The sequence below is a fragment of the Emticicia sp. GW821-FHT11C11 genome, from assembly GCF_058808615.1.
Genome location: NZ_JBXARV010000003.1, coordinates 1,024,349 through 1,074,206, shown reverse-complemented (window position 1 = coordinate 1,074,206; position 49,858 = coordinate 1,024,349). Strand labels below are relative to the sequence as shown.

39 protein-coding genes (1 of these 39 only partly in view) are annotated in these 49,858 nt (G+C 42.8%); 8 read left to right on the top strand and 31 right to left on the bottom strand.

The features are described from left to right. Nucleotides 1-136 precede the first annotated feature (136 nt). The gene (locus tag AC1RRY_RS19820) at nt 137-1,675 is read right to left on the bottom strand and encodes a M28 family metallopeptidase (RefSeq protein ID WP_492821336.1); all 1,539 of its coding nucleotides are present in this window, start codon (nt 1,673-1,675) and stop codon (nt 137-139) included. A gap of 373 nt (nt 1,676-2,048) precedes the next feature. Here AC1RRY_RS19820 and AC1RRY_RS19815 point away from each other — a divergent pair, with 373 nt between their 5' ends. Beyond that, nucleotides 2,049-3,476: a S1C family serine protease gene (locus AC1RRY_RS19815; protein ID WP_492821338.1), complete on the top strand. Its 1,428-nt coding sequence runs from the start codon at nt 2,049-2,051 to the stop codon at nt 3,474-3,476. Between the two features lie 93 nt (nt 3,477-3,569). On the opposite strand, the gene AC1RRY_RS19810 is transcribed toward AC1RRY_RS19815, so the two are convergent. The 9 genes from AC1RRY_RS19810 to AC1RRY_RS19770 all read right to left on the bottom strand — a co-directional run bounded on the left by AC1RRY_RS19810 (nt 3,570) and on the right by AC1RRY_RS19770 (nt 14,144). Beyond that, entirely contained in the window at nt 3,570-4,409 is an 840-nt protein-coding gene (locus tag AC1RRY_RS19810; protein WP_492821340.1) for a maleylpyruvate isomerase N-terminal domain-containing protein, read from the bottom strand. A gap of 106 nt (nt 4,410-4,515) precedes the next feature. Next, nucleotides 4,516-6,069, bottom strand: coding sequence for a serine hydrolase (locus tag AC1RRY_RS19805; protein WP_492821342.1), 1,554 nt, complete (start codon nt 6,067-6,069; stop codon nt 4,516-4,518). 118 nt (nt 6,070-6,187) lie between these two features. Beyond that, a complete protein-coding gene (locus AC1RRY_RS19800) occupies nt 6,188-7,096 on the bottom strand; it encodes a helix-turn-helix domain-containing protein (protein WP_492821344.1) in 909 nt (302 codons plus the stop codon). 63 nt (nt 7,097-7,159) lie between these two features. After that, nucleotides 7,160-7,516 (bottom strand): hypothetical protein, encoded by a 357-nt coding sequence (locus tag AC1RRY_RS19795; protein WP_492821346.1) that lies wholly within the window; start codon nt 7,514-7,516, stop codon nt 7,160-7,162. A 27-nt stretch (nt 7,517-7,543) separates the two neighbouring features. Then, on the bottom strand, nt 7,544-8,320 hold the full coding sequence (locus tag AC1RRY_RS19790; protein ID WP_492821348.1) for an SDR family oxidoreductase: 777 nt from the start codon (nt 8,318-8,320) through the stop codon (nt 7,544-7,546). 117 nt (nt 8,321-8,437) lie between these two features. Further along, the gene (locus AC1RRY_RS19785; RefSeq protein WP_492821350.1) at nt 8,438-11,209 is read right to left on the bottom strand and encodes a hypothetical protein; all 2,772 of its coding nucleotides are present in this window, start codon (nt 11,207-11,209) and stop codon (nt 8,438-8,440) included. Continuing rightward, complete coding sequence (locus AC1RRY_RS19780) at nt 11,206-12,714, bottom strand: hypothetical protein (protein ID WP_492821352.1); 1,509 nt, start codon at nt 12,712-12,714, stop codon at nt 11,206-11,208. Before AC1RRY_RS19780 ends, AC1RRY_RS19785 begins: the two co-directional genes overlap by 4 nt. Nucleotides 12,715-12,719: 5 nt before the next feature. Beyond that, complete coding sequence (locus tag AC1RRY_RS19775; protein WP_492821354.1) at nt 12,720-13,529, bottom strand: fimbrial biogenesis chaperone; 810 nt, start codon at nt 13,527-13,529, stop codon at nt 12,720-12,722. A 72-nt stretch (nt 13,530-13,601) separates the two neighbouring features. After that, nucleotides 13,602-14,144 (bottom strand): hypothetical protein, encoded by a 543-nt coding sequence (locus tag AC1RRY_RS19770; RefSeq protein ID WP_492821356.1) that lies wholly within the window; start codon nt 14,142-14,144, stop codon nt 13,602-13,604. Between the two features lie 972 nt (nt 14,145-15,116). Between AC1RRY_RS19770 and AC1RRY_RS19765 the strand changes: the two genes are divergently transcribed. Together AC1RRY_RS19765 and AC1RRY_RS19760 are read left to right on the top strand one after the other, a co-directional pair. After that, the gene (locus tag AC1RRY_RS19765) at nt 15,117-17,600 is read left to right on the top strand and encodes a DUF5916 domain-containing protein (RefSeq protein WP_492821358.1); all 2,484 of its coding nucleotides are present in this window, start codon (nt 15,117-15,119) and stop codon (nt 17,598-17,600) included. A 414-nt stretch (nt 17,601-18,014) separates the two neighbouring features. Beyond that, on the top strand, nt 18,015-18,563 hold the full coding sequence (locus tag AC1RRY_RS19760) for a transposase (protein ID WP_492821360.1): 549 nt from the start codon (nt 18,015-18,017) through the stop codon (nt 18,561-18,563). A 537-nt stretch (nt 18,564-19,100) separates the two neighbouring features. Here AC1RRY_RS19760 and AC1RRY_RS19755 read toward each other — a convergent pair. The 5 genes from AC1RRY_RS19755 to AC1RRY_RS19735 form a co-directional block, all read right to left on the bottom strand. After that, nucleotides 19,101-19,454, bottom strand: a complete 354-nt coding sequence (locus AC1RRY_RS19755) for a hypothetical protein (RefSeq protein ID WP_492821362.1) — start codon at nt 19,452-19,454, stop codon at nt 19,101-19,103. A gap of 349 nt (nt 19,455-19,803) precedes the next feature. Further along, on the bottom strand, nt 19,804-20,970 hold the full coding sequence (locus AC1RRY_RS19750) for an exo-alpha-sialidase (protein WP_492821364.1): 1,167 nt from the start codon (nt 20,968-20,970) through the stop codon (nt 19,804-19,806). Between the two features lie 133 nt (nt 20,971-21,103). After that, entirely contained in the window at nt 21,104-23,482 is a 2,379-nt protein-coding gene (locus AC1RRY_RS19745; RefSeq protein ID WP_492821366.1) for a TonB-dependent receptor, read from the bottom strand. A gap of 283 nt (nt 23,483-23,765) precedes the next feature. Then, a complete protein-coding gene (locus AC1RRY_RS19740) occupies nt 23,766-24,155 on the bottom strand; it encodes a hypothetical protein (RefSeq protein WP_492821368.1) in 390 nt (129 codons plus the stop codon). Between the two features lie 97 nt (nt 24,156-24,252). Further along, complete coding sequence (locus AC1RRY_RS19735) at nt 24,253-24,630, bottom strand: hypothetical protein (protein WP_492821370.1); 378 nt, start codon at nt 24,628-24,630, stop codon at nt 24,253-24,255. A 282-nt stretch (nt 24,631-24,912) separates the two neighbouring features. On the opposite strand from AC1RRY_RS19735, the gene AC1RRY_RS19730 reads away from it, so the two are divergent. Beyond that, entirely contained in the window at nt 24,913-27,366 is a 2,454-nt protein-coding gene (locus AC1RRY_RS19730; protein WP_492821372.1) for a glutaminase family protein, read from the top strand. A gap of 159 nt (nt 27,367-27,525) precedes the next feature. Beyond that, nucleotides 27,526-28,479 carry an aldo/keto reductase gene (locus AC1RRY_RS19725; RefSeq protein ID WP_492821374.1) on the top strand — a complete coding sequence of 318 codons (954 nt, stop codon included), beginning with the start codon at nt 27,526-27,528 and terminating at the stop codon, nt 28,477-28,479. Nucleotides 28,480-28,713: 234 nt separating this feature from the next. Here AC1RRY_RS19725 and AC1RRY_RS19720 read toward each other — a convergent pair whose 3' ends face one another. From AC1RRY_RS19720 to AC1RRY_RS19650, 15 genes are all read right to left on the bottom strand, one after another. Further along, nucleotides 28,714-29,196 carry a CAP domain-containing protein gene (locus tag AC1RRY_RS19720; protein WP_492821376.1) on the bottom strand — a complete coding sequence of 161 codons (483 nt, stop codon included), beginning with the start codon at nt 29,194-29,196 and terminating at the stop codon, nt 28,714-28,716. Between the two features lie 62 nt (nt 29,197-29,258). Then, nucleotides 29,259-30,671 (bottom strand): serine hydrolase, encoded by a 1,413-nt coding sequence (locus tag AC1RRY_RS19715; protein ID WP_492821378.1) that lies wholly within the window; start codon nt 30,669-30,671, stop codon nt 29,259-29,261. Nucleotides 30,672-30,825: 154 nt separating this feature from the next. Beyond that, nucleotides 30,826-31,662 carry a DUF4097 family beta strand repeat-containing protein gene (locus AC1RRY_RS19710; RefSeq protein ID WP_492821380.1) on the bottom strand — a complete coding sequence of 279 codons (837 nt, stop codon included), beginning with the start codon at nt 31,660-31,662 and terminating at the stop codon, nt 30,826-30,828. 3 nt (nt 31,663-31,665) lie between these two features. Continuing rightward, nucleotides 31,666-32,532 carry a DUF4097 family beta strand repeat-containing protein gene (locus AC1RRY_RS19705; protein WP_492821382.1) on the bottom strand — a complete coding sequence of 289 codons (867 nt, stop codon included), beginning with the start codon at nt 32,530-32,532 and terminating at the stop codon, nt 31,666-31,668. 26 nt (nt 32,533-32,558) lie between these two features. Beyond that, nucleotides 32,559-33,395 (bottom strand): zf-HC2 domain-containing protein, encoded by an 837-nt coding sequence (locus AC1RRY_RS19700; protein WP_492821384.1) that lies wholly within the window; start codon nt 33,393-33,395, stop codon nt 32,559-32,561. Beyond that, nucleotides 33,370-33,915, bottom strand: coding sequence for an RNA polymerase sigma factor (locus tag AC1RRY_RS19695; protein ID WP_492823118.1), 546 nt, complete (start codon nt 33,913-33,915; stop codon nt 33,370-33,372). Before AC1RRY_RS19695 ends, AC1RRY_RS19700 begins: the two co-directional genes overlap by 26 nt. Nucleotides 33,916-34,251: 336 nt before the next feature. Beyond that, nucleotides 34,252-35,490 carry an MFS transporter gene (locus tag AC1RRY_RS19690; protein WP_492821386.1) on the bottom strand — a complete coding sequence of 413 codons (1,239 nt, stop codon included), beginning with the start codon at nt 35,488-35,490 and terminating at the stop codon, nt 34,252-34,254. A 146-nt stretch (nt 35,491-35,636) separates the two neighbouring features. Further along, the gene (locus AC1RRY_RS19685) at nt 35,637-36,935 is read right to left on the bottom strand and encodes a Gfo/Idh/MocA family protein (protein ID WP_492821388.1); all 1,299 of its coding nucleotides are present in this window, start codon (nt 36,933-36,935) and stop codon (nt 35,637-35,639) included. A gap of 373 nt (nt 36,936-37,308) precedes the next feature. Further along, a complete protein-coding gene (locus AC1RRY_RS19680) occupies nt 37,309-38,079 on the bottom strand; it encodes a 3-ketoacyl-ACP reductase (RefSeq protein ID WP_492821390.1) in 771 nt (256 codons plus the stop codon). Continuing rightward, nucleotides 38,076-39,524, bottom strand: a complete 1,449-nt coding sequence (locus AC1RRY_RS19675; RefSeq protein WP_492821392.1) for an oxidoreductase — start codon at nt 39,522-39,524, stop codon at nt 38,076-38,078. The genes AC1RRY_RS19680 and AC1RRY_RS19675 overlap by 4 nt, the downstream gene beginning before the upstream one ends. Before the next feature lie 15 nt (nt 39,525-39,539). Continuing rightward, entirely contained in the window at nt 39,540-40,925 is a 1,386-nt protein-coding gene (locus AC1RRY_RS19670) for a glycosyl hydrolase (protein WP_492821394.1), read from the bottom strand. Nucleotides 40,926-40,937: 12 nt separating this feature from the next. Next, the gene (locus AC1RRY_RS19665) at nt 40,938-41,792 is read right to left on the bottom strand and encodes a sugar phosphate isomerase/epimerase family protein (protein ID WP_492821396.1); all 855 of its coding nucleotides are present in this window, start codon (nt 41,790-41,792) and stop codon (nt 40,938-40,940) included. Between the two features lie 193 nt (nt 41,793-41,985). Next, nucleotides 41,986-42,915, bottom strand: a complete 930-nt coding sequence (locus tag AC1RRY_RS19660; protein ID WP_492821398.1) for a sugar phosphate isomerase/epimerase family protein — start codon at nt 42,913-42,915, stop codon at nt 41,986-41,988. Nucleotides 42,916-43,489: 574 nt separating this feature from the next. Further along, nucleotides 43,490-45,091, bottom strand: a complete 1,602-nt coding sequence (locus tag AC1RRY_RS19655; RefSeq protein WP_492821400.1) for a carboxylesterase/lipase family protein — start codon at nt 45,089-45,091, stop codon at nt 43,490-43,492. 209 nt (nt 45,092-45,300) lie between these two features. Then, nucleotides 45,301-46,938: a carboxylesterase/lipase family protein gene (locus tag AC1RRY_RS19650; protein ID WP_492821402.1), complete on the bottom strand. Its 1,638-nt coding sequence runs from the start codon at nt 46,936-46,938 to the stop codon at nt 45,301-45,303. 106 nt (nt 46,939-47,044) lie between these two features. On the opposite strand from AC1RRY_RS19650, the gene AC1RRY_RS19645 reads away from it, so the two are divergent. The 3 genes from AC1RRY_RS19645 to AC1RRY_RS19635 all read left to right on the top strand — a co-directional run bounded on the left by AC1RRY_RS19645 (nt 47,045) and on the right by AC1RRY_RS19635 (nt 49,431). Next, entirely contained in the window at nt 47,045-47,758 is a 714-nt protein-coding gene (locus AC1RRY_RS19645; RefSeq protein ID WP_492892929.1) for an NUDIX hydrolase, read from the top strand. Nucleotides 47,759-48,059: 301 nt separating this feature from the next. Further along, nucleotides 48,060-48,689, top strand: a complete 630-nt coding sequence (locus AC1RRY_RS19640) for a hypothetical protein (protein ID WP_492821406.1) — start codon at nt 48,060-48,062, stop codon at nt 48,687-48,689. Then, nucleotides 48,679-49,431, top strand: coding sequence for a DUF3307 domain-containing protein (locus AC1RRY_RS19635; protein ID WP_492821408.1), 753 nt, complete (start codon nt 48,679-48,681; stop codon nt 49,429-49,431). Before AC1RRY_RS19640 ends, AC1RRY_RS19635 begins: the two co-directional genes overlap by 11 nt. A 174-nt stretch (nt 49,432-49,605) precedes the next feature. Here AC1RRY_RS19635 and AC1RRY_RS19630 read toward each other — a convergent pair whose 3' ends face one another. Further along, on the bottom strand, nt 49,606-49,858 hold the final stretch of the coding sequence (locus AC1RRY_RS19630; RefSeq protein WP_492821410.1) for a hypothetical protein. Its footprint extends 617 nt past the window's final position; the window shows 253 of its 870 coding nt (coding positions 618-870); the start codon falls outside the window, past its right edge; it ends in the stop codon at nt 49,606-49,608.

The window sequence follows — 49,858 nt, the reverse complement described above, 5'->3', positions numbered from 1 at the left end:
AATAATGCTCCTGCTTTTATTGACTCAAATTTAAATATTTTTACCAATTTATTTGGCTTTTAACACAGCACCTCTACTGTGATAAACGATAAAACCCCGTCGAAGCGGGGTTTTATCGTTTATAAATCTATTCAGCTTATTTCTTTCTTGGCAATTTCTCGTCGCGCATAGCGGCGTTGTATACAAACGAGGCCACGATAGTTGCCGCTTGTTTCAAATCATCCGGTTGCAGGTGATCGTACGTATCCATGTTGGTATGGTGTGTACGGGTGCTGTATTCGATTTCATCCTGAATGAACTGGAAGCCCGGAATACCCACACCTGTAAACGCAAGGTGGTCAGTACCCCCTGTGTTTCTGATAGTAACAGTTTTAGCGCCTAAATCATGGAAAGGCTCAAGCCATTTGGTGAAGATAGGACGGCAGGCGTCATTACCCTGTAAATAAATACCTCTGATTTTACCGGTACCGTTGTCTACATTGAAATACCCCGCAATGTTATCTCCTTCTGCGTTGCTTTTCTTGGTATTTGGGTCTGTCAGGTGGTTTTTTACATAGTTTCTTGATCCATGCAAGCCTTGCTCTTCAGCACTCCACAACGCAATACGAATGGTTCTGCGTGGCTGGATGTTCAAAGTCTTCAGGATTCTCACCGCCTCTAACATTACTGCAGAACCCGCTGCGTTATCAGTAGCACCGGTAGCACTATGCCATGAGTCAAGGTGCGCTCCCAACATTACCACTTCGTCTTTTAGCTTAGGATCAGTTCCTTTTATTTCAGCCAAAACATTATAACCTTGCAAATCTTTTGTAAAGAATTGGGTTTTTACGTCAATTTCCAATTTCACCGGGATACCCGCTTTGGTTAAACGGCACAAAGAAAGATAGTCTTCAGCCGATAGCATGATATCCAATAAGTTTTCAGGGTCGGTCCCTTTATACAGACCACCTCCTTGTACAAACATAGTACCATCTTTACCACGGGCACTCATGCTCAACAAACCTATCGCCCCTTCTTTCTTAGCCATTTCTTTCGTTTTGGTTGAAAGCAAAGTGCTTCTGCGCATGGCTGCCATCATAGTACGGAAAGCCGTATCAGGTTGTGCACGGTTGGCAGAAGGTGCATCAGCTGCCATTTTCTCTAGTTCTTCGTCAGTATAACGGTTAGCGTCAGCCTTGAAAGATGGCGTGATTCTATCGTTTTTATATAACAAAATGATTTTGTCTTTCAATTTGCCTTTGTAGTTCTCAAGCCCCAGGGTGTCGGTTTCGTCAATCAACAATATTTCGGCTTGTCTCAACTTGCCTTTGGTTCCGGCTGTCCAGGTTTTAGGATAGGCAATCAACGGACGGTAGTAAGGTGCTGTCATGGCCAGATAACTTTTTTGAAGTTCCCAGCCTTTACCGAACTCGCCCCATGCTTCCAGTTTCGCGTCTGTCAGACCCCACTCGGTCAGTTTACCTTTAGAATAATTGGCTGCACGCATAAAACCCGGTGAGCCTTGTAATCTCGGGCCGCTTACATCTGTCAGATTGAAAGCGATGTCCATTACTTTAGAATTGTTCAGGCCTTCCTGGCGGATTTTTTTCACCACTTCCAGGTCTACTTTTTCTTCCTGAGCCGTGAGCGCCAACGAAATAAAAAAGAAGGCAATAACAGGTAGCAATTTTTTCATGAGGAGATGTTTAGTTTGTTTGATTGTTTGTTTTTAAAATTAGCTTTGGAGACACTAAAGGTAAAAATTCAAGGCCGTGATTCCAAAATATTGCGATTAATTTACCGTATGAAGCGATTAATAGGGTGGAAAGGGTGATGTGGAGGAAAGATTGCTTTTAAGTATTTATTCTTAAATTATAATTTACTTCTATAGTCGACTTATAATTAAACAATATACGATTCAAAAAACACTGCATATCACAGCATAAATTTCGTATAATTCGTAGATTTGAGTCCAGATTACAATTCAGTTCTTCGCCAAATAACTAAAGTCTGAGTACTATTTGCTGTTCTAAAAATCAGAATAAACTTAAAACACCTAAAAGTTGATTATGAAACCACTACTCATGAAATTGAAGGCCATTCTGCTTATCTTAATTTTATCCTGCGGGCATCTTTCGGCTAAAAACATTCATTTTTTCTCCAATGATTTATTTGGTATTGCAGGGTTTGTGAAAATATATAATGGTAACGAAAAATTACTTGAAATCACCAAAAACCAGTCTTTAGTATTAAAAGTAGATGAAAATGTTTCCAGTGTGAGTCTCACATTTAAATGGGGGTTACGCTTAAACAAAAAACTGGACATAGATTTAACAAACAAGGAAACCATTTTTATTTATGTTTATCTAAATTCTGTAGTCTGGTCGGTTTATGAAAGTACTGACCCGAATATACCCAAAAGCATCACCGAATTGTTTGAACCACAGCAAAGTATTGTTGAACTGGCTATTAGAATAAAGAATCATCCGCTTACAATTTATACAAAAGCCAGCTTATTGAACTATCTCGAAAAGCCCAAATCAGCCAATGAAGGTTTTTATAAAGCCGCCATCATGACATCTTATGCGTCTGAAGCTGAAATTGGAGTAGTAAAAACAGATGAAGGATATACGATAGTATATCTGAGCGGAGGAAATAAAGCCGTCTGGAAAGAAGGCGATTTAAAAGGAATTTTCACAAAAACAGCTAATGACAATATTTTCAGAGCCAAATGGTATTTCGAAAATAAAAAATCGATAGAGGGCTTATATTTTACTTTTGAGAATGCAACCATGAAGATTATCGGAGAAAATGGAAACCCTGATCAGATATTTATTAAGCATTATCCTATGAACGTGAGCCTAGCGGCTAATAAGGTTTCAACAAGCACCGGGTTTGCGCTATCGGGTGATGGGCTAATTACTACCAGTTATGATGTGGTAAATGGTTCTACAAATATATATGTTAAAGGAGTAAACGGTGATTTCACAACTGCTTACAAAGCGAAGGTTGCGGTTTCAGACAAAAATAATGGTATTGCAATTCTTAAGATAGAAGACTCTAACTTTAAGGGGACTTCTCAGATTCCATATATTATTAAGCAAATGTCATCAGATATCGGTGAAAATGTTTTTACATTGAATTATCCATCAAATGCCACCTTGCTTGACGAAATTAGATTAACGAATGGTATAATAAGCTCTAAAACGGGTTTTCAGGGTGATATCACTTCCTATGAAATATCTGCTCCTGTACAATCCGGCAACAGTGGTGGTCCATTATTTGATAAGTCAGGTAACTTAATCGGCATACTCCAATCAAAACAAGGAGACGCAGGAAATGTATCTTATGCTGTTAAAATAAGTTATCTAAAAAACATGATTGACGTATTACCTGTGCCACCCAAGTTTAGTGAAACAAACCTTCTGGCTAACCTTTCGCTTTCCGAGCAGATTAAATTACTTAATAAGTTTGTCTATGTAATTGAGGCGAAATGACAGAATCAGATTAAATTACTATTAGTACTACTAATAGCATATAAAGTAATAATGGCAATGGATTTTAATTTCTCTTGACCCATTGCCATTATTTCACGCCATCACCGCCAGCATATCCAGTATTCTCTCGCCTATTTCCAGTTCACCTTCAAAAACAATATGATTACGGGCTTCGGGTTTTGATATCCCCTTGGTCAATAACCGCCAGGCAATGGCACCGTCAATGGTGACGCATGCCAATGGTTTTTCGGCCCGTTCCCGCACCAACTGCCAGGCAGTGCCGTTATGTGTAAGGTTCCATTCTCCCCCTCCCTCGCCGGTGATGACAAATTGAATACTGTCGCCTTCGCGGGCAGATACATTACGGTAATGATACGGCAGTGCTCGCATGGATGTTTCCAGATGTGGCCAGTAAAACTCCCGGGTATATAGTTCGGCTTCTTGTCCTACTGCCAGTCTGATTTGCTGCTGGTGATGCCACTTTTCGGTGTACTCGCGAGCTATGTGAAACCAGTTTTCTGATTCCTCTTCCCCTGCCCAGGCAACGGAATAGATGGCCTTGTCGAATGGTTTTTGAGTGGAAATATAATCGCTGTATTGTTTACCTGTAATTGTCAGTAATTCAACTAAAACACTTGGGCTGGCTCTTTTAAAGGCATTCACCCAGTCGGCATTGAGTTTGTTCAGGTAATTGATCAGATCCTGATACGATTGAATATCTACAGGCGGTTCACCCGTATGCCCGTCTCGTGCCGCAGAGAGTGTCCGGATATTGGTATCCAGCAAATGTGCAGCTATATCTTTTACTTTCCAGAGTGGGGCAATGGTTTGTTTCTCCCATTCGGCAGGAGATAAGGATTTCAGAATCTCAATCAGTTTTTCATCCAGTTTATAAAAAAGGTCTGTTATAATAATAGGCTCCAGTGGCGTCATGATTCAGGTGGTTTTGTTGGGACGAAATAATAGAGTGGATATCAATTGCCTATGTAGGGGTTCAAAATTTTGAACCCCTACAAACACGTTTGCTGTCGTTACATTATCAACGTTTAAAATCCAGATCCTGGAAATCGAAGCTAAAATCGGTGAGAGGTGAAATGGCCAGCATTTTAAAACCTGAGCCTTTGCCGTCTTTATCCAGTTCAAAGGTTACGTAGGCATCGGCATCCAGACTGCGGTCTACCCATTTTACAATGTATGTATTGCCTTTATACGGAAACATTTCGCCGTTGAGCAGATGCGAGCGTTTGGATGTAAACCACAGCTTGCCGTTTTTCATGCCTATTTCGGCATCACCAAACCATTTGTCGCGATAGGTGCCAATAAAAAGGTTGTTGTCAATCTTCGTAGCACTTTTTTGTTGTGCATCAATATCTTTCCAGATAGCATCAGTTATTTTTTTGGCATTGGCCAACCCCTGCAATACGCGATCGTGGTTTTCTTTCACACGGTCAATGCCCTTTACACCCAGATAACTGTCTTTAATTGTATTGGTAACAGATGTAAAAGCTGCTCCCTGTTGCTGATTGGTAAACACAATAATACCCAGTTTCAATTCGGGTATCAGTGTTACCTGTGTTACAATACCTGCTAACCCGCCCGTGTGCGATGCCTGTTTATAGCCTTTTACATCAACCAGACCCCAGCCCAGCCCGTAGCTTGAAAAATGGGTGTTATAAGAATTGGTTCCGCGGACAGGAATAATGGTTTGGGGTGTCCACATTTCGTCATGCACCGTTGTACTGAACAACTGCTTTCCATTGCCGTATTTGCCGTTATCCATCTGCATAATTATCCACTTGCTCATGTCGGTGATATTGCTATACAAGCCACCTGCGGCATTGGCTACCTCGCTCCAGTCGCGGCGAATCACCTTTACCGTGCCATCAACAGGGGCGTGCGGGTCGATTACATTCGATTTATTTTTTAACCGGCGGAATGAAGCGGCAGTCTGGGTCATTTCAAGCGGTTGCAGAATACGCTGCTCAATGAAGTCTTCCCACTCCATGCCCGATGCTCTTTTCACTACTTCGCCGGCAACAATATAAAGGAGGTTATCATAATCGTATTTAGTACGGAAGCTCGACACGGGCTTCAGGTATCGCAGATTATGGATGATATCCTGCTTGCTGAAAGTATTTGAATCTGGCCAGAACATGAGGTCTCCGGCACCCAGACCCAATCCACTGCGGTGTGTGAGCAGGTCTTTGATGGTAAATTCTTCAGTTACGAAAGGGTCATACATCTTAAACTCCGGTATGAAGTCGCGCACTTTGTCGTCCCATTTCAATTTTTTCTCGTCTACCAGCATGCCTAATGCTGCGGCTGTAAATGCCTTGCTGTTAGAGGCTATACCAAAGAGCGTGTTTTCGTCTACCTTCTGTTTGGTGTTGAGCGACCGCACACCATAGCCTTTGGCATGAATCACCTTACCGTCTTTTACAACGGCCACGGCAATGCCGGGTACATCAAAAGTTTTAAGGGTGCGTTCTACCAGATTATCGATTTCAGCCGATGTGATTACCTGAGCCAGGCTGTGGCCGAAAGAACCAAGAAAAAAAGAAATAAGCAGGAAGAAAGGTAAAGTCTTCTTCATAAGGGTGACGGTTTAAGATTTGTTGATTGAACCCGGGACAGAAAATGCCCCACTCAACAAAGATTATTGAAAACCGCCTAAATAGCAAGCAAAAGCATGATTTGTGTTTATTTATCCGTCAGTTAAACGATGCCCTGAATTCAAGAGGTGATTGACTGGTTTTTGTTTTAAACAATTTATTGAACGATTGCGAATGCTCGAAACCTAATTCATAGGCAATTTCACTGACCGACAGATCGGTGGTTGATAGTCGCTCTTTTGCTTTTTCAATCAGTTTGTTATGTATATGCTGTTGGGTGGTTTGTCCGGTCAGTTGTTTCAGCATACTGCTTAAATATTTGGGTGAAATATTCAGCGAATCCGCAATGTATTGAACCGTTGGCAGGCCTTTAGAAATTAAATCGTCTTCATTGAAATAATCTGTCAATAAATCTTCCAGACGACTCAGCACTTTACTGTTGGTTATTTTCCGGGTAATGAACTGACGCTCATAAAACCGCCGGGCATAGGTAAACAGTAGTTCTAATTGCGCAATGATTACATCCTGACTGAATTTATCGATACTGGAGTTGTATTCCTGCCTGATATTCTGGATGATTCCGTTTATCATGGTCTCTTCTTTGTCAGACAGAAACAAAGCCTCGTTGACGGAATAATGGAAAAACTCATACTGTTTTATTTTAGTGGCAAGAGGGGTGTTCCACAAAAAATCGGGGTGTATAAACATCATCCACCCTTCCACACCTTGAGGTATTCCGCCTTCGTCGCCGCCCACAACCTGATTAGGCGCCATGAAAGCCATCAGCCCCTCATCGAAATCATATTTCTGTTGTCCATACCCCAGCTTATCACAGCCTTTCTTGAGCGATATGGTGTAGAAATCAAATATCACAGACACTATCCCTTCACTTGGCTTTAAATCAGCCACATTAACAATGCTAATGAGCGGATGCTGCGGCTTGGGAAGCCCCGACAAACGATGCCCTTCTGTAATGGATTTTATTTTGATTAGTTTCTTGTTTTCCATTCTACCATTTAGTTTTATACACGCCTATCTGCTGCTGTTTTTTATCCGGTAAATTCTGAACTGTTAACCCAAAAGTTTCGAAAAAGGGTGTTTCAACCAGATTAATACCAGAGGCATGGCCAGAAACGGAATTTCGATCAAAGCCATTTTTACGTTTCCTGCATTGAGGGCTAGAGCCATTATCAGAATAAAAGAAAAAGCATTGAGCAAATTACCAATAAAAAACGTTTGCGGAAACAAAACCAATATGCCGATTATTATGATGGCTACACCAAAAGCCGGAGCATACATTTTATTGATGCCCAAATCGGCCATCATTTTCAATTGTTCAGGGTTATTGCTGCTTTGCACGGCACTCCAGCCATGCCTGAAACTCAGAAATGCCGTAGTTAAGATAAGGATGATACTTACTATTTTCATATGTTTATTGTTTTATTTTTATTGAAATTACTGAGCATACATGGTTGACGCACCAATTTTACCTGCCTGCGAAAGCGCCAGTTTAGGTGCAAGCCTGCTCATGATACGTAATACCTTCGCAAGACCCGGATAAATTTCGTGCTTGTCGTCTTGCATCCCCTTAATAGCATTGTCAACTATTTTTTCAGGTGCCATCAGCATTCTTGCGTCAAAGCTCTCATCGTCCATAAACTTGTCGTTGAGTGGTGTGGAAGACCCCGGAGCCACCAATTCAAAAACGCCTATATTGGTGTGCTTTAATTGTACTCTCAATGATTGTGTATAAGAACGCAACCCTGATTTGGAAGCGCCATATATAGGAGATATCGGGAAGGGCATCAGCGCAATACCCGACGTTACGTTCATAATAGCTGCCGATTTTCTGGTTTTTAAATGTGACAGAAACTGCTGCACCATACGGATTGGCCCCATCAAGTTAATTTCAATTTCACGGGTAATGTCGGCAAGATCATGCGTTGCGTTAAGGCTAATCTTGCGCATCTCTCCGGCATTGTTTATCAGGATGTTCAGGTCAGGGAATTGGCGTGTAACCTGATTATATAAACTGATGATGTCTTCAGGCTTGCTGACATCGCTCTGAATGGTATGCACCGCCGGAAGTTTCTGCTTGGTTTCCTGAAGTTTGCCGGCATTTCTGCCGGTTACAATCACGGTGTTTCCGAGGGCAATTAATTGCGAAGCAAATTCGAAGCCGAAGCCGCTGGTTCCGCCGGTAATAAGAATGGTGTTGTTAGTTAAATTCATTGTTTTCGTTTTTTGATGCTGCAAAGTTCTGCAGTAATCAGAAAACGGATGTAGCCAAAAGTCGCTATGTTGTAGTCAAAAGGATTGAATATAATTGATCGCCCGGTTTTATTACCTTTATCTTCTTTTATCTCTTAAGCTTGATGGGGATACAAATTTCCGGACATCCACTTTTCTTTGCTTCGCTTTTATTTCAAAGTCTACTGTTTCTGTGCCGGCAGCTTCTATTTTTTTCTTAATGATATTATCCGAAACCTCAATTTCAGATGGGAATTGTCTGGTATCTATGCTTATTGTGTAGTCTCCTACCGGTATATAGAATATATATTTCCCGTCCGGAGTTGTTTTGGTTCTGAATTCTTTACCATTTTTATCAGTGGCTATTACCGGTATACCAAACAGGTCAAGGCCGATTTCGTAACTTAAATCAGTTCTGGTGAACTTTAATCTTCCTTTCAGTGTGCCGATGGTTTGAAGCGCAACATCTACCTTGGTTTTTTTCTTGACCGGAACAGTTCTTTCCGGCGCATAATTTCCTTTATTGAATGGCGCCGAGATTCTGACGTTCCCCTCCGGCAGGTTCTTATAAACAACGCGGCCCTGCTTGTCGGTCACAAAAATTTCATCTCCTATATGAATAACCGTGTTTGTTGCAATTGAGTCTGATGCATCATAGATGCCGTCCTGATTCAAATCTCTGAACACAAATACTTCGAGTTGATTCTTTTTTAATTCATTCCTTGGCACAGGAAGATGCCGGATTACACCCATCTCCAGCTGATTGATGTTATAATTGTTGCCGTACCGGTTATGGTTAAAATTAACGTAGAATGTTGTTTTGCTGTTAATTTCGTATTCGGCCCTTTCTGAAACCAATATGGTAGTGCCGAAACTCGAATTATATGTATATGATACCCCAGTTTCAGTTTTGAGTTTGTTACGCATCAGGTTTTTTCTTAAGGAAGCTGAACCACTGATGAGTGAACCGGACGATTGATTATTTCTAAAATTATTAGCGGCTTCGCCAAGAAAAAATGAGCCGTGCTGCCATCTGGCGCTCAAATTGAATTGATTTCTCTTGTAAGAGGTGCTGATCTTTGAATGGAATTGCTTTTTTGTATCAAAACTAGAATAATAGAATCCACTTTCAGAATTCAGCGAAAGGTAGTCGTACGTATTGACCGGAATGGACAGATTCGTGTTTACATTCAGTGAGGTAAGTGTTTGTGTCTCGCTGGTTTTTCCTGCAAATGTATAAGCATCGCTGGACTCCTGAGTTAGTGTCGGAGCAATGGATACATTGGTAGTATTGAATTTACGGGCATACCCCCATTCTACCCGCATATTGGCGAAAGACGGCATAGTAAATTGTATAAGTGAAACCGATTTAGGGCTATAGCTGCGGTACTCAAATGCTCCCCATAGCGATGCAGCGGCGGGCATTGTCCAGTAAATACGTTCTGAAAAGATAAGCGCACCTTTTTGTAAACCGGAATAATACGGTGTGCTGTAATAATTATTGCTGTTAACAGAGGCTTTTCCTATTCTGCCATTCATGTTTGCACCTATGGCAAAACCGTATTTCTTATCGGTTTCAATATTGTATCCGGATACACTGCTTCCATTGATATTGAGTGTATATGAGAATTTCTTTTTAGTCATGAAGTTGAACGTATTGCCTGCCAATACGTTTCGTGTGTTCAGGAACACATTGTTTTCAAAAAGAGCATAATGCTGGTTACTCCAATTTTTGCCCATATATGAAAACGTAGTCCAGCCTGCATTGCCAATAGATTTTATTTCCGTTAAGTTGGGGTTATTGTCGAGATACCCCGCTTCAATACTTATATTTTTAAAAGGCCTGACAGACGCTATCGCCCCGCGCCCGGAGAGGTTAATATCCAGAGTACGGTTGATGTTGCCGGCACGTATGCCAATACTTTTGTTTTGGAACTCAAGCCAGGTAGCACGCAGCATGGTTCTTGAGTTAGCGTTTTTCCATTGGGTAAGATCCAGATTATAATTGATTGCACCATGCTCGCCGGCACCGAATCCTCCGTTGGCGCGGACGATATAAGTCTCTGTGTTTGTAAACATATTTTGCGAACCAACCTGAATTGAATTATCCATGTAACTGGCGGGGCCCAATTCATCCAGGTAATTGCGGGTACTTTGGGCACTTTGTACGTGCACTATTGCCCCACCCACAATGCCTCCATTACTGTATAAGCCGGTAACGTTGATATCAAAATCATTACTGGCTCTCATTTTTCTGTTTATCACTCTTTTAAAGAATACGGTGGTGTCTGCAGAAGGCCGTAAGATGATCTTTGTAGTATTATGAACAGACCGCTCCTGTAACGCCAAAGGATAGGTACAGAGGATATTCAGGGTTTGGTCTGTATTGCCTGCATTAAATACCTGCACTGGAATGATTAACGAATCAATGGAATTGTCCATCAATATATTTTTTGTGTAGACAAACAGGGACACGTCACGCTTAACGGCAACATCTACGACAGACTGTGTCTGAGCTAGCAGTTTATTGGTTTTATCAGCCAATGCAAACCGCACAGAGTGTGCCCCCGCATGCGCTTTTCGGCTAACAAATAATGAGACAGAAACAAAACTGCTGTCTCTGGCGCCAAGGCTGACGGGGATAAAGTTTTTTGAGATAAGATCAATAGCAGGATCACTGATACATTGGATACTCGCTTTCAGGGAGTCGGCCGAATGATTGACGATTTTTACTACAATATTAATATGCTCCAGATTACGGGTCTGAATAGGCGTTTGTGAAACACTCAGACTGTAATTCTGGGCATGGAGCCAGAATGGCAGCAAAAGAGCAACAAGAAAGATGATACTTTTTTGTGCTCGCCTGCTCATTGTGGTATTACGGCAAGAATGACATTGACGGTATAGATACCGGCAATCTGATACAATCGGTTATCATTAGGTGTGGTGAAATAGCGTAGGTTATACTCTATTATCTGCTGGGTGTAATCTGATAACGGATTGGTGATCAATACCTGGTCGGTGGCGCTTAACTGACGGGTATAAACAACCACACCTGCAGACGAAGATGTACTTTTGGTAGCTTCAATGCTGACAGCACCTACCGCAATTGTAGCACTGCTGGTTGTTGAAGTCAGTACATCTGAGCTTGCTTTTACAATTACCTGATACGCACTATAACCGGTGATCTTGAGCCCATTTGATCTGGTGTTGGAAATACCGGTCTGGTAACTGATGAGCGTACCGAAAGCCATTTCAACATTATCGGCCCCGTTCTGAAGACTGGCCGTATAACTGTTATTGGAAGCAGTGTTGATTGCAAAACTAACTGTAACTGTAGTAGTAGACACCGTTTGCCCTGCCTGGTTATATAAGGTAAATATGAGGCTGGTTGTGTACGTGCCATTGGCCATCAACATATGGTTGCCTCCTTTTATAATCATATCTATTTTGTGCTCAGTAGCAGTATAAGCATTAAATCCGGCATTAGACTGGTTAATCAGGGTTACATCGGTGGTGTTCAGGGCTACTTCAGTATTACTTACACCAATTGCCGAAGCACTTGGCGAACCTACACTGACCCTGTTGAAACGCAGTGAAACATTCTGAGGTGCTACCAAATTTCCTCCATTGGCAAAACTCCCGGATGCTCTTACTTTCAGGCTCCAGCCTGTACAGGCAGCACTGTTTGGGGCATACTGGATAGTCATAGCTTCATTGACAGTGGCACCGGCCATTTGTTGGGCATAGGTTTCAAAAGTGGCCTGAGTAGAGAAATAAGAGCCAATGGTGGCACCAGAGCAACTGTTGCTGTAATTGACAGTAAAAGAGGCGTTCACATCACTCTTTGTGGCAATTACGGTTCCATTCTGTGCTACGAGGGTGAGTGTTAATGTGGTTGAAAAAGTGCCGGTTCCGGCCAGCAGGTGGCTTCCGCCTTGTATCTGCATATTGAGCCTGTGCTCAAAATAATAGTCAGGCGGCGACAGCAAAGCGGCCGATGTATTGATCAATGAAACGGGTGTAGTCTTGTTCAATGGCTGCGATCCGGTAGAAGTTACACCCGATGGCCCTCCATTGTTAGAACTATAGCTAAGCGAAATATACTGAGCCGGTATGGTATTAACACCATTAGAGAAATCTCCATTGGCTTTTACCCTCAGGGTCCAGCCGGCAGGGTAATTGATTGTATTGATATTATATTGAACTACAAAATAATTATTGGTAGTACAACCTGCCGCTACGTCTGCCGAGGTGTTAAATGTACAGGGTGTTCCGTTATAGGCCCCAAGAGACGCTGACTGACCAAAAGAATCCCAACCCGTTGCTAAAATTATAAAAATTAGCAACAGAATATGATAAAATGATTTCTTCATAATTTTTACCTGATGAATTCCAGTTCTGCTATCTTGAGTTCATCCTTGCTACCATAATTGAATACAGCGGTTGCTGTATAGCTTCCTTTTGCAACCTTAGGTGGGATTTTTTTATTGATGATGCGGGTATCGCCAGGTAATGAATAGACCTCCTGTGTTTCCAATTTGGTCTTTTCTCCTGTTTGCGTATTCATTAGCTCCCATTTTATATTCCCTTCAATCCAGTATTTACCTGTATTGCGAAATACAAGCTCGAAGCCATCTGCAACGCCTGTGCTATCGGTAGTTTCTTTGAAATCCTCTATTTCTATATTTTTTTCTTCTACGCGTGTAAAAGAGTGATATAGTTTCACGCCCATCCGTACAGTTATATTAAATCTGGTTCCGGTAGTCGTTCGTTCTGCCGGAGGATTTAACTGTGTAACAAATATGATGGCCGTGCGGACCGGAATTTTGGTATCTGCTACCGGGGGTACATTGAGTACAATGTTCAGTTCTCTCCTCTCATTGGGGCGGAGTGTGAGAAAAGAACCCGGCAGTACCTGTATCCATTCGGCACAGGTAGTAGACAGTAATCCCGCATCTGTAATAAAGTTATTGCCTAATGAGTCGTACTTCCAATCACTGACAGAAACAGCTATTTCTACCTCTTTGTCGTTGGGATTGGTAAGCGTTATTTTTTGAATGTTGGACCCACCAGGCCCCACTTGATAATAGATTCGTCCGGGGCTTACATTAACCTGTGACCGGCAATTTTCGGGCAAGAAGTACAGGGCGCTGAATAAAACAGCACAAATAAATTTTATATTACTCATAGCAAGTAAAATTAAAAGGACACATAACATGAAGATATGGGTCCTTTTATAATTTTATTATAAACCCTTTACTTATGGAGCCGCAACGGTGTATGTCAAATTGATATCATAGTCACCGGTGTCTTTATCCCCCACATTAAAAACGGTGTATTTCACCTTAAACTTCTTTTGTGTGTTGGTGCTGCCTGAAATAGTGGCACTTGCAGTACTTACGATAGGAACGGCTGTGTTGGCTTCAGCGAAGGTCTGCTCTGAAGAATAGGTTGCTCCGTTAGTAGTAGTACCATCAGATGCAAGGATTTTAATATTAGCAGGTGTAATGGGAGCAGAAGTACCACCTGAAATACTAGTGATTGCCGCAGTAATTTTAAACGATTTATTAGCCGAAACTACCAAGTGGTCCTGAATCTCTAAAGATTTACCAGCAGCAGCGGTATAATCTGCTAATGAGGAGAAGACGATTTCATCGGTACTTGCTGTACTAACTGAAATGTTCCGCAATTCTTCTAATTTAACGTTTAATGTTGTTGATGCGGTGGCGGTGGCTTGTCCAAAGCTACGACCTGCAGAAATTACGCATAGGAATACTACAAAGAAAGAGACTCTCTTTTTCATGATTGATTTTTTTAGGATTAGATATTATACAACGATAAAAATCGAACGATTTTTTTACTTTTAGTTTTTTACTTTTTAGTTTTTAATTTTTACTTTTCAGTGGATGCAGAAGCAGGGGGGTAAACATTGTCTACAAGTAGATCAATAGCAATTTTTTATAGTGTTCGCAGTTTGGACAGTGCAAATATAGAAACAATTTCAGAAAAAACAAATTTTCATTAAAAAAACATGAAAAAATTGTTGCTTTTTAAATTTTTAATACATAAATTTAAGTGATGTGGTGTGTATTGAAACGTCACCATTTTTTGAAGCAACTGTTCGGGGTGCTTTGTTTTTTACGTCATATTGTTTTGTTTTTGTGCAAAAACAAGGACTTTTTTAAGCAGAACACATTCCCCCCTATTCAGTTTTATTTCTTCCGGAGCCATTATTATTCTCGCGTCTAATAAAAACTTAAGTTTCTGACAGTCACCCTTTTTTCGCATCAAAACTGTTACACTATCCGAATCAGCCTCGCCAGATTAATCTCAACTTTACAGGTCACATCGTGCAGATTACGTTTTCCGTGAATGCTCAATACTGTGGATATTCAGGCCTGGAAATTCACAAATAACGTGCTTATATAAACTAATCATAATTCAGTATTTGCTGACGCCGTTCTGAATAGTATATACGGATTGTAGTATAAAAGCATGGTGTTTATCCGGTTTTTGGTATACGAATAGTATCGACAGATATTAATTGAAGAATTAAAACTATCAGATTATTGATAAAATCAGTTAGTGGATTGTCCTGATTGAGTTTTGTTAGAAGAACTATCGCACTGGTGCAACATCTTTGTTTTTTCGTGTGTCTTTTGGTAGCTATTACTACTCGTAATAAATGTTAAAATAACCGGTTTAACATTTTTTAATTGACCGACATACACAAATTGCCTTAATTTTGGGCAATTAATATGTATGATTAACCTTTATGAAAAAGCTATTACTAATCATTTGCACAATTACGTGCAGTTCTCCCCTCTTTGCCCAGATAATACCCAAAAAGCTGGAAGCCCGCCGCACCAGCAAACCGGTGACTATTGACGGCCGCCTGAATGAAGCTGCCTGGAAAGAGGCTTCTCTGCTTGATGATTTCACAGAGTTTCGCCCGGTAACCGGCCGGAAGGAAGAGTACGACGACCGCACCGAGGCTTATCTGATGTATGACGATGAAGGTATTTATTTTGGCGGTACCTGCTTCGAACGCAATATCAGCAACATTTCGAAAGAACTGGTAGGTCGCGACGGCTTCGGCGCTAACGATTACATCGGTATTATTTTTGACACCTATAACGACAAACTTAACGGTTTCGAGTACTTCATTACACCGCTAGGTGAACAATGGGATGCCAAGATGACATCTAACACCAATAGTGATAACGGCGGAGAAGATTTCAGCTGGAATGCCGTATGGCAAAGCGCAGTGGTGATACACGACAAAGGCTGGTCGTTCGAGATATTCCTGCCCTACTCGGCCATCAGATTCAGTAAAGACAAAATTCAGGACTGGGGGTTGAACATAACCAGACGCAGACGTAAAACGGAGCAGCAAAATACCTGGAGCGCCATTGACCCCAACATAAACGGTTTCCTGACACAGGAAGGCTTCTGGACGGGTATCAAGGATATCAAACCTCCGTTGCGGCTGCAGTTCTCACCCTATTTTTCGGTTTATGCCAATCATTTCCCAACGAATGCCTCTGACCAGAAAAACTGGACCAATCAGATATCGGGAGGGCTGGATTTAAAGCTTGGCCTGAGTCAGGCTTTTACACTGGACGCCACGCTGATACCCGATTTCGGACAGGTACAAAGTGATAACCGCGTGCTGAATCTGACACCGTTTGAGGTAAAATTTAACGAAAATCGTTCTTTCTTTACCGAGGGTACTGAGTTATTTAATAAGGGCGGGTTGTTTTATTCGCGACGCATTGGTGGGGCGCCTATCAATATGGGGGCGGCTTACAACGACCTGAAACCCAATGAAAGGGTGCTCAGCAATCCCACAGAATCAAAACTGATTAATGCTTCGAAGATTTCGGGTCGCATGAAAGGTGGACTGGGAATCGGGGTTCTGAACGCCGTCACCCGTCCGCAATATGCCATCATTGAAAACACCGAAACAGGTGAACGAAGAAAAGTAGAAACCGACCCTACTACCAATTATAATATCCTGGTGCTTGACCAGACACTGAAACATAATTCGAGCGTAAGTTTTATCAATACAAGCGTGCTGAGAGCAGGCAATCATTACAATGCCAATGTAAGCTCGGGGCTGTTTAGTTTTTTTGATAAGAAAAATACCTATAATTTATCAGGCAGTGTGGCCATCAGTCACCTGACATATAAAGCGTCCGACCAGAAAAATAACAGTGGATACAATCATTCGCTGAATTTTGCCAAAACCAGCGGCCGGTTTAGTTTCAGCATTAATCAGCAACTGACCGACACGAAATTCACCAGCAATGATCTGGGGTACTTTACCAACAACAATTTCATCAATCATAATCTGTATGTTGGCTACCGGTATACTGAGCCCAAGAAATGGTACAACCGTTTGTTTTATAATTTCAATGCCTCTATCAGTTCCCTGTATGCACCTATTGGCCAGAATGAAACCAAATATCAGCAATCGAACATCAATTTCAATATGAGTGCACAAACCAAGAAACTACACTGGTTTGGGTTTTTCGCTGATTTTTATCCGGAACAAAACGATTTCTACGAGCCTCGGGTATCAGGCATGGTTTTCAAACGAGGAAACAGTATCAGTGGCGGCACATGGATTGAAACCAATTTCGCCAAGAAATACTCGCTTACGGCACAGGTTACCAAGCGAGCTTATCTGGATTTCTACAATCAGAACTCCACCAGTTTCTATTTTTCACACCAGTACCGGTTCAACAGTAAGTTTTCTATCAGACATACGATTGACTACCTTGTGAAACCAACCGACGTTGGGTTCACAAGTTTTCTGAATGATAATCCCGCCCCGTTGTTTGCGCTGCGGAGCGTCAATTCGATAGATCATATTTTATTTCTGAAATACAATTTCACCAATAAAATGGGACTTACTTTCCGTGCGCGTCACTATGCCAGTGTAGTGAAAAACCGGGAATTTTATACCTTAAACAATTATGGCACGCTGACACCCCAAAAGGATGTTAATGATGATTTGAACCGTAACGTGAATTTCTTCAATATAGATATGGTATACACCTGGCAGTTTGCCCCCGGTAGTTTCCTGAATATTGTATGGAAAGAAGCCGCCGTGATGGATTCAAAACTGGCTATGAACAATTATCTGGACAACCTGCAAAATACGCTCCAAACCCAGCAGAACAATAATTTTTCATTGAAAGTGATTTATTTTCTGGATTATTTGCAATTAAAGAATCTGAAACGGAAAGAGTGAATGATGTCGTCTGTTCAGTAAACTTATTTTAACAAACAAATTCGTCGATTAGCCACAATGCATTGTGGCTCTACCAAATCATCAATACACCATTCCTTTCGTAGAGCCGCATTGCAATGCGGCTTCGGTGGCCTATTGGTTCAATAAAATCTTTTTCAGAAACAGAGATAGTTATCCCAATTCGTCAATGAGCCACAATGCATTGTGGCTCTACCAAATTATCAATAGATTGTTCCTCTCGTAGAACCACATTGCGATGCGGCTTCGGTGGCAGATCTGTTCGGTAAAATTATTTCAGGGAATTACAATGATAAAACAAATTCACATATCGAACTCTATTCATTTATAATTTATAAATAGGATATTGATTTTATTCTAATAATTTAATTATTTTTAGGGACAATCAATAATTAAATGAGCAAATTATTTAATAACAAATACAGAATACCAACAGTCCGATTACAATCCTGGAACTACACTAATGAAGGTTTTTATTTTGTGACGATTTGTACCAAGAATAAAGAATACTATTTCGGAAGTATTTATGAATCCATATTAGTGCCAACTGAAATAGGAAAAATTGCTCAGGAAGAATGGTATAAGACCATTGATTTAAGGCCTGATATGAATTTGGAATTAGGTGAGTTTGTAGTAATGCCTAATCATATTCATGGCATCATAATTATTGGCAAAAATGCGTTCAACACATCAAAACTCAATAACGATCATGAAAAATCAAATCGATTCTCTCCACAATCCAAGAACTTGGCTTCAATTATAAGAGGATATAAGATGGCGGTGACTACTTACGCCAGAAAAAACAATATTGAATTTGAATGGCAATCCAGATACCACGAACATATTATCCGGTCTGAAAAAGATTATCTTAAAATCAGCAGTTATATAATTGATAATCCACTTAAATGGGGAGAAGATTCTCTATTTGGAAAACCTCTTCACTAAAACTGATGACATAATAGAAAACAGTGTAGCTATTTGGAAATAATCTAATTCGTCGACACATAATTAATCTCGTAGAGCCGCATTGTCATGCGGCTCAAAGGCCTGTCTGTTCCATAAAACATTTTAGAGAATTATAATAACGATACAAATTCGCAGATAACCTTATTCTACGATGAGCCACAATGCATTGTGGCTCTACTAAATCGTCAATACATGGGCTCATGGTTCGTCTGCTCTGGAAAATCATTTTAGGGAATTATAATATCGATACAAATCCGTAGATAACCTTATTCTACGATGAGCCACAATGCATTGTTATGCTACTAAATCTCAATATATAATTACCCTGGTAGAGCCGCATTGCAATGCGGCTTCGCTGGCCTATCGGTTCAATAAAATCTTTTTCAGAAACAGAGGTAGTTATCCCTATTCGTCGATAAGCCACAATGCATTGTGTCTCTACTAATTTAAATCATTCAGAATACCGCTCATAAAAAACGAGAAGGAGCCGCAATTGTGGCTCCTTCTTAATATATTTTATTTCACTATTCCTACATCCATTCCGGCTTTGTAGAGCTTTTGGGGTGGGTCGGTCTTAATGAATCGTGGCATCTGAAAACCTACCTGAAACCGTAAACCCACTTTCTTTTTTTCTTCCTTGCCGGTATCCGGTTGCTTTAATTTTTCGTCCACATTGGTGATCGAGAGCCTGAATCCGAAACCCAGAAAAGTTGTCATTTCTTCTTTCAGTTCATTATCGCTTTCTTTTTTCTCTTTTTCACTTTTTTCATCATACTGGATCTTCTCCGCAACAAAGAATTTCTTTTTTTGCCCATGCGCATTCACAGAACCTGCCACCACCAGCAAAAACAAAAGAATCAGCTTTTTCATTATAATTATCCGGACTTAGAATATAGGCACCGCCAGATATCCGACGGATACAATTTTAAATTTCTAACAAATTTAAGTTTGTATCGGGCATCTACCAAAAAAAGCAGGTTGTTTTTTGAAACAAGAAATTTAGACCGGTGAATAATGAGAATTTAACTATTATTTTTCTTCAAAAATAGACGGCGAATAAATTCGCCGTCTACTCTAACAATGGTATTTTATTCATTTGAATGTAAGCCGACTTAAGTCGGCTTATCGGAAAAACTATAACCTTTGTTATTTTAGACACCGACTGCGACGGCCGTTTTATTCAGTGCATGCATTACACAGTGTTTTACTGATTTGATAATTATAGCTGCACTTTCCTCCACACAATGGCTTGCTTCCTGTCTTCCACTCTTTTTTCATAGGCGATCAGTACGTTGTTCCCATCTGCTATTATAGTCGGGTAGCTGCAATCGGCCAATGGCTCTGTCAAATAAGAAGTACTTATTCTGGAACCCAGCTTGCGCAAGGCGATAGAATGAAAATAGTCTTCACCTTTTTTTCTTGCCTGGGCATAGGTCAGCACCGGAAGCCCGGCGGTAGTTGTGGTAATCTGTGGTTGTTTTACACCTTCCGACAGTTCAGTGTTGATAATCCTGCCCGTGGCTACCTCACATACCTTAATACCCGCTGCCTTTTCTTTACCCGTAAACCAGGTCATCCATACACCTTTCGGTGTTACGGTAGCCGATGGGCCTGAATGCGGGCAGGCCTCAACCTTCCATTTATCAGGATATACATTGCGGGGCTTAGCGAAGGTGAGTCCGTTATCGGCCGAACTGATGTAGCTCATATCGCGCGAACCATCCTCATACATATCGCGATAGAAAATATGCAGAACTCCCTTTTCATCTGTTAAGGCTTCAATGCGGCAGCATTCACAGGCCTGGTTATCAATAACTTTCTCTTCTCCGAAACCTTTCCCGGGCGAAGTCTTCGCGAATTTCACACTACGGCCTTTGGCTGTCAGTTTTTCATCCAGCCAGATAATGCCGATTTCTCCGTCCGCCAACCGCACCGGACGACTGAACGAATGGCTTTTGGCTGGGTCTCTGTCTGCCTGTACGTACATCGGTGCTGACCAGTTGACGCCATCAGCCGAATATACATACAGCAAATCGGAGCCAAACCTGGAGCTTGGATTATCTTTCTTCAACTCAAAACTCACAATCATGCTGCCGTCTTTTTTAACGCTCAGGCGTGGCATACCTTCCGCATGTGTAGCTGCAGAGTCCACAATCGGTACTTTTACAGGCTTAGTGAAGTCTGCCCCATTGTAAACACTGTAGTAAAACGATACTTTCTTTAGCTCGTCTTTCTCTACCCAGCTCAAAATGATATCACCTTTAGCAGTAGTGGTAAACGAAGGTATGGCACCCGAATGCGCAGGATCCGAAATCTGATTTTCAGTGTCTGCCCTGCTGAAAGAAAACAGCCCGATTAATGCGATATAAATGATGACGTTTTTCATACGATTTAATGTTATGATTTAAATATTTAAGGGACCAGGGAGAATGATTCTAGTTGAATAGGAGGAGAAAATCTGTCATTTTATCGAAAGGTTTTAAATGTAAGTGCTCCTTTTTCCATTCTCCTTTCTCCAATCATTTCGATTCTTTCTCCTTGTTCCGTTTCCCCGTAAAACTATACTGCAGGCCCATTACAAATGTGCGGGGGGCGGCAGGTGTAAAAGTGGTTCGGTCGGTGGGGGTATTGCCGCGTGTTGCGTTGGCGGCATACAAGGCATTGCTTAGGTTCATTACGTTGGTAAATACTTCTATGCCACGCCATTGGTACCCGATTCTGACATTCAGCAGGTCGTAGCCGTCATAACTGATGGTATTTATCTGATTCTGATACCATTTGCTTACATGCTGCCATTCCACAGAACTGCGGAGCCCTTTCAGCCAATGTGGGTAATAGCTTACTTCGGCGTTCCATAGCCAGCGCGGTGCCGATGGCATATCTTTGCCGTTTACATCTTTTACGGCGTCAGATGCCCGCTGACTCAGTATGAACTCTTCAAAGCGATGAATAGAATAAGTGCCCGCTCCGCGGATGAATAACTCCGCAGCAGGTTTATAAGTAATGCCCAGTTCAACACCCTTGTGCAGGGTTTTGCCCGCTGCCTGATAATCAGTGGAGTTGTCAGTCTGGCGGATACTCAACAGTTCATTAAACCCGGTCATCTGATACAACGAGGCATCGACATACACTTTATTTTTGAATAATGAAGCCCAGCCACCTATTTCGGCATTGTTGAAAGTAGCCGGAATCAGGTTATAGTAAAACAAGTCGCCGTTGGCGGCAGGCACGGGTCTTTTACGGAAAATAGCTGTGAGAGCCGACGGTGCGAATCCTTTGGAATAATTGGCATAAAGACCTTTCCCTCTGCCCAGATTATAAGTAAGGCCGATTTTCGGAGTGGTTTTGGTATAGGTTTTTGCTCCGCCAATGCCTTTGCCTGTGACGGCATCCACATCGAGGTTATTCACGTAATCGAACGACAGATTATCATAACGAAGCCCTGCTGATATCCGTAGATTCTTTAGCGGTTCGAAGTCATATTGCAGATAAACGGCTGTATTACGGATGTTGGCATCATAATCGGCAATTTTGATATCCGGTCGTTCCCTGTCGATGGTATATCTCTCTACCGATTTTTTGTCGGGTCTCAGCTGTGCATTCAAATCAATCTGATACGACCAGTAATCGGTCGGTGAGAAATCAAGACTGGTACCGATTATGGCCTTCGAATTAAGAAATCTGAATGGCTGTGTATGCTGCGCCACCAGACCCACGCTTCTGAAATCGCTGGAATTGATTTCACCTCTGGCAGTGGCAGCGCCACTTGTCCACCGGATCCCATAGCTTGGATTCTGCCCCAGTTTATTATCACGGGCAAACAGGGTAACAAACGACTGCCCACCTTTTGCCCAGTCTTTTTCGAGTGTAAGACGGGTACGAACCGAATAGGCTTTCCGGTAAGTGAAATCAGTGGTGCTCACATACTGCCGGCTGTAAAAAGCCACGCTGTCGACACTACCGCTGGTTTGTGAGTTATAATCACTGTATGACAGTGTATAAATCAGGCGGGTTTTAGGAGAGAAATGATATTCCAAACGAGCATATTGTGCATTTTTAGTGTAGTCAGAACTGGTCATCCAGGAATCTTTCTGGTCGGCTACCAGGCCACCCAGATAAATACCAAACTTACCTATTAATGCACCCGCACCATACTGCACCCGACGGAAACCCCATTGGTCTGCCTGCACACCGATTCTTGCAGTGGGTATGGCGGTAGGACGTTGCGTAATAAAATTGACTACACCACCCACTGCCTCGGGACCATAAATAGATGAAACCGGCCCCTTAACTACTTCAATAGAGCTAACGGTAAACTGGTTCATTTCCAGCAAAGCATTGTGGTTGAACACCCCCATCGGGCGGACGGGCAGTCCGTCTTCCATGTATAGGTAATAGCCATTGGTGGTCATGGGCTGGCGGATGGCCATCATGTGCTGTTCATTATTGAGGTTCACCATCATCACTCCCGGTATTTTGTTGATAACCTCATAAATAGCAACCGGTTTGGCTTCCTCTATTTGCTTCGGGCTTAGTTTCGATATTGCTATCGGGGTCTCTGTGCGCAGGCTCGCTTCGCGGTTGCCTGTAACTACTACGGTTTGTAAATCTTCTATCGCTGTTTCAAGGGCTATAGTCAGCTCATGGTCGCCGTTGACAGCAATGGTTTTCGATTGGTATCCTACCATGCTGATGATTAGCTCTTTAGCATCCGTCTTTAAACTGAAACTGCCTGCATTGTCGGTGATTATACCACTTACCGGAGCATTGGAACGGATGGATGCTCCTACGATAGCCTCTTTGGTCTGGGCGTCATACACTTTCCCTCTTATCAGGCGCTGCCCCCATAGGTTTTGTATGGACAAAAAGATTATAATTAATGTGATATATGTTTTCATTACGGTTCTTTTGAATCATTGAGTGATTGAGTGAGTTAGTGATTGAGTGATTTTTGTCTGAACTTTGATTGAACTGATTTTATGATTGTACTGAATTGATAGCCTTTCACCGGATGAAACGGTATGCCGTCGTAGTCTATTTAAACAAAGGAATATTACTGACTATTACCGACTTAAGTCGGTAACTAAAATGTAAATAGACCTTTGTTTAAATAGCCAGCGAATTCATTCGCTGTTATTAAGAAAGAGAATCAGCGCAATCAAAGCTCAAGGGAAATATTCACTAATTCACACCCTGTGGTGGTCTCAATAATGAAAAAAGAATGTCGTATTGATAAGTATTACCGTAGATAAAATTCGAAAGAGCATGGAAGTGACCGTTCGGAAAAAGCGGTTCGAAGTCGAGATTGGTTTCCTGATAAACCTCAACCAATAACTTAAAAACCTGAATTTTAGACTGGTTTTCTTCGCTCTGCTCAGCAGCTTTCAATTTTTTGGCCAGATAGCATTTACCGTCGCAATGCAGTTGCGGGCGATTCTTGTTTACGCAGTAATTCTGTATGATATACTCTTTGTTGAACTCATACTGCAAAAAGATAACAGGTGCCACCATGACCCGCATAAACAGCAGGCCACAAAGCAGGATTGTTCCTATTTGCTTCGTGTGTTTCAACCGAAAATTACTTATATGAATGAAAAGATTACATGCCTGTGCAAACACAACATAACCATGCCGCGATTACACTACGTATTTAAACCGGAAAAAAAGCTTATACCCAGCAAGGTGGATGGAAGATATGCGCCGTAAACGAATCGGCGTAATGATTGGTATACTGATGTGAAGCTGAGGTATTATCAACAACCGCCCACTGAAAATGCATACTTGAGAGTTCTTCGCATATCAGGGTTGGTAATTCATATTTTTCAAGAATATTGTGCTGTGCCTGGGTTTCGCGGTCTTCGGCGGCTTTAATACGCTTGGCCAGATAACACTTACCGTTACAATTGAGCTGAGGCTTTGCTTTGTTGATACAAAGCGTTTTGGCGATGAAATCCTGCCGGAGTTGGTAGTCGATTAGATAATATGCCTGAGTAAAAGGGCGAACCATTACTGAAAAGAGGAGTAATATGGCAATTGCTTTTCTCAAGGATATTACATTTGTGGCAAATATAAAATATAACGATTAGAATCGGGAGATATTTTTTATTTATTGCGTCATTTCATGAATGAACAATTGTTGATGATTACCACTCGTAGAGGCGCATGGCCATGCGCCTCCGTTGATCTATCCATTCAGAAAAGTAAACGCATTCTATCATAAGCCGCAATGCATTGCGGCTCTACAAAAAACCTGTATTCATTGTCAATAAACACCGGAATTTCCCTAAATTGCCACCAATCTATTCATCTGTTATTTAAACAACAAAACATGAGAACGGTACTTCTTGGTATATTCCTATTATTAAACTTCCAGCTTCTTACAGCACAAACCCGCAAAGCCCCGGCTTATCCGTTGATTACTCATGACCCTTATTTTAGTATCTGGTCAACTACCGACGAACTCACGGCTTCTCCAACCAAACACTGGACAGGCGCCAACCATTCGCTGATAGGCGTAATTGAGGTAGACGGCAACCAGTATCGTTTCCTGGGCCAAAAAGGCGATGCTTACGAAACCATCGTTCCGGCAGGAGACGAAGTAAACTACGAAGCGCTTTATACTGAAAAAGACCCGGGGGCTAATTGGACGAGTACATCTTTCAATGATTCTGACTGGAAAAAAGGTGTAGCTCCGTTCGGAGATAATATGAGCATAAGTAAAACCGAATGGAAAACGCGCGATATCTGGACCAGAAGAACTTTTACGCTGAAAGACCGCAACTCTGATGCGCTTTATCTGAAACTCAACCATGATGATGACGTGGAAGTGTATATCAACGGCGAGGCAGTATATAGCGTAAAAGGCTGGACACATAAATACATTTATATCCCACTCAGTGAGGCCGTTAAAAGCAAACTACAAGTAGGCAGCAACCTGTTGGCCGTGCATGTAACCAATAACAGAGGTGGAGCCATGCTGGATGCCGGCATTGTGGAAAGAATAGTTGAGAAACCCAATCCGAAACTTTTTGTTGCCGAGCAGAAAAAGGTCACTATTAATGCCACGCAAACCATTTACGAATTCACTTGCGGAAAGGTTGACCTCACGCTTACGTTTACGTCTCCGCTATTAATCAATGATTTAAATACGCTGGCGCGCCCGGTTTCTTACGTAAGCGCCCGTATGAAAGCCACCGATAATCTGTTGCACAACGTGCGTTTATATCTGGGGGCATCTACCGATATCGCTGTCAATACCCCTGCTCAGCAAGTACAGGCACAGCAGTATACGGCCAACGGCCTGTCTATTCTGAAAGCCGGAACCACTGCTCAGCCAATATTGAAACAAAAAGGCGACGACGTACGGATTGACTGGGGATATATGTATGTAGCTGTTCCGAAATCGGGCAATGCGGTGCAATCAATCACTAAAAGCAATGAGTTAAGCGATGTGTTCAGCCTGACAGCCAATAACAACCTGGGTGGTAAGAATCTGCTGCTAAACACGCTCGTAAACGCGGGCAAGGTGGGTAGCGCAGGCAAGGAACAGGTGTTTCTGATTGGGTATGACGACATCCAGTCTGTTCAGTATTTCCAAACGAATCTGTCGCCGTGGTGGAAACTGGCCAAAGGTGCTACCATTGAAGGCCAATTGCAACAGGCCTGGGTTAATTATCAGGCGGTAATCAGTAAATGTAAGGCACTCAATGCCCGCATTTATAACGATGCCCTGAAAGCCGGAGGAGAACAATATGCACGCTTGTGTGAACTGGCCTATCGCCAGAGCATTGCGGCGCATAAGCTGGTTAAAAGTCCGGCAGGAGAGATACTGTTCCTATCGAAAGAGAATTTCAGTAATGGATCTATTAATACGGTTGACGTAACCTATCCTTCAGCGCCTTTGTTTCTGACTTATAACCCTGATCTGCTGAAAGGCATGCTGAATGGCATTTTCTACTATAGCGAAAGTGGAAAATGGACAAAACCTTTTGCGGCACACGACCTCGGCACGTACCCACTGGCTAATGGACAAACCTACGGCGAAGATATGCCAGTGGAAGAATGTGGTAATATGATTATCCTGACTGCGGCAATCTCCAAAGTTGAAGGTAATGCACTTTATGCTAAAAAACACTGGAAGACCCTTTCAATATGGGCAGATTACCTGAGTAAAGAAGGGTTTGACCCGGCACTACAGTTGTGCACGGATGATTTCGCCGGTCACCTGGCTCGTAACGCTAACTTATCAATGAAAGCCATTGTGGCTCTGGGCGGTTATGTACAAATGGCCGAGCAATTGGGCGAAAAACAAACAGCTGAAAAATACAGAGCCATTACAAAAGAAATGGCTAAAAATTGGATGGTAATGGCTGCCGATGGCGACCACTACTCGTTGACATTCAATGATAAAGGCACCTGGAGCCAGAAGTACAACCTGGTGTGGGATAAACTTCTGAAAATGAACCTGTTCCCGAAAGAGGTTTACACCAAAGAAATAGCCTATTACCTCACCAAACAAAATGCCTATGGCTTGCCGCTGGATAGCCGCAAGACTTACACGAAGTCTGACTGGATAATATGGACATCAGTACTTGCAGATAAAAAACAGGATTTTGATGCGCTTACAGCACCTTTGTATACCTACGCGACACAAACTCAAAGTAGAGTACCAATCAGCGACTGGCACGAAACTACCACCGGAAAGATGGTGGGTTTTCAGGCAAGAAGTGTAGTAGGTGGGTATTTTATGAAAGTATTGGAAAATAAATTGAAAGGTAAATAAATAATGAATGCGGAAGACAGGGCATTGCCTTGTCTTCCGCGTTTTATGCTATCCGCAAATTTGTGGTGTGCAATGTAACTGTAATTTTAACACAATTGATACGCGTCTATCGTTCAATTTTGCCTATTTTCGCGTAAATTCTATTATACTGTTCAGCTCATGAAATATCTTACATTTGGTAACGGCGATTTGATGCCAGCTTTGGGTTTAGGTACCTGGAAGTCGGCGAAGGGAGAAATTTATAGAACCATCAGAACCGCACTGGAGATTGGCTACAGGCATTTTGACTGCGCTTTTATTTATGACAACGAAAGTGAAATAGGACAAGCCTTTGCCGATGCATTTAAAAACAATGAGGTAAAACGCGAAGATTTATGGGTTACTACCAAACTTTGGAACAACCGCCATCGCATGGAAGACGTACAACCGGCCATTGAAAAATCGTTAGCACTTCTACAACTGGATTACCTCGATTTATATCTTATCCATTGGCCCGTGGCTTTGGTGCATGCTGTGAATTACCCTCAGAAGGCTGACGAAATGATAAGCCTGAACGACTTGCCATTAACTGAAACCTGGCAGGCCATGATTGATATGAAGGAAAAAGGTCTTAGCCGGCACATAGGTGTATCTAATTTCAGCATTAAGAAAATTAATCAATTGAGAGACGAAACCGGTGTATTGCCCGAAGCATTACAGGTTGAACTACAGCCGTTTCTGCAACAAAAACCATTGCTAGATTTTGCCAGACAAAACAATATAGCGCTCACAGGCTTTTGCCCGCTTGGTTCTGCTGATCGTCCGGCCAGTCGGATATCGCCAAATGAGCCTAAGCTATTCGAAAACGAAACAATACTAGCCATTGCACAGGAAAAAACCTGCACACCTGCGCAGGTAATGCTGGCTTGGGCCGTGAATCGGGGCACTTCGGTAATACCCAAATCGGTTAACGAGCATCGGTTGAGAGAAAATCTGGCGGCGGCAGATATTACGCTTTCAGCCGAACAGATGGATAAAATGAGTGCACTTGACCAGCACTATCGTTACATTAAAGGTGACTTCTGGTGTCTGGAAGGAACCGATTATACAATCGGTAATCTTTGGGATGAGTGACACTTTTTATCATCCGACATGAATTATTAATATATCGTCCCTACAGGACTCAGAAGTAATTGATTTCCAAAATTATCTACAGATATATCGCCCCTACAGGGCTGGAAAGTGTTAACAGCAGGTTATCTAAATCCCTTTAGGGATGGTATATCAGTAGAATTTAATATTCTCAAAAGATTGAAAATCCCGTAGGGATGACATATTTATCCTACACTACCCGTAATCATATCTTGTTTATATCCCCCGCTGATTAATAAATATCTGTGTAAAATAGAGATATCCGTCTCGGCCTCTGGCAATACCCACACCCGTGAGGTTATAATTGCCTTCTATGTTTTTACGATGCCCCGGGCTATCTATCCATTTACTGACTACTTCCTTTGCTGAAAGCTGTCCGTATGCTACGTTTTCGGCGCTGGCATTGGCGTTTTCTATTTGCTTCATGATTCTCTTTGTGCGTTTACTAAAACCATCATGCCCGAAATCGACCCTGCCTCTGGCCATATTCCGGCTATGCTTAAAGGCTTCATCAGTAATAATGGGTACCATTTGTAGGGGTTTCAATCGTTTGGTAGCTCGGTAAGCGTTTACTTCACTATTAACTGCTTGCTGCATACGTTCAAGGTCATTGTCAGAGGTGTTTAGTTGTGCAGGGACCAACGTCCGGCAGCTTATCCAAAGCACACCCGCCAGACAAAAGAATAACATACTTTTCATTTTACCGGTTTTTGTAGCATTAACGCTTTTAACCCGGGCAAATATTGTTTGAAGTATACAGGTTAAGGTCGGTTCAGTTTTTCAATCATCTCACGGGCATTGCCATTGAGTGGGTTCAACTCCAGCGACTTCTTATAATGTTTGATGGCCTGTTCTTTTTTACCTGCATTCATATAGGCTTCTGCCAGACTGTCGAAAGCATTGGCCGACTTAGGGTTTTCTTCCGTATTCAAAGCAAAAAACAGGATGGCATCGGGCAGACGGTTGTTGCGCATCAGGTAATATCCCAGTGAGTTGAACTCATTTTCACTGAAATAGTATCTTTCTGCCGCTTTGGTAGATTTTTCCTTATGATACCATGCAATGGCTTTTTCCATGCCTATGTTGGTGGCCTGCTCCATCAGTTTATTGGCCCATGATGATTTCGGGATTGTGTAGGTTTTATCCTCCAGAATCTGGTTAATGGCCGTGCGGATATCGTCTTTTAAAGAATGCCTTACATTGCTGATATAGATAATCGAATTTTTCTGTTCGGGTTGGCGCTCAATGTAAGCGCGGAATCCCCCAAAACCACCATCATGCTGAATAATCCTTTTGTTGGCTTTTCCAGACAGAAACCAGCCAAAACCATAGCTTTGTGTACCATACACATCGTTGGTTATATCCAGCGAGCCGCCTTCAAATGCTTTTTCCAGAGTAGCTTTCGATACCAGCTTTTCTCCATACAAAGCTTTATCCCATGTGTAAAGGTCATTCACGGTTGATACCACAGATCCCGCTCCCCCAATAAAAGTATCGTAATCATAAGTATCACCGAAAACATAATAGCCAATTGCTCTTTTCCGGCTTCTGAGTAAGGGGCTATTGACATAGGTGTGGTTCATACCCACAGGGCGGAATATGTTTTCTGTAAGGAAATCATTCAGACTTTGGTTGGATACTTTTTGAATGAGCAATCCCAATAAGGTATAACCGGCATTGCAATATTCAAACTTTTCGCCGGGGATAAAGCGAAGGCTTTTTTGTTGCAGCAGAATGTCAAACACATTTTGCTCGGTCATATCCGGATAATCGCCAAACAACGCCAGTCCTGAAGTATGGTGCATTAAATGATTGATGGTAACAGGCTGCATGCACTCCGGTAATTCGGGAAAATAAGTACGTATGGGTTGTTGATAGTTAAGCTTGCCCTGTTCTTGCAGAATCATGATTCCCATGCCTACAAACTGCTTCGTAAGTGAGCCGATATAGCTTGGAGTATTGACAGTGAAAGGTTCTTTGGTGGCGCGGTCGGCATAGCCAAAGCCTTTTTCATAAATAATTCTGTCGTGTTCTGCTACCAGCACCGCTCCGGAAAACTGCCCGTCTTTATAAATAGTTGAGAAAAGTTTATCTATCCGGGTTGATTTGCTCTGGGCAGTAGCAGTAAATAGAAAAGTTATAAGGGCAGTGATAGTAAAGTATAGCTTTTTCATTTTTAAAAGAAACAAATCTACAGGCTTGCGGGTATTGATACTCTTAAAATAAGATAAGTTGTGCAGACATAAACCAATAAAAATCTTTTGTAATAGTCCCTCCGGAAATAGAACCGGAGGGATTGTATTTTCATAATTTTGTATAAGAACTATATTATTTGGCTTTGCGGAGGTAGATGTTGCCGTGCATGTTTTTCATCATAATCTCGCTGCCGCCGCCATTTACTTTGCCCTGAATCCAGTCTTCAATGTTCACTTTATACATACCGTTTTGTGAGGACTTGGTAGATTTAGGAGCTGTTTTGTCTACGTCAATGTCAAAATCACTGTATATCTCACCACGGTCTGACTTCACCTTTACGTTAAATTTCGCAGTGGCAGGAAAAGTAACGTCTACATTGCCGTTGAGTGTTGTAAAGGCCATGGGTGCATCAACAACGCTTTTGAAGTTGGCAAATATCTGTCCGTTTACTGTATTGGCTACTGCAGAGCCTGTAATGTTGCTCAGCACGATACCACCGTTTACGTTGGTTACTTCCAGCTCGCCTGATACATTCTCAATTTTGATTTCACCGTTATTAACTGTGCTTACTTTCAGAGAGAATTGTTGCGGCACTTTGATAGTCAGATTAACAGGTGTGCGGATGCTCTGAGCCGATATTTCTACTTTGTTGTTTTTTTCTTCGGCAGAAATCTCCAATCCTCCGCGCGGGGTGATTCTCTTCATGCCCTGATTGGACTCGTCTACTCTTTCTTTTCTGTTATTGTTGATATTAACATTGGTTTCGGCGTCAATCACTACTTCTTTGCCCGCATAACCGATTACTTTGATAGAGCCGTGCACTAATCCCACCTTTAATGAGCCCGGTTTTGAAGGGTCGGTTAAAGGTACCACCAATTGCTCTTTGATTTCATTCTGTGCTGACACTGTATTGAATGTAATAACCGACATCAGCGCCATGATTGCGAAAATTGCTTTGTAATTTTTCATTTTTTACGATTGTTTTTTAATATAAATGTTTCCGTTGAACGTTTCGAACTTAAATTTTTTACCTCCGTTTCCGATTCGGATAGAAGACTTCTTGTCGAGCTTATAGACAGTTTTATCATCTTTGTGCTCAATATTTTTTACAACCTCCGGCGCTAACAGCTCGGTGTCGGGGAAATCGGTATAGAACGCCCCATTGAAACTCTTGAACTGCAGATCGGCTGAAAAAGAAGCCGGATACGTAACCCTGATATTACCATTGAGGGTGTAGTATGACGATTTCTCAGGAGGGCTCGCCAGATAATTGATCGTTACATCGCCATTAATAGTGTGCACATCTGTAGCGCCTCTGGCATTTAAAAGACTGATACCCCCGTTCACGTTATTGGCCTTAATGCTGCCGCCTACGTCTTTCACGTCGATTTCGCCATTATTAACAGTCGACACAAGCAGATTAATGGCTGCAGGTACCTTGATAGTGAAATTCAGGTTACTGCGGTACTCAATTCTGCGGTTCCAGCCGTGGTTTCTCCTTTCGTCGTGAGGTCTGGTATAATAAGGTTCGCTTATGTACACCAGTATGCTGTCGCCGGTTTCTTCAAATTCCAGCTTAAACTCTTCTTTGCCTTCGTCGACAATCTGCTGGGTTTTGCCCGAAATAGTCTTGTCAATTTCGATAAGCACTTTGGTGCCGGAGTAACTTTCGACCTTAATAAAGCCGTCTATATTACGCACTGCCAGAACGGTCTGGTTGGCAGGTTTTTTCAGCTCAAACTGTTTGCTGATATGCTCTTTGAATTCGAGCTTCTGCGCGGTAGCAGGGGCACAAGCAAGCACCACTCCTGCTAAAAGTAGGATAACCGATAGTTTCATAATTTTGTATGTTGAGGTATTTTTTTTTAAGACAAAGCCTTGATGGTCTCTTTGATTTTGGTTTTCACGATGATGTCCACATCTTCTTGTTCCAGCAATCGTTGCAGCGGCTTGATAGAGCGTTTTTCTTCCAGTTGCACCATCACATCGGCCAGAGCAGCCTGTACCAATGGGGTATCCTGTTTCAGTATTGAGTGTACCAGCCCCTCTCTTACTTTGGGGTTATCGGCCAGTTGTACAAGCGCTTCCAGTGTTACCAGACGTACGTTTACGTTGGCGTCGTTGTTAAGCGTGCTCAGCAAGGCTTCAACCACCTGATCGTCAACGGCAACAATCTCTTTGGTGTAACTTACGGCACGAAGGCGCTCGGTAGCCGAAGAGTTTTGCAGTAGCGAGAGCATTACTTTCTGGTTCATATCCTGCACCTGATCAGAAAGCACCTCAATTTGTTCTTTATAGTCAGGCGTACGGCGGTCGTTGAGCCAGTAACCACCTGCCAGTCCCACAAAAAGCACGCACAAGCTATACGATAACCTGAAAAGATTCTTCGGTGTAAACAGCGCTTCAATGTTAAACCGGAGGTTATCCCAGAACGCCGTTTTCTGCACTTTTTTCTGCTCGGCAGCTTTGAAGGTTTCGAGCATGGTATAAAACTGTATCGGCAGGTTATCACTTGGTTTAGGTACCGACACATTTCCCATAGCCACCCATAGTTCCCGGGTGGCCTGTAGTTCTTTCTGGCAATCGGGGCACTCGTTTAAGTGGATTTCAAAAGCTGCCCTTTCTGCTGCCGGCATCTGGTTATTCAGCCAGTCGAGCATCAAATCACCTGCGTTTTCACAATTCATGAGCTTTGCTTCCATTTTCAATTTTTAAATAATGTTTTTTTAATTCATTCATGGCACGGTGTACGCGCACTTTTATCGCTCCTTCGGTTGTATTCAGAATCGAGGCGATTTCTTCATACTTCAATTCCTGATACCTGCTCATAATCAGTACTTCTCTGTGTTCGGGGCTTAGTTTGTCAATAGCCCTTTGCAATGTTTCAGCCTCCTGTTTTTTCTCCAGTTCTTCATCAGCTGTTGCACCGCCGCCTATTCTTTCAGCATAGTTTTCTACATCATAATGTTGCTGCGAATGTTTGTTCTGCCTGTATGAATCATTGATCACATTACGTGCCAGATGATACATCCATGTATGAAACTCGCCTTCAGCGGTAAACGTGTGTCTGTATTTAAGCATCCGATAAAATACATTCTGCACCAGGTCTTCACTTGTTTGTTTATCACTGGTCATGTGATACAAAAACCCGTACAAAGGGCGATGATATCGCTCAAAGAGCAAACCCATCTTATCGAGGTCGCCCGCCTTTACCTGGAGCATCAGTAGGTTATCTTGTGTATTCACACGTGTAATAATGTATTATTGTTATCAAATTCGTAGTGGAAACCCCACCGTTACAGAAAGGTTACAGGAAATTTAGAAAAAAAACAGAGAATTATAGTGAGTTATTTATAAATAACTGATAGTAAGGGAATTGCGTATTGTATTTTCGGAAAAAACACTGTATTTCAGGGTAGAGCCACAATGCATTGTGGCTTATTGACGAATAAAGCTATCTAAGAATTTATATCGTTATTATAATTCTCTAAAATGTTTTTATAGAACAGACAAACCCATGAGCCGCATGCAATGCGGCTCTACGAGAAGGCGAATACATTATTCTACATAATCCATATCCTTGTGAAAGGTTTCGTCGATGTTCCAGAGGGCAATCAGGGCGATGGCCGAAGTACTAACCCCGATAATCAGGGCGGCTGTCATGATGCCCATATCAGGTTTCAGAAATTTGAAAAGCGCCAATAGCGGAATAGTAGCACCACGCACAAAATTCGGTACAGTAGTAGCCACTGTAGCACGCAGATTGGTACCGAATAATTCGGCAGCAATGGTGATGAAGAGTGTCCAGTAACCATTACAAAAACCTAAAAAGGCGCATATCATATAAAATGTATAACTGCTGCTTGCGGGCACCAGCAAATACACAAGCACAAAGCCCAGCGACATCAGAATAAACAACAGAATCACTTTTTTGCGGCTTTGCAGATACTGGCTCAGGAAACCACTGGCAATATCGCCAAATACCTGTCCGGTAAAGGTAAGCATCACGGCTTTGCCTGCATTAATCGGCTCAACAATACCGGCTGCTTTGGCAAATTCGGGCGAAAAGGTAATAAGAATACCCACTACAAACCAGATGGGCAAACCTACCAGAATCGACATCAGGTATTTGACAAAACGGGTTTTGTTATTGAAGAGCATCAGCAGATTCCCACGTTTTACATGCTTGTGTTTCACATCGGTAAATATCTTCGACTCAAAGATATTGATACGCATTACTAACAGAAGTAAACCCATACCTCCGCCAACGTAATAAGAAATGCGCCATTCGAACAATTCGGCCACAAAATAGGCACCAATGGCTCCGACCAGCCCGAGAGTAGCCACAATGGTAGTACCATAACCGCGTATTCGTTTGGGAAGAATCTCCGTTACCAGCGTTACTCCGGCGCCCAGTTCACCGGCCAGACCTATCCCGGCAATGAAACGGCAAGCAGCATACTGAGGAATAGTAGTGACCATACCATTGGCGATATTGGCCAGAGAGTAAATAATAATAGACCCGAACAATACCGACAAACGGCCTCGTTTATCACCCATTATACCCCATAGAATACCACCGATGAGCATTCCGGCCATCTGAATATTGAGTAGTGAGGCTCCTTCTTCAAATAATTGTTCGCCCTCAAAACCTAATTCCTTCAGGCTGGGAACACGCACTACGTTGAAAAGAAAGAGGTCATACATATCTACCAAATAGCCCAAAGCAGCCACCAGTACGGGCAATTGCAAGAGTTGCTTAAGCGTATTTTGTCCGTCAGTATTGGAATGTGTCATGAATAGTTTTTTTAGGGTTGAATTGGTTCGTAGTGGGTTTGGTAGTTTTACCCCACCCTAGCCCTCCCTACGTGGGTCGCCCCAACAATGGGGAGGGAACCAGAAAAGCCCCTCTTCCCAACAATGGGGAGAGGGGCTGGGGTTGTTTACACCTTATTCGGCACGGTATATGGTGCACGGTATTTACGGGTTAGCATCGCATTAGCATCTTTGTCGCCCGGGAATGTCTCCGTTTTAGGGTCAAATTTCAACGTTCTGCCCAAGCGATATGCAATATTACCCAGGTGCGCAATGCTTGCCGCCAAGTGTCCGGTTTCAATCGGACCGTTCAGCAATGCTTTGTTTCTGGCTCTTACGGCATCTACAAAGTTTTTGTAGTGGTCGCCGCCTGCATTGCGGGCAGGGCCCGGTTCACGGTTACGACCCAGATAAGTCTTGTAATCGTTATACCCGTTGATAACCATATAGCCTTTGTCGCCATAAAAAATATTGCCTACTTCTACGCCGTCTTCTTTGTTGGTCATCCAGGGGCGTACTTCAAATTCTATTATTTTTCCTTCTTTCGGATACTGATAGGTCGAAGTCAGCACTTCCGGTGTTTCTTTACAATCGTTCCAAAGGTACTTACCACCCGATGAAGTAATGACTTCCGGCAAGCCTACATCCAGTCCCCACATGGCAAGGTCGGTTTCGTGTACGCCCTGGTTGCCGATGTCGCCATTGCCGTAATCCCAGAACCAATGCCAGTTATAATGCACATAGTTTTTGCTGAATTCGCGGGCTTGTGCCGGGCCTTGCCATAGATCCCAGTCAAGACCCTGCGGAACAGCCGACGGACCCAGGTTTCCTATATCAGGGCGCCATTTATAAACCGTTCCACGTGCCATGTATACTTTACCAATCAATCCGCTTCTTAAATGCTGAATGGCTTCCTGCATGGCTACCGAACTGCGGAGCTGCACACCATGTTGCACGATGCGATTATACTTAGTGGCTGCTTCTACCAGCTTGCGACCCTCGAACAGGTTATGACAGGCCGGTTTTTCAACATACACATCTTTACCTGCCTGACACGCCCATATAGCCGCCAGCGCATGCCAGTGGTTGGGTGTGGCAATGCTTACGGCATCGATAGACTTATCTTCATACACTTTGCGTAAATCCTGCTCGGTGTGTACTTTCTTTGCATATTTTTTTTCGAAATCGGAGGCTCTTTCGCCTAGTACTACCTTGTCGACATCGCAGAGAGTAGCCACTTCTACATTATCCAACTTCATTAATCCGGCGATGTGGTCTTTCCCACGACCATTTACTCCTATTACTGCTACCCTTAGCCTGTCATTTGCTCCGAAAGCCGTCGACGGGATCAAGGTCGGAATAGACATAACAGCCAAAGACCCCGGTAAGGCCGTTTTGAGCATGTCGCGTCTCGTAAATTTTTTCATAGTATTTATGTATTAAAGGTTGAAAGATTTTAATATTTAGTGAGTTAGTGATTAATTAATGGCGAATTAGCGAATGGTGAATTAGTGAATATTTTCTCATGAACTGTAATTGAACTGATTTTATACGTTTCACCGAATAAATTCGGCGTCTATTTAAACAAAGGTTATTTACTCGCTGCGCCGACTTAAGTCGGCATACATATGAAAATATTCCTTTGTTTCATTAGTCACTGACTTTAGTCAGTGAGCCTGATTAGCATATTCTCTGAATTAAGCGCTGTGAAATCATAGAAATCGAACCATCGCCATTCGACAATCTGCAATCGACAATTCTTCATTCGCTAATTCACTAATTCTTCATTCACGATTTTTATCAAAGCCTCCCCAGCGTCATACCGCCGTCTACCATCAGCACCTGTCCGGTTGAATAAGGGAAAGCCCCTGTGGCTAATGCGGTTACTGCCTTGCCGATATCATCAGGGTATCCCCATCGTTTCTGCACACATAAGCCATTTTCAATCAGTTGGTCATACTTGGCGGTTACTCCGGCGGTCATATCGGTTTTAATGACACCTGGGCGTACTTCATACACCGGAATATTGTACTCGCCCAAGCGCACGGCAAACAATTGCGTAGCCATGCTCAGTCCGGCTTTTGATACGCAGTATTCTCCACGGTTCACCGAAGCTATTGTGGCAGAAATAGACGAAACATTGATGATGCAAAACTGAAAGTTTTCAGTGCTTGCCTTCTGCTCTATCATCCAATTGGCTACCGCCTGGGTCAGGAAATAGGTACCTTTCAGATTGGTCGATATCACGTAATCGAAACTATCTTCTGTAGCCAGCAAAATATCATTACGCTCTTTGGGCGCTACTCCGGCATTGTTCACCAGTACATGCAGGCATCCGAAATGCACCCTGATTTTTGCCAGCATGGCTTTGCGGTCGTCGGCTGAGGCAATGTCACCTTGACAATAGATTACCTCTGCTCCTGTTTTCGCTAAATCATCAAGCACTTCTTGTACCGCTGCTTCCGGACGCATGCCGTTGATAGCCAGGTTGAAGCCTGCTTTTGCCAGATGTTCGGCAATGCCTAAACCGATACCACGGCTACCACCTGTTATGAATGCTACTTTTTTCACTGCTCTTTTAATTGTTTCAATTGATCAGCAATGTCCATGCTCTTATAATAAGGGTCGAGTGGAAAACAACCAGAAATAAGTCCATTGCGCGGTGCTGTGGTACAATCGGAGAAAGTACGGCAAATCAGTTTACGCTGCAACGGGCGGTTGCTCAATACGTCATCCGGTAGCGTTGGGTACGATAACACCATGCGGCCGAGACCTACGAAGTCAGCCATGTTATTACGCAATACATATTGACCGAAATTAGGCAGCCAATCCTGCATGTATGAATATCCTGAACCTACAATTACCATCTCCGGAAATGCCTCTTTCAGCTCTTGTGTAACGGCCAGATGCCGTGCTACGCCAAGGAAAGGTTCTTCCGGTGGCTGGTAGCCGTCAGATGGCGGAAATATGGCCGGCCGTGTGAGGTGCGGGTTATAATACGGACTGCCCACTGTAATACAAATGAGCTGAATGCCCAACGACTGCGCCAATGCCAGAAAGGCTTTGGGTTCATCTAAATCTATCGTAGTACCTTGCCCTGAGCCGCCAAAGGCATAACCATAGGTTTCTCCGGCTGAATAATCAGGCTCCCCTTGTCCATCCTCCCCTTTTTTGAAAGGAACCCAGTCGAATGCACTCAGGCGGATTCCCATTTCAAGACCGGGAGCCTCGCGTTTGATGCCCTCCACTATATTGCGCAGGAAACGCGTGCGGTTTTCGAAACTGCCACCGTATTTGCCATCCCGGTCAAAAGAACTCAGGAACTCGTGCCCCAAATACCCGTGGCAATGCTTTAAATCCACAAAATGATACCCTGCTTTTTGTGCCAGCACAGCCGCTTTTATAAAATCCTCAACCAGTTCGTCAATTTCGTCGTCGGTCATGAGCGGATACTCATCGCTGATTCCGAATTTTTTATCTAATAAAGGATGATGATACAATATCTGCGATTCAAACTTTTTATGACTGTTGGGTTTACAGAATCTGCCCGAATGCGTCAATTGCAAGCCCACCAGCAGGTCGTCTGTATTACCAAACTTCTCGGCGTGCTTATCCATCACCATCTGATAGAGGTCTACGAAGTCCTGAAAGTTGGCTTCATTCATACACAACTGATTCGGGTTTGCACGGCCATCACGGCGAACAGCCACCGCCTCACAACCCCACAATAGTTTTGCACCACTTACGGCAAAGTTTTCCCAGCGGCGTTTGGTAAATTCACTGGGGCGGCCGTCTTCGGTGCCGTCCCAACCCTCCATAGGCAAGATGCAGAAGCGGTTGCCAATATACTTGCCCGACTGCAATTTTAATCCCTGTGCAAATGGTGATTCGGCCGCATCAACCAGTTCGTCATCAAAATCAAGGTCAACCTCGTTGTCTGTCAGATACTTGCGTAAATCGGCAGTGGTTTTTAACTGGGCAACCCTCGAATATTTCGGTTTACTTTTGGTACTCATTGTCGGTCGTCAATTTTAGCTGTTCAAACAGTTGTAGAAAGTATAGTAGCGGTCATTATCAATCAGCTTCTGCACATACAAGGCCACTTCTCTCATGTGATAATCGCCCCACATACTTGATTCGCCATAGGCTATTTTGCTACCCTCGGGCACGAAATCCCATCCATTGGGCTGGTGATAAATAGAATGCAGTAAAATACCCTGATGCGCATGGTTTGTGCTCAGGTAGGGTTCATCCAACAAAGTATTCAGCACCGTCAGTCCTGTCTGCCAGTATTTCTCACCTGCTTCTGTTTCTCCTTTGTCGTTCAGGTATCTGCCCAAACGCAACAAACCCTGTGCTGCAATGGCCGCTGCCGAGCTGTCGACAGGCTCATAATCATTAAACGGATTAGCCGGTTTGTTCAGGTAATCACCCAGTTTATGCAGGTTTGGTGCGCCGGTATCCCAATATGGCACTCCATCTACGGGTGTTTGTTCAATATAAAAATCGCAGGTGGCGCGGGCAGCTCTCAGCATGTAGTTTTCAATTACATGCCGACCACCGAACGGGTCAAGTTCTGCATCCTGTAAGGTGTTCAGAAATTCCAGTTCTTCGGCAAAACCGCAGATAGCCCAGGCAAGGCCGCGTGTCCATGTCGTGAAACCTGTATAACCCTGCTGTGAGTTCGGGCACCGGAAGTTGCCATCGGTAGTATTGAATACGCTCTCGTGTGCTGTGCGACCCCATATGTCGTAAGAATCCCGGCCTTCGCCATAAAATACCGAATAGTCGGCTGTGGCTTTAATATGCGCCAAGGCTCTGCCCAGCAAGCTGATTTTCATATCGCCCTCGCCCTGAAAAATATGACCCATCTTATAACTAAGCATTAAAGCACGACATGAACGGATGGTATCAACAAAGAGTGAGTGAGGCCCGTTGAACGAATGGATAAAACCTCCGTTTTTGATGGTTGTCCAGCGGCTGGCCTGTACGGCACCGGATATTTTCAGTGCTAGCTCGTAAAAGTTTTTCTCCCAGAGGTTCTGTTCTATTTTACCATCCTGCATTAATCGCAGCAGGTTACCATAGGTGCTAACATTGTTGAAGCCGTGGTCGTGCACACCTATGTGGCTGATGTGCGGCGCCATTACCTCAATGGTTTTGCGGCGACCCATTTCCAGAAAACGGGTGTCGGCCGTGGCATCAAACTGCAGAATAGCCGAACCGAACTGAAAACCCTGTGTCCATTCTGTCCAGCCACGGGTGGTGTATTTTCCGGCTGCTGTAAAAACAGGCGAGCCTTTTGAAACATCATAGTTATATTCAATTGAGGAGATTTTCTCGCCGGAAAGCTCCCAGAATTTTTTTAGTTTATTGCTTAAGTCGGTAGGTTGTAAATGGTAATCAATGCGAATCATTAGCGGTGGTTTTTATTTTTTCAGATTTTTTAAGTACGCAATGGTTTGTGGTACCTGCGTGGCTATGTTCGAGCTTTCGTCTTCTATGTAATAGTGTTCAACCCCGGCTTTGCGGGCGGCTATCAGTATGGCCGGGATGTCCAGCTGCCCTGTTCCCAACGCTACATCGTTTTCAGGCGATGTTCCGCCCGACATATTGCCTGCTACACCTTTCTTGAGGTCTTTGAGGTGCATCAGCTTGAAACGCTTACCGTATTTATTGAGCAAAGCCGCAGGGTCTTGCCCCGGAAAGAACGTCCAGAGAATATCCATTTCAAAACTCACGTATTTAGGGTCGGTTTTCTGCACAATGTAGTCAAACAAAGTGCCGTTTTCATGCGGTTGAAACTCATACCCGTGGTTATGGTAGCAGAAGGTAAGACCGTAAGTGTCTTTCAGAATTTTGCCGAAGCGATTGAAGTCTTCCACCGTTTTTTGCGCCATAGCTAGAGTAAATGGTGCCTGATGAGGAATCCATGCCACACGTACAAACTTGGCGCCGAGGGTTTTGGCGTTCTGCGCCACCTCATCTATTTTATTAGTCAGGTCGGGATACCCTACTCCGTACGACGAACATTTAATGCCACGGGCATCGAGCAACTGGCGTAACTCCTGTGCTGTTTTACCAAACAGGCTCGAAAACTCCATGTCGGTTATACCCAGCGACTTGATGGTGTCAAGCGTTGCTGCCGCATCTTTCGCCAGACTTTTGCGATAGGTGTAAGACACCATCCCCGGTTTATCCGGAAAAAGCAGTTTGCCTTTTTGCGCCGCCAGAGGGCTCAGGCTTGTAATTAGTAGTAGTAAAGGGTAGAATAGTTTCTTCATTGCTTGGTTTTGAGAACCCCACCCCGGCCCTCCCCAACCGTGGGGAGGGAGATGTGAGTAGAATGTTTAAATAGGTTTATCGACAAATTTTAATTTAAGAATCCACATCCTTCGAACCTCCAAGTCACCCAAAGAAGTTTTATACCCTTCCCACAGTTAGGACTACCTGCATAGGGAGGGTAAGGGTGAGATGTTATAACCCATTATCTTTCATCCAGCCTTTGAAGACAATCAGGTCTTTTTTCATGGCTGATGTTACTTCTTTCGGGTCGATGGTCAGGGTTTTGGCGCCGTTTTCTGCACCGCCCAGCTTGTACTCAAAGTGCATGGTAATAGGCACTGCAATGTTATATTGTTTCAATAACGACAGATACTTACTGTAATTCACCACGCCTTGTCCCAACGGACAGCCCTCTTTCACTATCTTGTCGTCTTTGGGTACTCGTCTGAAATCTTTGATGGCAATAGATTTGATATAGGGCTCAATGATTCTGAACCCGACTTCCCATGAGGTCTCGCTTTCATGGGTTGCATGGTGCACGTCGTACTGACAGCCTAAAAACGGAGAATTGATTCGTTTCAGAATCGGTTCAAAGTCCCATACGGTAGCGCCCAGAAACAGGCCCGCGTGGTTCTGATATTCACCCGAGATATTGTATTTTTTGTTCAGTTGGGCTACACCTCTCATTTTTTCTTCGAAGCCTGCCACCTGCGCCAGAATATCCTTTTTCATATCGAACTGATACCAGCCCATGCGATAGTGCTTAATACCCAGTGCCGAAGCCGTGCGTAGCACATGCTCGGTGAGCGGGGTAGCTTCCAGAATATTGGTTACTATCATGGGTACACTGATACCGGCTTTTTTGGCGGCTTCTACCACTTTGGGCAGGTCTTCTTCCACGCGCTCGGGAGTCACGTGTCCGTCCGGCCGAACGGTTAAATCAATACCATCGAAACCTATGGTTGCCACGGTTTCGGCTAATTTGTTGTAGTCGGGTATCCAGTGGAGTGTCTTCGAAAATACACTGATTTTCTGCTCCTGTACTGGTTTTGCAAAAACAATATTACTTTTTGCAAAAATACTACCAGTTATGGCTGTGCCTATAAAATGTCGTCTGTCCATGCTTAAAATTAGTAAAATAATTCTGATAGAAGTACAATTCAGAGGCTGAAAAATTATAAGAAAATTTTGATTTGAAGAATTTCAAGTAGAGCCGCATTGCAATGCGGCTTTCGACGAATTGGGTTATCAACGAATATATTTGCGAATCTATTTCATATAAAATGTTTTTTGAGCGAATAGACCAACGAAGACGCATTGCAATGCGGCTCTACGAAAAAACCGGGGTAGAAACGATATTATTTAAACAAAAATAACTCTCTGGCTATAGAATAGCAGAGAGTTATTCAGAAAGGATTCAGCCTATCTACTGGCTGAATCTAAAAATTAAAATAATGATTGACAGAAACCACCAACATTATCCAGAATACCAAGCGTATGAAACTTTTTAGTATTATTGAGTGAGTTAGTGATTTAGTGAATGAGTGATTGTTTTTAAATTTTAACTATCCATAATCTTAACTGAAAGAATATTTCATTGAGATATTAAAGACAGTTCTAATGAAATTGAATAAATGCAAAGTAGAAAACTATTGCAATCACTCATTCACTCAATCACTAACTCACTCAATAAACTTTACGGCTGTGCTGTTACTTCCAACAATTCTTTGTCGTGGTGATAGCTGATGGTGCTGGTGTTGTTGAACATCATAGTGGCGCCTTTATCTACCGTGTATGGCTCCCATTTCGGTAGTCCAGTGGCATTGGGATTGCCTGTTTTGGCAAAGTTTATCCAAGCCTGACTCATTTTGGCGGCCAATGCGTGGGCTTCTTTGCCTCCGCCGGTCATCTCTTCGCAACGGGCAATATTATTGAACACAAACGGTAGTTCCATGCAGTGCAGGGCTTTGTATTTGCCGTCAAGCACGGGTGACTGCCAGGTGAACAGGTACATATACACTGGAGCACCACCTGACGCAGCTTTTGCCTTTGCCTGAACTACTGCACCCGGACGGAACATCAGATCCACATCCATGAGGTCAGAAGGTCTGGTATCGGCAGGATACGCCTTTTTCACGGCTGCCGTGTAGGCATCTGCCTTGGTATTGTAACGCTGTTTGATGAAGCCGTTCACCTTGTCAGCATCTGCATTAGACATACCGCTGAACAACGAAGCCATGAACTCGTTCTTTACGGTACCAATCAACAAAGGAATATTTTTCGATAATTCTACCGCAGCAGGGTCAGTAAACTGATTGGGCAGAAACTCGCCGTCACGGCTTGGGCCCCAGCTTAATCCAAATCCACCGGGACTACGGCCTTCGGCTTTCAATTTATCTGCTACCACTTTCAACGCTTTGTTTCCGGCATCTACCAGCGCGGCATACGGTACGCTCTGTAGCTTGTCTGCTTCGTTGGGTTGCAGATTGAGTGCTTTCAGCACTTCGGCGCCAATCAGTTGTGTGTCGGCTTTTTCTAATAGAGTAGTGCGGAAAGCGCCACTTTGATTAACGGCTTTGTGGAATAATCCTTTGGCAGATGGAGCGGCCATCAAAGTATTTACTTTGGCTCCTCCACCCGATTGTCCGAAAATGGTTACGTTGTTTGCATCACCACCGAAGTTAGCAATGTTGGTTTTCACCCACTCCAATGCAGCCACCATATCAATGATACTCAGGTTGGCTGATTGCTTGTATTTATCACCATAGGCAGATAAATCAAGGTAACCCAAGATATTCAAACGGTGGTTGATAGACACCACTACCACATCGCCTTTTTTGGCCAGGTTTTCGCCGTCATAAGAGGGTAACTCCTGCGATGAACCTGCGGTGAAGCCACCCCCGTGAATCCAGAATAGTACAGGGCGTTTTTTGCCGTCGTTGATACCTGGCGTCCAAACATTTATACGCATGCAGTCTTCGCTGGTAAAACCCCAGTCGTGATGAAACACAAACTCGCTTTCATCCTGCACAGTCGTGGTTGGTACCATTAATGGCGCTACAGGGCCGTAGGTTAAAGAACTACGCACACCCGACCACGCTTTAGGTTTATGGGGTGCTTCGAAACGCTTCGCTTCGGCGTACGGAATACCCTTATAAGTATATACACCATTGTGCACATAACCGCGCACTTTTCCGGCATCGGTGCTGGTAACAGCCACGTTTTCGCCGGTTTGTAATTGCGCCGAAGCGCCTGCTACCAGGCAAACTGCCACTAGCGATAGGAAGATTTTTTTCATATGTAAAAAAAGGATTGTCTGAACTTTGATTGAGCTGATTTTATGATTTAACTGATGCTTAAACGAATGAAACAAATCTTGGTTGCGGTTGTTAACTATTAAAACAAGCACCTTTGTTATTCCAATCCCTCAATTTTTTCAGAGAAGTAAAATTCCGAATCAACGCAATCATAAAATCAGTTCAATCAAAGTTCAAGAAGGTTAATTCGTTATTTATTGTTACCATAAGCCTTATCCAAAAACAGGTAGCGGGCGTCGTCTTTGGCTTTTTCGGCCTTCGATTCCGTGTTCAGAATCATCACCGGAGGGGTGCTGTCACCTGCCTTAGCCGAGGGCCAGTCAGGTAATTTAGCACCATTGGGGTTTCCGGTTTTAATAAAATTGGCAAAATAGTTCATCATAGTTTCTGATACTTTGTGGTCGTCGGCTGTCCATGCATACTCTTTAATGAGGTGCAGGTTACCCATGCAATACTCAATTTCGCAGGCATGTGGTGCACCAACAGCCTCAGGCATTTTAGGTGTATTACCCTCCTTTTTCACAGTTCCACCGGCCAGACCCGATGCCAGCGACTGATCAACCAGAGCGGGGCGCAATTTGCTGTAGAGATATCTGTAAACAGGCTGCGAACTGTTGTTGCGGTGCAGGTCGAACCATTTCCAGGTACTGTAGGCAATGAAACGGTCGGACGCCAACGCCGTGGCCGACAATTCTATTTCTTTCTCTGATCCATGCGGATACAGTTTCAGTACTTCTTCGTAATCGTTCGGATATTCCTTTTTCACACGGGCCATGTAGGCCTCATCTTTATACGGCTGGCCAAACATAAAAGCAGCACCGGGGATTTCTGCTGAGTTCCAACCCAATAGAAGCGGCACTTGCGCCTGCTCTTTGGCATTGAAAATTTGTGTGATGGTTTTCGGATAGAAGTATCCGTCGATAACCGTCGGGAAGCCGAAGCGCTTCGAATCGTTATAGATTTCGTAGATGTCGCGTGCGCTTAAAGCTCTTAGTTGGGCCAATGTGGTATAGCCTGCATTTTTGGCAAAATCGGCACCTGTTTTTTCGGCCTCAGCCAATGGCACGGGGGCAAGCGTCGGGTTGATACCGGCACCGCTTTCACCGATGGCTCCGGCAATCAGGTTTCTGGCCAAAGGCGATGCCATTTGAGCACTTACTGAAATAGATCCTGCCGACTCACCGGCTATAGTTACTTTCTTTGGGTCGCCACCAAAAGCGGCAATATTTTTCTGCACCCATTTCAAAGAAGCGGCCTGGTCGAGCAGACCATAATTGCCCGAAGCCTTGTAAGGAGCCTCTGCACTTAACTCCGGATGCGCGAAGAAACCGAAAATATTCAGCCTGTAATTGACCGTTACCACTACAATACCTTTTTTAGCCATGGCTTCTCCATCGTAACGGGGTTCTGAGGCATCGCCTGCCACGAAACCACCACCATAGAAATAAACCAGTACGGGCAGGTCTTTTGTATTGCGTTTGGCGGGAGTCCACACGTTCAGATACAGACAGTCTTCGCTCACGCCATTGGAGCGGGAGTTCATATCGCCGAAAACAACCGTTTGCATGGGTCGTGCCGAAAATTGTTTGGTTTCTTTTACACCTTTCCAGTTATCGACGGGCTGCGGGGCTTTCCAGCGTAGATTACCAACCGGGGGTTTGGCAAATGGGATTCCGAAATAGGTCTGAATACCCGATTTGGTATCGTAGTTTCCCTCTATTATACCGTTGGCAATGGTGGTTTGCACCGCAAAGGCATTATTGCCCTGTGCCTGAACAGCTCCATTCGACAACAGCAACATACCTAGAAAATAGCATATTTTTCTCATTTTTTTTAATAAAATTTATTTATTGTCTCAATATGTGACAATAATAATTGGTTTTTAGAAATTATCATACTTATTTCTAAAAAAATTATATTTGCATTTGATTTAAATACCTAAACCCTTGGAAGAAAGAAAATTTTTAACGCACATTGCGTATGACTCCGTCATATTCGGTTTTTCCGGTGACAAACTTAAAATTCTGATTATGAAATATCATAACACAGGCTTTTTTGCTCTGCCGGGTGGCTTTGTACGTATGGACGAAGACCTGAATGTGGCAGTACGACGGGGATTGAAAGAAAGAACCGGACTCGACAATATTTATCTGGAGCAGTTTTATACTTTTGGCGATGTGGCCCGTTACAAGCCGGAAGTAATGAAGATTATTCTTGAAGCCAACGGACACAACGTGCCGGAGAACCACTGGATGCTCGACAGATTCATTTCGGTAGCCTACTACGCACTTATTGATTATGAAAAAGTTGTGCCTACGCCTGATGCTCTGTCGGACTCATGCGAGTGGTATGCGCTTGACCAACTGCCTCCGCTGATGCAGGATCACCTCCAGATAGTTGAAAAAGCCCTGCAAACCCTGCGCGATAACCTGGAACGCAAACTGGTGAGTGTGAATCTGCTGCCACCCCTGTTCACTATGAACGAGCTACAGAAGGTATACGAAGCGATATTGGACGAAAAATTACGCCGGACGACTTTCCAACGCAAAATACTGAGCCTGAATATCCTGCAACGTCACGACAAGCAATATTCCGGCAAGGCCCATAAAGCACCTTATTTGTATAGTTTTAAGGTGGCGGAGGGCTAGGAGGTTGGGATTATTGATTGAATAATTAATGATGATAGGGAAGTTATTGAATAGATTAGCATGTGACGTTTAATCTTTCATTAGTGGTAAAAATATCTATTTATTCAAGATTTTAGTTCGGCTAGTCGGTGGATATATATATATCCACCTATGATTGAATATTATTTCTCACAAAATATAGCCTTTTAATACTATATATATATAATATAACATAAAAAGGCTATAATATTAAATTATGCACCATAAAGGCTATAATTGCAAAATATTAAATTTATAATTAATATTGTAGAAACTTAATTTTATGGGACTGAAAGCAGTTATTACAGGAGATTTTATAAACTCAACTTCAATAGAAATTATAGAGAGAGAAAAACTTTTAAAAAAATTCAATAAATTCCTACAAGAACTAGATAATACATATTATGCCAAAAGTGAGATTTTCCGTGGAGATAGTTTTCAATGTTTTATTCTCACTCCGCATAATGCCTTAAAACTAGCATTACTTCAAAAAACATTTATCAGGAGTTTTGACAAAACAAAAAACTATGATGCAAGAATCGCTATTGGGATTGGTACAGTAGACTTAATTTCTGAAAACCTATCTATATCTAACGGGAAGGCCTTTGAATTATCGGGACGAATGCTGGATAATATGAAAAAAAATAAACAATCATTAGCCATCGGCACCAGCGATATTTACAATGACGAATTAGAAACAGAAATTATTTTACTAGATACCATTATTTCGAGGGCAACTTCGTTACAATGTGAAGTAATTCACTGCAAGCTGTCTGGTATGACTGAAGTTCAAATTGCTGAAAAATTAGGAATTAGTCAGCCAACTGTCAATAAACATAGCAATAGTGGTAACTGGCATGCAATTGATATAATGGTAAAAAGATTTGAAAGAATTTATGCCGATGAAAAATGACCTAATCCTTTTTTCTGCAGAACAAGGGAACTTGCTGCTACGATTATTGCTAGCTCACATCATCAGTGATTTTGTATTGCAAACCAACCGCATGGTAAAGGAGAAAAGCTGGTTTTCATGGGCTATGGTAAGTCATATAGCTGTTGTATTTATTATAACTTTTGCGCTGAGCGGATTATGGAAAGTCACTCTCTTCATAACACTGATACATTGGATAACAGACGGTTTGAAGATTAAATTGAAAGAAAAATATCCCTCGAAAGATTATCCATTGTTTATTATTGACCAGTTGATTCATCTCATCACTATTGCAGGTGTCTGGTTCTGGTATTTGGGCTTAGGTGATAAGATTTTTAAAACCATCAGTCTTCCGTTTACTAATTATAAATTAAGCTTAATTCTGCTTGGCTACATCTGGCTCATTTATCCAGCAGGATACCTAATCAGGTTTATTATAGCCAATATCCCGAAAACCAGTACTAACGACAATAATGTTACTTCACAGGCAGATATTGAACATGGCGGAAAACTAATCGGTCAATTTGAAAGAATCATTATTCTCACACTTGTGCTACTGAATCAATATGAAGCTATAGGCTTTCTGATAACAGGCAAAAGCATTATCAGATTTGCCGACCACAACAGCCATTTAAGAAGCGAATACGTATTGGTAGGTACAATGCTGAGTTATGCACTGGCTATTCTTACAGGAGCAACGATTAATTTTCTACTTTTAATATAACATATGAACCAATCAAGTTTCAAGTGTATATAAGTCATGGATAATCTCCTTTGTTGTCAACTGGTGTGTCATCCGCTTTTTGAAAAGAATGCTGTAAAACCGTTTTAAAATGGTAGGCAAAATGACTGAGAAGATTTTGCTGATACAAATGTAATTCCAGAACTATCCATTAATTTATATGGAAGAATCCACTCTCCAGAAAGGTTGAAGCATTTGCTTAACAATATCTACTCTCATCAATTCATTGTTAAACTCTTTGATTAGTTTGTTATCTTTATTCAGGACTCTTATTCTATTAGAATAAGTTAAAAATTTCGTTTCTTCTTTTCGTTTATAATCTTTAAAAATTACTGCTTCATTTTGACGTATTATCTCATAAACTAATTTTTTACTTCTATTATTAGAAAAGATATAGTATTTAACTAAT

What these genes read in the sequence shown, in the direction of transcription:
- AC1RRY_RS19685 (WP_492821388.1), bottom strand. Translation starts at nt 36,935, where the DNA reads ATGAAAAAATTTACGAGACGCGACATGCTCAAAACGGCCTTACCGGGG.
- AC1RRY_RS19670 (WP_492821394.1), bottom strand. Translation starts at nt 40,925, where the DNA reads ATGATTCGCATTGATTACCATTTACAACCTACCGACTTAAGCAATAAA.
- AC1RRY_RS19755 (WP_492821362.1), bottom strand. Translation starts at nt 19,454, where the DNA reads ATGAAAAAGCTGATTCTTTTGTTTTTGCTGGTGGTGGCAGGTTCTGTG.
- AC1RRY_RS19765 (WP_492821358.1), top strand. Translation starts at nt 15,117, where the DNA reads ATGAAAAAGCTATTACTAATCATTTGCACAATTACGTGCAGTTCTCCC.
- AC1RRY_RS19810 (WP_492821340.1), bottom strand. Translation starts at nt 4,409, where the DNA reads ATGACGCCACTGGAGCCTATTATTATAACAGACCTTTTTTATAAACTG.
- AC1RRY_RS19700 (WP_492821384.1), bottom strand. Translation starts at nt 33,395, where the DNA reads ATGGAAGCAAAGCTCATGAATTGTGAAAACGCAGGTGATTTGATGCTC.
- AC1RRY_RS19650 (WP_492821402.1), bottom strand. Translation starts at nt 46,938, where the DNA reads ATGAGAAAAATATGCTATTTTCTAGGTATGTTGCTGTTGTCGAATGGA.
- AC1RRY_RS19760 (WP_492821360.1), top strand. Translation starts at nt 18,015, where the DNA reads ATGAGCAAATTATTTAATAACAAATACAGAATACCAACAGTCCGATTA.
- AC1RRY_RS19655 (WP_492821400.1), bottom strand. Translation starts at nt 45,091, where the DNA reads ATGAAAAAAATCTTCCTATCGCTAGTGGCAGTTTGCCTGGTAGCAGGC.
- AC1RRY_RS19660 (WP_492821398.1), bottom strand. Translation starts at nt 42,915, where the DNA reads ATGGACAGACGACATTTTATAGGCACAGCCATAACTGGTAGTATTTTT.
- AC1RRY_RS19750 (WP_492821364.1), bottom strand. Translation starts at nt 20,970, where the DNA reads ATGAAAAACGTCATCATTTATATCGCATTAATCGGGCTGTTTTCTTTC.
- AC1RRY_RS19720 (WP_492821376.1), bottom strand. Translation starts at nt 29,196, where the DNA reads ATGAAAAGTATGTTATTCTTTTGTCTGGCGGGTGTGCTTTGGATAAGC.
- AC1RRY_RS19785 (WP_492821350.1), bottom strand. Translation starts at nt 11,209, where the DNA reads ATGAGCAGGCGAGCACAAAAAAGTATCATCTTTCTTGTTGCTCTTTTG.
- AC1RRY_RS19705 (WP_492821382.1), bottom strand. Translation starts at nt 32,532, where the DNA reads ATGAAACTATCGGTTATCCTACTTTTAGCAGGAGTGGTGCTTGCTTGT.
- AC1RRY_RS19790 (WP_492821348.1), bottom strand. Translation starts at nt 8,320, where the DNA reads ATGAATTTAACTAACAACACCATTCTTATTACCGGCGGAACCAGCGGC.
- AC1RRY_RS19795 (WP_492821346.1), bottom strand. Translation starts at nt 7,516, where the DNA reads ATGAAAATAGTAAGTATCATCCTTATCTTAACTACGGCATTTCTGAGT.
- AC1RRY_RS19715 (WP_492821378.1), bottom strand. Translation starts at nt 30,671, where the DNA reads ATGAAAAAGCTATACTTTACTATCACTGCCCTTATAACTTTTCTATTT.
- AC1RRY_RS19815 (WP_492821338.1), top strand. Translation starts at nt 2,049, where the DNA reads ATGAAACCACTACTCATGAAATTGAAGGCCATTCTGCTTATCTTAATT.
- AC1RRY_RS19725 (WP_492821374.1), top strand. Translation starts at nt 27,526, where the DNA reads ATGAAATATCTTACATTTGGTAACGGCGATTTGATGCCAGCTTTGGGT.
- AC1RRY_RS19690 (WP_492821386.1), bottom strand. Translation starts at nt 35,490, where the DNA reads ATGACACATTCCAATACTGACGGACAAAATACGCTTAAGCAACTCTTG.
- AC1RRY_RS19820 (WP_492821336.1), bottom strand. Translation starts at nt 1,675, where the DNA reads ATGAAAAAATTGCTACCTGTTATTGCCTTCTTTTTTATTTCGTTGGCG.
- AC1RRY_RS19710 (WP_492821380.1), bottom strand. Translation starts at nt 31,662, where the DNA reads ATGAAAAATTACAAAGCAATTTTCGCAATCATGGCGCTGATGTCGGTT.
- AC1RRY_RS19745 (WP_492821366.1), bottom strand. Translation starts at nt 23,482, where the DNA reads ATGAAAACATATATCACATTAATTATAATCTTTTTGTCCATACAAAAC.
- AC1RRY_RS19770 (WP_492821356.1), bottom strand. Translation starts at nt 14,144, where the DNA reads ATGAAAAAGAGAGTCTCTTTCTTTGTAGTATTCCTATGCGTAATTTCT.
- AC1RRY_RS19775 (WP_492821354.1), bottom strand. Translation starts at nt 13,529, where the DNA reads ATGAGTAATATAAAATTTATTTGTGCTGTTTTATTCAGCGCCCTGTAC.
- AC1RRY_RS19675 (WP_492821392.1), bottom strand. Translation starts at nt 39,524, where the DNA reads ATGAGTACCAAAAGTAAACCGAAATATTCGAGGGTTGCCCAGTTAAAA.
- AC1RRY_RS19800 (WP_492821344.1), bottom strand. Translation starts at nt 7,096, where the DNA reads ATGGAAAACAAGAAACTAATCAAAATAAAATCCATTACAGAAGGGCAT.
- AC1RRY_RS19780 (WP_492821352.1), bottom strand. Translation starts at nt 12,714, where the DNA reads ATGAAGAAATCATTTTATCATATTCTGTTGCTAATTTTTATAATTTTA.
- AC1RRY_RS19805 (WP_492821342.1), bottom strand. Translation starts at nt 6,069, where the DNA reads ATGAAGAAGACTTTACCTTTCTTCCTGCTTATTTCTTTTTTTCTTGGT.
- AC1RRY_RS19640 (WP_492821406.1), top strand. Translation starts at nt 48,060, where the DNA reads ATGGGACTGAAAGCAGTTATTACAGGAGATTTTATAAACTCAACTTCA.
- AC1RRY_RS19635 (WP_492821408.1), top strand. Translation starts at nt 48,679, where the DNA reads ATGAAAAATGACCTAATCCTTTTTTCTGCAGAACAAGGGAACTTGCTG.
- AC1RRY_RS19695 (WP_492823118.1), bottom strand. Translation starts at nt 33,915, where the DNA reads ATGCTCCAGGTAAAGGCGGGCGACCTCGATAAGATGGGTTTGCTCTTT.
- AC1RRY_RS19665 (WP_492821396.1), bottom strand. Translation starts at nt 41,792, where the DNA reads ATGAAGAAACTATTCTACCCTTTACTACTACTAATTACAAGCCTGAGC.
- AC1RRY_RS19730 (WP_492821372.1), top strand. Translation starts at nt 24,913, where the DNA reads ATGAGAACGGTACTTCTTGGTATATTCCTATTATTAAACTTCCAGCTT.